This is a genomic window from Gottfriedia sp. ABJ_BB2_2, from assembly GCF_055484705.1.
Genome location: NZ_JBVFKR010000005.1, coordinates 115,343 through 173,013 on the forward strand (window position 1 = coordinate 115,343; position 57,671 = coordinate 173,013).

Sequence of the window (57,671 nt, forward strand, 5' to 3'; positions counted from 1 at the left end):
ACTCAAATCCTATCAAGATTAAAAATGAAAGAATTTACCCAATACCGAATTATGGTACGGGCATGACACCTTTTTATACAACTCTTTCATTATGGGTTGGGACTTTATTGCTTGTCTCTTTGTTAACGACAGAAGTACATGAAGATCAGACTTACAAGAGTAGGGAAATTTACTTTGGTAGATTTTTAACATTTATATCAATTTCCATTTTACAATCTATCGTTGTAACTATTGGTAACTTTTTAATTTTAGGGACTTATGCAGCAAATAAAGGTTATTTTATATTATTTGGTATCTTTATTAGCATCGTTTTTACATTTATTGTCTATACCTTTGTTTCAGTCTTTGGAAATGTTGGTAAAGGAATTAGTATTATTTTTCTTGTTTTACAAATTTCAGGTGCAGGTGGAGTATATCCCGTGCAAGTAACACCTACTTTTTTTCAAGTCATTAATCCATACTTACCTTTTACCTATGCAATAAGCTTATTAAGAGAAGCGACAGGTGGCATATTATGGTCTACAGTATATCGAGACTTGTTGATATTATTGATTTATATTGTACTAGCTGTGTTACTTGGTGTAATTCTTAAGGGTCCAATTAATAATAAGGCACAAACTATTATCAACCTATCTAAAAAAAGCAAAATCATTCATTAACTGATTTGATAATGACGGAGAAGAGAAATTCATTGAATCTTGCCAGTATGTGCTATAACATAAGTGGGAGTTAAATTGTAATAGTTTTTGATAAGTAGGTGTTTTTAAATGAAGGTATCAGTGGTAATTTACTGTCATAATGTTGGAGAAAGTTTAGAAAAATTCCATGTGAATTTATCGAACACTTTAAAACTACTTCGTGACGATTATGAAATGATTTACATTAATGATGGAAGCGAGGATGATACATTACTTGCTCTTCAAGTGATTGCAAATCATAGTGGCCATATGAAATTTATTTCTTTTAGTCGCTATTTTGGTAGAGAAGGTTCTATTTGTGCAGGTTTTGAACATGCAAAAGGCGATGCGGTTATACTAATGGATGGTAGTTTTAATCATCCAGCAAATATGATTCCTGAAATGGTTGATGAATATAAAAAAGGGTTCCATCAAGTAGTCGCAAAAAGAAAATTAGAAAATGGAGTCATGAAAAAAGCAAAAAGAAGTATTGGCGAAAAATTTATTAGTAAATTTATAGATCCAGATTTGCTTCAAAATGATGCTCAATTCCGCTTGTTAAGCAGAAAAGCGGTAAATGCTATATTAAGCATGCCAGAAACAAATCGTTATGCTAAAGGTATGTTTAAATGGATTGGCTATAAAATAAAAACCATTGAGTATGAAGTAACTTCTCGTGTAATGATTAAGGAGTCTGAAACAAAGAGATTCGATGTAGTAAAAAACAGTGTCGAATATATTCTTAGTTATCACACAAAACCATTAAGATTTTTAACAAAGCTTGGTCTAATGCTGATTATTCTTAGCCTAATATTCTTCATTATGATGAGTTTTAAAGTGCTATTTATTGGTGTGAGAATTCCAGGCCTATACACCATTTCGAATATCATTATGCTCTTTGGTGGTACACAGTTACTTATTACTGGTGTTATTGGTGAGTATGTTGGTAAAACGTATTTCGAAACAAAAAGAAGACCTCATTATATTATAGAAGTATCAAACTATGATGAGGTGTAGAGCTGTGGTAGAAATTAGGAAATTCGACTAGAATCTTGTCGAATTTCTTTTTTCATGTTTAGATAAAGGAAGAAAAAGAACATAAAATTAAGGCAAAACTTGGAGAGAAATAATGGGGAAAATGAATAGTGTTTTACCAGGGATTATACTTTGCCTTTTGATTGCAAGCATTAGTCAAGCATTATCATTTATCATGCCAATTGGTGCAGCAACTTTTTCGATTTTAATTGGTTTAATAATCGGTAACACATTTGGAGTTAAATCAAAATATCAAATTGGAAGAAAGTTTGCGGAAAGCACTTTGTTAGAAATATCTATATGCTTACTTGGCGCAACAATTAGCGTTCAGATGATTAACTTATTAGGGATTAAAGGATTATTGATGATTGTAATCCAGATGACGCTAGTTTTAATTTTTACAATTTGGATGGGTAAAAAACTAGGCTTTGGAGTTAACTTTAGCTATTTAATGGCTAGTGGTAATGCCGTATGTGGTTCATCAGCAATAGGTGCCACTGCACCGGCTATACATGCAACGGATGAAGAAAAAGGATTGGCAGTAACGATTGTCAATTTGATGGGAACAGTTTTAATGTTTATCCTACCACTTATTGCTGCGTTTTTATATCACTCTGAAACATTGCCTACAGCAGCATTATTGGGCAGCACTTTGCAATCTGTTGGACAAGTTGTTGCGAGCGGAAGTTTAGTAAATGATGACGTGAAAAATTATGCGACTATATTTAAACTAGTTAGGGTTATTTTCTTAGTTGCAGTAGTCATTATTTTATCGAATAGAAAACGAAGAACCATTACTGACCGCTCTAGTGAAAAAATAAAAGTGAAATTTCCATGGTATGTAATTGGCTTTGCAGGATTGTGTGCGTTATATAGTATAGGTGCATTACCAAGCTGGTTTTCGAGCGTTTCTAATCAATCTAGTCATCTATTAGAAATTATCGCTTTAGCAGCAATTGGATTAAACGTAAACATAAAGTATATTTTACAACAAGGAAAAACACTATCTTTGTACGCTTTATTGATTGTAGGATTTCAAATAGCATTAGCCATAATGTTTATTCAAATATGGTATTAATCTACACGTTTCAACAAAAATTGAATCATTGACTTATTTCTCGGGAAATTTCGTCATGAAAGGTGGTATTTCTTTGTTTCAATTGTCTTCAGATTGGAGAGAAATATTAAATAATGAATTTAGTAAACCTTACTTTAAAGAATTAATAGAATTTATTGAAGTAGAATATAGCGAGAAAAGGGTTTATCCAGTTAAAGAACATGTTTTTCAGGCATTAAATGAATGTTCATTTGATAAATGTAAGGTAGTAATTCTCGGACAAGACCCTTACCATCAGGAAGGGCAGGCACACGGTTTAAGTTTTTCTGTTTTACCGGGTGTGAAAATTCCTCCTTCTTTAAGAAATATATATAAGGAGCTACAGCATGATTTAGGTCTCGAAATACCGAAAGAAGGCTACTTGAAAAGTTGGGCAAAACAAGGTGTATTATTATTAAATACTGTGCTTACTGTACGAGATAGTGAGCCGAATTCTCATAAGAATAAAGGTTGGGAAATTTTTACTGACCAAATTTTAACCGAATTAAATAAACATGAAAAACCGATAATTTTCGTTCTATGGGGTAAACACGCTCAGGCAAAAGAGAAACTTTTAACAAGTGATCATCATTTTGTTTTAAAATCCCATCACCCTAGTCCGTTATCAGCTAGTAGGGGCTTCTTTGGGAGTAAGCCGTTTTCAAAAATTAACGAAAAGCTTGTCGAATTTGAAATGGAACCGATTAATTGGACGGTTAAATGAAAAAGAAGGCTATAGAAAATCTTTCAAACAGTCTGAAAATCTAATTTTACACCGTTACTACAAAAAAGGTTGTCCTCTGGACAACCTTTTTAATTAAGTTAAATTGGCGATTTTATGTTTTCGAATATAAATTTCTCAACTACTTTTGCTACGCCATCTTCATTGTTAGATGAAGTTACATAATCAGCTTGTTGTTTAATTTCATCTGCTGCATTTCCCATTGCTACACCAAGACCAGCAAATTTAATCATCGGAAGATCATTGTAGCCATCACCTATTGCAATCACTTCGTCTTGTCGAATTCCTAGAATTTTAATAAGGTGATTCAAACTTTTACCTTTGTCCACTTCATTATTTGTAAGTTCTAAGAAAAAAGGCTTTGAGCGCATTACGCTAATTTTACCTTCAAGTTCTTGTTGTAGTATTTTTTCAACCTTTACTAACTTTTCAGGGTCTTCTAACATTAGAAGTTTAACAACGTCGTTTTGCACATGCTCTGTAAAACTATTTACTTCCTTTATAGCCATTCCAGTAAGTTGTCCTTCAATATCTGTATATTGATTACCTTTTTCAGTGATAATATCATTCTCAACATATGTATGAACAAATACATCATGTTTTTTACTAAGTTCATAAAGTTCATGTGCTTGTTCTTTCGTTAATGTACATTCATATACATTATTCTTAGTGCGATAGTCGGTAATGATGCCTCCGTTAAAAGAAAGAACATAGCTTCCGTATTCATGTAATAAAAGATCTTCAGCCAATTTATGCATTGCGAAGGTCGGTCTCCCGGAAGCAAGAACAACTTTTACGCCCATATCTTGGGCTTTAAGCAAAGCCTCTTTTGTGCGGGGAGAAATAATATGTTCATCTGTTAAGAGCGTGTCATCAATGTCTAATACAATCATTTTATATTCCAATGTTTTACCTCCTAAAAATTAATTATCTTAGTATACCACTGTTCAATTATAATAGTGGTTATTTTGGTTCGTATTCGCTTTCAGAAAAAAGGCATAGTATAATAAACTTTATTGGATTGTTCTAAAAAAGCTTGGTGGTGATTTATCTGAATATTAGTGTAGAAAAAGTAATTCAGCAAATTGAAAATGAATTGCTAAAGGCAAAGGCAAATACGCAAAAGCCAGGACAATTTCGTGAACGTATAGCTAGTATTCGCGCTTTATGCGAGTTAATGCTTGAAGAAGAAGGTAGAATAGAAGTTTCTAGTCATTTAAGCAGTAGTAATATTGTTCAATCAATTCCTAGTCAACCTATTCAAACTCAAATGGCTGTGATGCCTAAATATGATGAGTCTGAGCAAGGTGGATCATTATTAGATTTTTAAATAGTAGGGGGATAAAGTAAGATATGAAGCTATTTTTCTTATTAGGTAGTATATCTGCATTTGTATCGATTGCATTAGGAGCATTCGGGGCTCATGGACTTGAAGGGAAGATTTCTGAAAGATCACTTCAAATTTGGCAAAAAGCCGTCCAGTATCAAATGTTTCAAACGGGAGGACTATTCATAATTGGATTATTAATTGATAAATATGGATCAACTCCGCAATTAACTTGGGCTGGTTGGTTATCAGTCATTGGTATACTGTTATTCTCAGGAAGCTTGTACATATTAAGTATCTCTGGTATTAAAATCCTTGGTGCCATTACACCTTTGGGTGGCTTATCATTTTTAATCGCTTGGATTTTAGTAGGAATTGCAGTGATGAAATAAAAAAAGTGTTCAATAAAAGTGCGTTATGCACTATATTGAACACTTTTTTTTAAAGTTCGTAAGGTAGACCTATTTGTTCATCAAATGTAACGTAATCTAAGTAAATTGTAAGTAAGATAAACGTTTTGTTTGAATTTACATCTCTAAGTACAATGTGGTCTCGACCTGCACCCATTACATACCCGACGAAAACTTGCTGTTGATTACCTGTGAAAGTCATATAAACCGTAGCAATTTTCCCCCGATTGTGTCTAAGGATATTTTCTACATATGATTGTTCAAACGCTGATGGTGAGGCTACAACTTGACCTTGTTGTGTAATCATACCACCAGATGGAGCTGCAAATCCTTGCCCTTGTCCTTGCCCCGTTTGTTGTCCTTGTTGTGGAGCAGGTTGTGTTGCGCGATAAATATTTTGATAATATTCGAAAGGATTACTCAAAGAAAAAACCTCCTTAATATAGGCTTTAATTCATTACTAAAAGACTTTTGGACAATCTTGAGGGCTTGGTTGATAAAAACAATGCGCCTTAAATCTTCCAGCTAATTTTTGGTTGTACCATGTTGGTGGACATGATCCTGAAGGTTCAAAGAACCATAAACAGAAATTCGCAGGCCAAAAACGCTGTCCTGCTATAACTCTTCTTGCCATTTCGATATCTTGGTCACGAGCGCGCTGATAAAAATATGACTTTTGTACAGCTTCGAATCCACCAGGACTTTGATACACCATATCAGTGATACTTCTAAGTTTTTTAAAATCTAAGCAATCGCATAATACCCTATTAACACAGACATTTCCCACCATCAGCATGCCTTCTTTTCCTTCACCCTCAGCTTCAGCACGCATTAATCTGGCCAATAATAAAACCTCTTGTTCTGTATGACGAATAACTGCCATAAAAAGCCTCCTCATCCGAATAATAAATCGTGTATATTCATAGAAGATCGGAAAGCGAGGACTAAATGGTTCGTTCACTACTGTAACTATATTAAAATTAGGAAGAACATATGACATCTTTTCCAAATGCAAAATAAAAAAACTTCTCAGTTAGAGAAGTTTTTTTTTGGAAGAACGCCTTCCGCTTTTCTATTGTATTGTTCCAGTTGTTAGCTTAGCGAGTTGCCTCCACTTTTCTTTATGTCTAGTTCCGGCGACTTGCCCCTCGAGGTCATAAGTCAATGCCATATAAAGATTAAAAAGCAATCTTTATATGTTCTCGCCTTATGCTTGTCGGGGCAGGGCGAGTTGCCTCCACTTTTCAATTAAACATATAAGTATTTTGCAAATGCGTCTTCTTTAAGGATAGTACCTACGAAGAATGAGCCGAACACGCCGTAACGTGCACTTACTTCATCAAAGCGCATTTCGTAAATAAGTTTCTTGAATTGTAGTACATCTTCAGAGAATAAAGTTACTCCCCATTCGTAATCGTCGAATCCAACTGAACCAGTAATAATTTGTTTAACTTTTCCAGCGTACCCTCGACCGATTTTACCATGGCTATACATCATGTCTTTACGAGCTCCAGATGGAAGCATGTACCAGTTATCTTCACCTTCACGTTTTTTATCCATAGGGTAGAAACATACATATTGTGCTTTTGGTAAAGCTGGGTAAAGTCTAGAGCGTACATGAGGATTTTGATATGGATCTCCATCTTCTTCGCTTAAATAGTTACTTAACTCAACTACAGAAACGTATGAATATGTTGGAATCATAAATTGAGAAAGAGTTGTTTTATTAATTTCTGTTTCAATATGTAATAATTCATCCATTGTTGGACGTAAAACCATAAACATAATGTCAGCTTTCTGACCTAAAATATTATAAATTGCGTGGCTACCCTCACCAGAATCAGCTACATGATTCCATTTTGAAAATACTTGTTGAAATTCTGCGATTGCTACTTGGCGCTCGTCACTGCTTAGTTGTTTAAAAGAATGCCAATCCATACTTCTAAAGTCATGTAAGCAATACCAGCCATCTAAAGTTTTTGCAGCTTCACTCATTTTAAAATCCCCCAAACGTTATCGAATTGATTTTCTTTTATATAGCATACTACAATTAAAAGTATTTTGTAAAAACATACAAAATTATACAGTGGTCAAATTTAGTTAGAAAATTAGGAATAAACTTATTTTAAATGAGAGCGCTTTAATCCGAATTTTATATTTTTCATTATTGTAAAAAGGTTTTATTCTTATATTGTACATATAAATAACCGAAAAAATATGGAGGTCACAATGAGTAATTTATTTGAAGGAATCAAACAAAAAGTAGCAGGCAAAGGGGTTTCGATTGTTTTACCAGAGGGAACTGATGAAAGAATCTTATCAGCTGCTGATCGTCTTGCAAAAGAAAATGTATTAAAACCGATTTTAATTGGTGAGGTTGATAGCGTAAAAGCGAAAGCAAGTGATTTAGGATTAGCACTAGAAGGAGTAGAGATTTTAGATCCACGTACATATGAAAATATGGAAGAGCTTGTTGCTTCATTCGTTGAACGTCGTAAAGGAAAATCGACTGAGGAACAAGCACGTAAAGCATTATTAGATCCAAACTATTTTGGAACAATGCTAGTATACTTAAACAAAGCAAATGGTTTAGTTAGTGGTGCAACACACTCTACTGCGGATACTGTACGTCCAGCTCTTCAAATAATTAAGACGAAGCAAGGTGTATCAAAAACTTCAGGTGTATTCATCATGGTTCGTGAAGATGAAAAGTATGTGTTTGCAGACTGTGCGATTAATATTGCTCCTAATAGTCAAGATTTAGCTGAGATAGCAGTAGAGAGTGCAAAAACTGCTAAATTATTCGATATTGATCCTAAAATTGCAATGTTAAGCTTCTCAACAAAGGGATCAGCTAAATCTCCTGAAACAGAAAAGGTAGCTGAAGCAGTAAGGATTGCAAAAGAATTAGCACCTGAATTGACTTTAGATGGTGAGTTTCAATTTGATGCAGCATTTGTTCCTTCTGTTGCTAAAAGTAAGGCGCCTGAATCAGTTATTCAAGGTGATGCAAATACATTTATTTTCCCAAGCTTAGAAGCTGGAAATATCGGATACAAAATTGCTCAACGTCTAGGTAACTTTGAAGCAATTGGTCCAATTTTACAAGGTCTAAATATGCCGGTAAATGATTTATCTCGTGGCTGTAATAGCGAAGACGTATATAAACTATCAATTATTACTGCAGCACAAGCATTATAAAAAAAAGAGTACCCCATGGGTACTCTTTTTTTATTGTTCAAAATTCATTTGTAACGATTCTAATTCCTCATTACGATCAATCATACGTTGTAAATTGTGATTATATAAATCTATCTCATCGCCTTGTAGCGAGTTCGTTATAATTGTTGGTGTTAAACTGATTAGCGATTGAAGAAGTCTTTTCATAACCTCAGAAACTGAAAGATTAATTGATAACAATTCGGAGAGAGAGGCCATTGTATTAGGATTGATGTTTGGGTATTTAAAGTTCGTTTCTTTATTGTTTATCGCGATTTCATAAAAGTCCTTAATAATTGATGCTCGTTTTGAGCCACTTTCATTTATACATAAGTAGATTTGTACTGCGACACCTTTACGAATTCTACGTTGTGAAATACCAGCAAATTTTTTACCATCTATACTTAAGTCATAATCCCCTGGGCAATATGAACCTACAATTTCCTTAGCTTCAATTCCATTTGTTAAATCTTTAAACATATCTTGAATAAGGGCATACATCGTTTCATAGCCGTCATTTATTTGTAGCTTGCGTTCGACTTCGGGAAAAAGAATGGAAATATTAAGTACACCTTCATCTAACACAACTGCTAGTCCACCAGAGTTTCTGACAATAGCTTTATAACCTTGTTCATTCAAGAACTTAATTCCATTTGATAGGTTTGGCAATCTAGTATCCTGTATACCAAGTACAATCGTGTGATGATGGACCCATGTACGAACTGTTGTAGGAGACTCTTGTTTTCCAATCTTCGTACAAATTGTATCATCTAATGCAAAAGATTGAATGGCTTTAAAAGAAGGTCCCAAGGTCGATCCATCTATAAAACGTATTTCATTTTGCTTTAATCGTTCTAAGTGTTGATTCATTGAGTAAGCCCCTTGCTTTTTACGTTTGATTTCTATTTTAACATGAATCATAACAAATAAAAAAATCCTATATCAACATAATAGAATCAGAATGATGTTAATGTAATTACAAAAATAATGATTGACAACCCAGTATCATCCAATTTATAGTTAATACGATAATAAGAATCATTATCAATTAGACTTTTTTTTCTAAATGGAAATTTTCAAATGATTTTAGTTCATGCAAACGATTTTACCTTTTTCTTCAAAGAATGTTAATTGGTTAAAATCCTATTTTTAAAATATCCATTCGTGTGGAAATTTGTCTCATGATTTGCATTATATTGTTTTCAAGTTCGTTGAGGAATAGAAAAAATTTTCTACGAACAAACAGAATATATTTATTGTCAATAAACTATCAAAGGAGAAATACAAAATGAAAAAAGTTTTATTCCCATTAGTACTGATCTTAATGCTAGTGATTAGTGCATGTAGTAATAACAGTTCGGAAAAGAAAGAAAATGCTAAAAAAGAAGAGCCAAAGACGTTTACATATGAATCAGAAACTGGTCCAGTGGAAGTTCCTTCAAATCCTAAGCGTGTTATCCTATTATCAGGTTTTACAGGTAATGTTTTATCATTAGGTGTAAATGTAGTAGGTGTAGATGTTTGGTCAAAAAATAATCCTACTTTTACTGAAGAGATGAAAGACGTTGCAGAAGTATCTGATGAAAACTTAGAAAAAATCATTGAACTAGATCCGGATCTAATCATTGGATTATCAAACATTAAAAATCTTGATAAATTAAAAGAAATTGCTCCAACTGTTACTTATACATGGGGTAAACTTGATTATTTAAGTCAACACGTTGAAATTGGTAAGCTATTAAACAAAGAGAAGGAAGCTCAAGCTTGGGTAGATGACTTCAAAGAAAGATCTGAAAAAGCTGGCGAAGAGATTCGTGCTAAAATTGGTGAAGACGCTACAGTAACTGTTTTTGAAGCTTTTGATAAACAATTATACGTTTTCGGTAATAACTGGGCACGTGGAACAGAAATTCTATATCAAGCGATGAATTTAAAAATGCCTGAAAAAGTAAAAGAAATGGCATTAAAAGATGGCTATTACACAGTTTCAGCAGAAGTTCTTCCTGAATATGCTGGAGACTATGTAATCATCAGTAAGTATGCAGGCGCAGATATCTCATTCCAAAAAACAAACACATATAAAAACATTCCAGCTGTTAAAAACAACCATGTTTATGAAATGGAAGGAAACGGTGCTTCATTTAGTGATCCAGTAACACTTGATAAGCAACTAGAATTCTTTAAAAAATCATTTTTAGGTGAATAATAATTATTGGAGGGATTCTAGTATTAGAATTCCTCCTTTTTGATTTCTGATTCAAATGGCAACTAACAGCAAAAAAATAGAGGGACTATGATTATGGTAGTTCATAGTATCCTCTATTTATGAGAGTCTAGTTAACTTAATAGAAGGTAGACATTCTATTCAGCAATTTTTTCTAAATTTCCGTTCTTATCCATTCTAAAAGATGTTGCTGCTGGTTTCTCTTCCTCTTCAAATAATACTAATTTTCTAGCTCGATTCATGATTTTCATCATTGTTTCATAGTCTTCTTGAACAGTAGTTGCATCTTTTTCTAATTTTTCTACTTGTCTCTGTAATTGTGTATTACGCTCTTGTAATAGGAGAATCTCTCGTTTTAATTGCTCGTTTTCACGAATTAAGCGATCACTACCGATTTGATTGCTAGAGAGACTTTGTAAAAACTGAATAACATCAAACATAGTAATTGAATCTTTTCTCGTGTTATAAGATGGTACTTGATTTGAATATGGTTTTGAAACAGTTGGTACATTCGATACAACCTCTGATTGCGATACTTCATCATCAGTTGACTCATGACTTACATCATTAAGTGTATTTGTTTCAACGAAAGAACCAAACTCTTGGTCAATTTCGACGCCAAACTCTAAATCTTGTTCATCATTTAAATAACGATCAAAATTACTAGATACATCAGTTTGTATATAACTAGATTCAGAAGGTGTATAGAGTAATTTCTTTTTCGCGTCTTCACCTTTAGCGTGGCGAAGTTTTTCTTTACGGAATTTTTTTGCCAATTGAAGTGCTTTTTCATAATTATAACGGACTACTGCATTCCAACGGAAACCACATGCAGCGGAAGTGCGTTCTAGAATATCGCCAACTTCCTCAAATGCATTTAACTGGGTACTACCTTCTCGGACATGCCTTAAAACGGTTTCTGCCAATAACAAATCGTTCTCTTCAGTCCAAGCATCTTGTCTTAATTTCATCATAGAAATTCCCCTCAACTTTCTTTAATAGTTATGCAAAGTAAATAATTTCTTAGCTGATTAATAGAAGTTTGGACAAAAAAATAGAAAACTATACAAAAAATAGTAGAATACTATTTGAGTGCAATTTGAAGCGAATACTTGCATGTCTTTTTTGGAACGAGTAAAATACTGCTTAGTATGTTCAATAAGGAACAGAAGGGATTGTAAAACATGTCAAATGAATTTAGAATATGTGACGATTGCCAGGCGACTAATATTAAAACACTAGTCCCTCGCTTAAAAAGAATAGATGAAGATGCAGAAATACAAGTAGGTTGCCAATCATATTGTGGACCTGGACGTAAAAAGTCATTTTGCTTTGTCAATAATCGTCCATTATCAGCACCAAATGAAGACGAATTGATTGTAAAGATAAAATCAAAACTAGGTAAGAATTAAACGTTCCTTCATCGCAAGGAGCGTTTTTTCATATACATCTGTTATAATGGATAAAAGTGGAAGGTGTTATTCCACGCAAATCTTAAGTAGAGATTGAAGGGGGGCCAACATATGTCTTATCGTTTTCAGAAGCTATATGAAGAAAAGGTTTTTAAAGATCCAGTTCATCGTTATATCCACGTCAGGGATCAAGTGATTTGGGATTTAATCGGAACGAAGGAATTCCAAAGACTACGAAGAATAAAACAGCTAGGTACTACATATCTTACTTTTCATGGAGCAGAGCATAGTCGATTTTCTCATTCGTTAGGTGTGTATGAAATTATTAGACGAATGGTTGATGATGTATTCTCCGGAAGACCTGAGTGGAGTGAAGAAGATCGTTTGTTAGCGCTTTGTGCGGGCTTGTTACATGATGTTGGCCATGGCCCTTTTTCACATACGTTTGAAAAAATATTTAATTTAGATCATGAAGAAATGACAAGAGAAATGATTGAAGGTTCTACGGAGATAAATAGCATTTTACAAAGAGTTGGAGTGGACTTTCCAAAACAAGTTTCTGAGATCATAGAAAAAACATCAACCAATAAACTAGTGACAAGTATGATATCAAGTCAAATCGATGCTGATCGAATGGATTACTTATTAAGGGATGCTTATTACACTGGTGTAAGTTATGGAAACTTTGATATGGAACGCATTTTAAGGGTTATGAGACCTCGTCCAGATGGTATTGTGATCAAAAAGTCTGGGATGCATGCAGTTGAGCATTATTTAATTAGTCGTTTCCAAATGTATTGGCAGGTTTATTTCCATCCAGTTTCCAGAAGTGCAGAAGCAATCTTACTTAAAATCCTACAGCGTGCAAAGTATTTAAATGAAACAGGCTATCATTTTAACTATGTTCCTGTTCACTTTGGTAATTTATTTGAAGGAAACGTTGAATTAGATGAATACTTAAAACTAGATGAATCTGTTTTACTGTATTACTTCCAGGTATGGCAAGAAGAGTCTGATGAAATATTAAGTGATTTATGTCAGCGTTTCTTAAATCGTCATTTGTTTAAATATGTAGATTTTCAAGATCAAATTCATTCAGAAAAACTGATTGAGCTACACCATTTGTTTTTGAAAATAGGAGTTAACCCTGACTATTATTTAGTAAAGGATACAATTTCGGACGAGGCTTATGATTACTTTAGATACGGTGAGGAAGATGGGAAGAAGCCAATCTTATTACTATTCCCGAATGGAGAGTTAAAAGAGATTTCACGTAAGTCCGAATTGGTAGATGGTATAACGGGCAAAAAACTATCAGATTCTAAGTTATACTACCCTCATGATTTAATCTATAATGAACCTGATGAGACAAGAAAGAAAATAATTGAGATCATAGAAGAAATTGCAGGGACAAAAAGTAGATAATATAAAAAAAGAAAACGGAAGAAATTTGTCCTTCCGTTTTTCTTTTACTGTATGTAATTAAGATGTACTATTCGTCACTAAGTCTTTTGCCAGCAACCGCGTAGTGGTTTTTAGACATTTCTTCGATAAAAACAACAACTTTTTCTACTGGAGCACCTGTTGTCTCGCTTACCGCAGAAGTTACTTTTTCGACTAATGCTTTCTTTTGTTCTTCAGTGCGACCTTCTAGCATTTTTACTGTTACATATGGCATAATTTAGACCTCCTTCTATTTGTCATTTATATTATAACTCAATGCTTGGTATCGTAACGAATTAAATCAATTCTCATTGAACAATACATAATAAAACATTAAAATATTTTAATAAAGAGATAAAACTTACCATTTACTGAGAGGAGTTAATAATGGAAACATTTTTTCGATATCCGTTACACGAGTTACCATTAGTATTATTAGTTTTTGCGATTTCTTTATCAGTTCACGAATTCGCACATGCATATGTGGCATATAAGTTTGGTGATAGCACTGCTCAAAGACAGGGGAGGTTAACACTTTCGCCACTGAAACACTTAGATCTATTCGGAACAATCGCAATTTTAATTTTAGGTTTTGGTTGGGCAAGACCAGTGCCTGTTAACCGTAACAATTTTAAACATCCAAGAATAGCTAGTATATTAACAACAGTAGCTGGCCCGATTAGTAATTTACTGTTAGCTACATTAGGATTAATAGTCTTCTTATGTTTAATAAAGTTCAGAGTGTTTGATTCATTTCCTGATGCTTTAGTGACTACATTAAGTACATTTTTTAATATGTTCATTCAAATGAACATTGTCTTGTTTGTATTTAATCTAATTCCACTTCCACCACTTGATGGTTATCGCATTATTGAGGATCTAGTGCCAAACAATGTACGTGCAGTAATGAGTCAATACGAACAATATGGAGCTTTTATTTTTCTTATTTTAGTTTTAACTCCTTTAGATCAATATACGATTCAACCTATTTTTAGTGTAGCAATACCTTCAGTATTCCATTGGATGAGTTCAATTGTTGCACCTTTATTTATGTAATGAATTTTAGGAGGTAGAGAGATGGCTGAACAACAACCAAAAAAGAAATCACTAGGATTTAATATTTTAAAGAATGACTCAACGAGCGGACATGGAGGATTTGGCGTTGGTGCAATTAGCTTAGAGAACGTTTCTCCAGTCTTCATCGATATTAATGAGGACGATGTTTTCGTTGATGTAGGGGCAATGCATGCACGTAGTTCGGTAGAAAAAGGAATTAAATTCCTAACAAATGAAGAAGAAGTTCCAAACGGTAAGCCATATTGGTTAGTGTGGGTAGCCACTGAGCGCAATGAAAATGGCCCATATTATGCTGGAGTGACAGGTTGTTATATGACTGTTGACCGCGAAGCTAGAAGAGGGTATAAATTACTTCCTGACCATGTGAATAAGATGGATAAGGCAATGAAACGTAAAATAATGGTAGAACATATGGATGAAAAGTCTCGTAAATTATTAGCCGGTTTCTTGAAAACGCATAATGAAGAGATGTGGAACAATTCTTCAGAACAATTAAAAACCGAACTGTTAGGATAGTCTACTATTGTAAATTTTAATTGGAAAATAATATAAAAAAAATTACTGAAAACGTCGAATAATCTTTTTACATTTATGACTAAATACAGTAAACTATTAATAGCTTGGACAAAGCTAGGACTAGGACAAACAAAAGACCTTACCAATTTGGTGAGGTCTTTTGTTTTTTATGGTAAGTACTGTGAATACCATGGTTTTTTGACTTTTTTTAACGATACTTTCTTCATACAACTATTTTTTGGTTGCGTATTTTTAAGATAATACAAGGTAACCTTTCCACTGCAACCGTCTTTATATAAAAGACCTGTTTTTTCATCTATTGAAGCCTTTACTAGATTCTTAGGAATTGTCGATTTTATTTTTTCATCAGGCAAGACATTCATAACTGATGCCCACATTTGTTTAGCTACATTTTTCTCATCCTCTGATAAGTTTTTCGAATGATCATATCCAACCCATACTCCAACAACATATTTTGAATCGAAGCCTACCATCCAGTTATCTGTTTTTGTAGTTCCAGTTTTACCATAATAATCTTTAGATAACTCCGGTAAAATAACAGTTCCTGTTACAGGTAGATAGCTAGAAAATGTAGTATTAAACATTCCATTCATCAATTGTTTAAGAATCATTGTTTCTTCTTTTTTTAAGACTTGTTTCCTGTTTTTTGTTGGTTGGTAAATTAAATTTCCTGACTTAGATCTAACCTCTTTTACAAAATGCGGCGATACATCTTTACCACCATTAGCAATCATTGCATATGCTCTTGTAATATCAAGCAATGTTGCCTCCTGTGTTCCAAGTGAAAGTGAAGGAACTTCCTTAGTTGGTTTTGGTAAATGAAATAAGTCTTGAGTTTTCATAAATTCATCTGTTCCGATCGCTTGTTGTGTTTTTACAGCATAGATGTTATCAGAAACCGCAATGGCTTTTGCTAGTGTTATTGAATCATTGGCATATAGATCACCACTATTTTTGGGACTATATTTTGCACCATCCTCAAACTTAAACACTGTTGGTTCACTTTTTAATTTGGTAGAGGGCGTAAAGCCGTTTACAAGAGCACTATAGTATAAAATCGGTTTAATCGTGCTACCTAATTGTCTTTTAGCAGTAGTTGCACGATTAAATAAAAGCTGACCATGCTCGCGTCCGCCAATCATACTTTTTACTTCTCCTGACTGACTATCTAATACAATGACACTAGCTTGTAAATTAGGAATCGGTTTAATAAACTTCTCAAAGCTACTTTCAACTTTTTTCTGAATAGAAGCATCAAAGGTTGTATAAATTGAACTGCCATTATTATTGATTGAATGTCCAAGATTTGTTGAGAGTTCTTTTAGTACACTTTGTTGAAAATAGGAAGTGAACAGTAAATTAGTTGAATGGTTAATCGGTTTAAGTTCAATTGTCTCCTCAATCGCCTGATTTACTGTTTTTTTATCAATTACACCATTTTGTTCAAGTGCTGATAAAATACGCCCTTGACGTTTTTTAACAGATGATAGATGTGCATATGGATCATATGTTGAAGGGTTGGCAGGAATACTTAATAGAAAAGTCGCTTCAGCAATAGAGAGTTGCTTACTTTCTTTTCCTAAATAAGTATTCGCAGCAGTTTCTAAACCGTAAACATCATGGCCAAAATAAATTGTATTTAAATAAGCTTCTAATAATTTCTCTTTATCGTATGATGACTCTAGCTTCATCGTAATAAATGCTTCTTTTAATTTTCTACTTAATGTTTTCTCTTGTGATAAATAGAGGTTCTTTGCTAATTGCTGAGTTATAGTACTAGCACCTTGGGCATAGGAACCTTTTGAAATATTAATCAGCACAGCCGATGCCATACGTTTTACATCAAATCCATGGTGGTGAAAAAATTGACGATCTTCTGAGACTAAAACTGTGCTAATAACAATTGGGGGAACATCTGTTATTTTTAAAGTCTTTCTATTCTGTAGTAATTGCGTTTTTCCAATTAACGTATGATTAAAATCATAAAAGTTAGAATTAGATTCAATAAATAATGAGGGTTTGGTAGTAAGGCTAGCGATAAAGTAAACACTAGTAAAAAAAATGCTACCTAAAAGGGAAATGACAGTTAATAGAATCCCTATCTTTTGCAAGAAACGCCAGTGATACGAATAGGTGATTGTTTGCATTTTGTCCCCTCCTTTTTAATCGGTTACTGGTCATATTCATAGTATGGTAGATTACGAGATTATTTATACGAGGAACATTTGTTTTTTCTTAAGAAAAAATATCAATAAATAGCCTTAAAAATCTTGCATTTCATCGAATTTACTCTATACTTTTCTTTTGTACGGCAAAAAAAGTCGTAACAGCACAAATCCGATAGGAATTAGGAAGAGTGGGGATAATACGAAACATAATCAACTAGATAAAAACTACTGTGTTATGTTTCAAACTAAATCTTGATAAAGAAGGGTAGATGCATTAAATGGAATTATGGTTTACTGAAAAACAAACAAAAAACTTTGGAATTACTGCTAAAATTAATAAAACTTTACATACAGAGCAAACTGAGTTTCAGAAGCTTGACATGGTAGAGACTGAAGAATTTGGTAACATGCTTATTTTAGACGGTATGGTAATGACAACTCAAAAAGATGAGTTTGTATATCATGAAATGGTTGCTCACGTACCTTTATTTACTCACCCAAACCCAGAGAACGTTTTAGTTGTTGGTGGAGGCGATGGTGGTGTAATCCGTGAAGTATTAAAGCACCCAAGTGTAAAAAAAGCTACTTTAGTTGAAATCGATGGGAAAGTAATTGAATACTCTAAAATTTACTTACCAGAAATTGCTGGAAAATTAGAAGATCCACGTGTTGAAGTGAAGGTAGACGATGGATTTATGCATATCGCTAACAGTGAAAACGTATATGATGTAATCATGGTTGATTCAACTGAGCCAGTTGGACCAGCTGTAAACTTATTTACAAAAGGTTTCTATGCTGGTATTTCTAAAGCATTAAAAGAAGATGGTATCTTCGTTGCTCAAACGGACAACCCTTGGTTCACACCTGAATTAATTACACAAGTACAACGTGATGTAAGAGAAATCTTCCCAATTACACGTTTATACATTGCAAACATCCCAACATACCCAAGTGGAATGTGGACATTTACAATTGGTTCGAAAAAACATGATCCACTTGAAGTAGAAGAGAATCGTTTCTTTGATATTGAGACAAAATATTATACAAAAGAGCTACACAAAGCAGCGTTTGTTCTACCAAAATTTGTAGCTGATCTTACGAAATAAGGGGGCTGTCTTATGCGTTTTGATGAGGCATATTCAGGAAATGTATTTATAAAGAGTCACCCAAGCTTTGAAGAAAGTAAAGCGGTTATCTATGGCATGCCAATGGATTGGACTGTAAGCTTTCGTCCAGGCTCTCGTTTTGGTCCTGCACGTATTCGTGAAGTATCAATTGGTTTAGAAGAATATAGTCCGTATCAAGATAAAGAACTTGAAGAAGTGAAATATTTTGATGCAGGAGATATTCCACTACCATTCGGTAATGCACAAAGAAGTCTTGATATGATAGAAGACTACATTGATGGTTTATTAGCACAAGGAAAATTCCCTCTAGGTTTAGGTGGGGAGCATCTTGTTTCTTGGCCTGTAATGAAAGCAATGTATAAAAAATACCCAGATTTAGCAATCATTCATTTTGATGCACATACTGATTTACGTGATTCATATGAGGGTGAACCATTATCTCATTCAACACCAATTAAAAAGGTTTGTAATTTAATTGGACCAACGAATGTTTATTCTTTCGGAATCCGTTCAGGTATGAAGGAAGAGTTTGAGTGGGCTAAAGAAGTGGGAATGAACTTATTTAAATTTGAAGTTCTTGAACCTTTGAAAAAGGTTCTACCAACACTTGCTGGTCGTCCAGTATATGTAACGATTGACATCGATGTACTTGATCCGGCTCACGCTCCTGGTACAGGAACACTTGAAGCTGGTGGTATTACATCAAAAGAAATGATCGATAGCATCTTAGCGATTGCAAACAGTGATATTAATGTAGTTGGTGCGGACTTAGTAGAGGTAGCTCCAGTATATGATCACGCTGAACAAACTCAAGTTGCAGCAAGTAAATTCATTCGCGAAATGTTATTAGGATGGGTTAAATAATATAAAGATAAAGTAAAGCGGTTTTTCGTTCAATAATGAACGAGAGATCGCTTTTTTGTTTGGATGGCAATCTAACTAAGTCACTATATTTTTTAATTCTTTTTAGTAAAACCGGTATTTTGTAGAAAGATAACAATAGAAAAACTGTACAAAGTTAACATTGACGTTAACGTTATATTTGGAGTAATATAGTAAAGTGATGAATTTAAGAATGATTAATTTGAGAAGGGAGGATTAGGTTATGCAATATAAAATTGATGATGTTGCAAAAGAATGTGGATTAACAAAGCGAGCGATTCGATATTACGAAGAAATTGGATTGATTCCTCCGCCAGAAAGAAGTGAAGGTGGTTTTCGCTTATATACAGATCAGCATATTGAACGATTGAAACAGATTATAAATGTGCGTGATGTGCTTGGATTTTCTTTGCAGGAGGTACAGGAGTATATTTCAATAAGTGATACTTTCGAAGAACGACGTCTAGAATATCGCGCAGCAAAGGAAACATTAGATGATGAAAAAATAAGGGAAAAGCTGATTGAGATCGAGCCTATATTATCTAAGCAATTATCCATGATTGATGAAAAGCTTAAGAAGATGAACGACATTCGTAACAATATGAATGATATGTATCAGAGGATTCTTAAAGCGTTAGATAAATAAAAAATATGGGGGATGGAGAACGTTATGTCAAATTTGGCACAGAGTAAGAACTTAAAGACAGAATCGAAACAAAAATCTAGTCTTTTAGACCAACCAAAGGCGATATGGGCAGTAGGTTTTGCTTGTATTATTGCTTTTATGGGCATAGGCTTAGTTGACCCAATATTGCCTGCAATTGCAGAAAAAATGCATGCTTCACATAGTGATGTGACATTGTTGTTTACAAGCTACAACTTAGTAATGGCTTTTGCTATGTTAATTACAGGTTTTATATCTTCTCGAATAGGAATAAAATGGTCACTTCTTTTAGGAATTATTATTATCGCTGTTTTCGCAGGGCTAGGTGGTAATTCAAATAGTATTTGGGAATTAGTTTGGTTACGTGGAGGTTGGGGATTAGGTAATGCTTTATTCGTAGCCACTGCACTATCGGCAATTGTTTCCTTATCTAGATCAGGTGTAGCACAATCAATTATTTTATATGAAACAGCAATCGGTCTTGGTATTTCTGTAGGACCATTATTAGGTGGAGAACTTGGGTCTATCTCTTGGAGAGGACCATTTTATGGTGTAGCTTGTTTAATGATCATTGCATTTTTATTTCTTTTATTTATGATGCCTAAAACAGAAGTCACAAAAAATACCAAAAAAACCTCTTTTCTTGATCCTTTCCGAGCATTAAAACATAGATCACTTTTAACATTAGGGATTACAGCATTTTTATATAATTTCGGATTCTTTACACTGTTGGCATTCTCACCCTTCTTTATGGGGTTAGATGAACATGGTCTTGGTTATGTATTTTTAGGATGGGGACTATTACTAGCGATTACATCAGTTTTTATGGCACCAAAACTGCAACAGAAATTCGGTACACTTAAATCGATGTATGCAATGTTAACTTTATTCGCTATTACATTAATCATAATGGGCATAGGAACTGAAACAAGTAACGTTATCATTTTTAGTGTAATCATAGCAGGTGCATTTTTAGGTAATAACAATACATTAATCACAACAGCAGTTATGCAAGCAGCACCAGTTGAAAGGTCAACAGCGTCGGCAGCATATAGTTTCCTACGTTTTATTGGTGGTGCAATTGCTCCTTATTTAGCAGGTAAACTAGCTGAATGGTTCAATCCACATGTTCCGTTCTATGTAGGTGGATGTTTCGTTTTACTTTCAGTTCTCTTCCTATTTATGAATAAGAAACATTTAATTCATATCGATAAAGCTGAGTCAGCCCATTAATTTCTAACAAAAATCTTAAGAGTAGCTTGGGGTTCATCAGCGAAAGACTAGTATTTGAGAATCTAAATTTTTTCACAGAAAAAGGTATCTAATAGATGCCTTTTTTTATGTAATGAAATAGAAAGTATATTTTTCAATATTTTTTTTCTCCCTATTTTATTTTTTTTAATAGATTATGCTAAAATGGGAAAAGATGATTTTTGGATGTGATTCGTTACGTTCAGTGGAAAAGGACGTGTAAAAGTGAAAGAACAGATAGGAATTCCTGTTTCAATTGATTTTGAGACATTGATTAAAGATCCAAGTGGACGTGAAAAGATCAGTTTTCAAGCAAATGGTCTATACTATAAAAAAGATGATCTTACATACTTGCTATTTGATGAAAATCATGAGGACCGAAAAGTAAAAGCTACGATGAAAATCGGTAAAGGTGAAGTAACAATCATTCGAAATGGCGGTGTTACAATGCGCCATCTATACAAAGTCAATCAGACTACTGAAGGTACATTTTCGAATGAATTAGGTGTATTCCACACGAAAGCATATACTAAAAAATGTCAATTTCTAGTATCAGAAGGCCCATTAAAAGGTGTACTTCAATTAGGGTATAAGTTATTTGTTGGAGACGAGAATGCAGGTTCATATAACATTACAGTATCAATAAAGGAGGCTACGACATGAATACTTTAGAACAAGTAAAAAGTCGTTTAAAAGATGAGATAGAAGCTGCAGTATTAAAAGCAGAATTAGCGACAGAGGATCAATTACCACAAGTAGTATTAGAGACACCAAAAGATAAGGCTCATGGAGACTTTTCAACGAATATGGCAATGCAATTAGCACGAGTTGCTAAAAAAGCGCCAAGAATGATTGCAGAAGAATTAATAAATGCTTTTGACCAAAGTAAAGCTAGTATTAAAAAAGTGGAGATAGCTGGACCTGGTTTTATTAACTTCTATATGGATAATAGTTATCTGACGGATTTAATACCAACAATCATCGAAGCGGGACAAGGTTATGGACAAACTACTTTTGGAAACGGTGAGAAGGTATTAGTAGAGTTTGTTTCAGCAAACCCAACTGGTGATTTACATTTAGGACATGCTCGTGGTGCTGCGTTTGGTGATTCTTTATGTAATATTTTAAATAAAGCAGGTTATAGTGTTACTCGTGAATACTACATAAACGATGCTGGAAACCAAATTAATAACCTTGCACTTTCAGTAGAAGCACGTTATATGCAAGCACTTGGCATGGAAAAAGAAATGCCTGCTGATGGTTATCACGGTGCTGATATTATTGAAATTGGTAAAACACTTGCTAGTGAATTTGGTGATCGTTATGTAAATGAGCCAGAAGAAGCGCGTTATAAATTTTTCCGTGAGTACGGTCTAAAGTTAGAAATGGAAAAATTACAACGTGACCTACGTAATTTCCGTGTAGAATTTGATGTTTGGTATTCTGAAACTTCATTATATGAAAATGGTAAAGTATTAGAGGCTCTTGCAGATTTAAAAGAACGTGGTGAAACTTATGAAGAAGAAGGAGCAACTTGGTTCCGTTCAACAACATATGGTGACGATAAAGACCGTGTATTAATTAAAAGTGATGGTTCGTACACATATTTAACGCCAGATATTGCTTATCACCGTGATAAATTAGTACGTGGAGCGGATAAATTAATTGATATACTTGGAGCTGACCACCATGGTTATATTCCTCGTATGAAAGCAGCAATTCAAGCTTTAGGATATAATGCTGATACGCTTGAAGTTGAAATTATCCAAATGGTTCAATTATACCAAGACGGTGAAAAAGTAAAAATGAGTAAGCGTACAGGTAAAGCTGTTACGTTACGTGATTTAATGGAAGAAGTAGGCGTAGATGCAACTCGTTATTTCTTTGCAATGCGTGGTTGTGATTCGCACTTAGACTTTGATATGGACTTAGCTGTATCAAAATCTAATGAAAATCCAGTTTACTACTCTCAATACGCACACGCTCGTGTGTGTAGTATCCTTCGCCAAGGTGAAGAAATGGGTATTGTTTTTGATGGTTCTGCTGATTATGGACTTGTATCATCTGAAAAAGAGTATGAGTTATTAAAGAAATTAGGAGAATTCCCAGCTGCTGTTTCTCATGCGGCATCAAAACGTTCTCCACACCATATTACAAACTATGTATTTGAATTAGCGGGAACTTTCCACAGCTTCTACAATGCAGAAAAAGTACTTGATGCAGAAAATGTAGATAAGTCGAAAGCGCGTCTTGCATTAATGAAAGCTGTTCAAGTAACACTTCAAAATGCATTATCTTTAGTTGGTGTTGCGGCTCCAGAAAAAATGTAATAATTAATAGTAAATACCATGGACATTCATTAGTCCATGGTATTTTTTTGCGAGCTTTTTCTTGCTTTAGAATCTGAAGTGATTAAAAACTGAAGTTTTTTACAGAGAAACAATCTAGAGTGATCAGCAAATTACATACATTAAATACTTATCCGAAACAGTTTTTTATATGGGAAATTGATAATTCACAACATGAAATCACAGAAATAAACAATTTTTTTCATTAAATGACAAATTTATTTAATTTTTTTTATTTTGACCCCCTTAAAAAGAAAACTTCTTACGAATGTATATAGTGAGATAAATAAAAGGGGAGAAAAATTCATGAAAAAATTATTAGTACATACAACTGCAACGGCTTTATTATTATCACAATTAGGAATGGCAAATTCAGCATTTGCTGATACAAATGAAACAGCATTACCAACAGATGCATTAAAACAAGAAGATCCATCTTTAGTAAAAGGTGATTTCCTTTATTTTGTTAAAACAACAGTAGAAAAAATTCAACTTTTACTTACAACTAATAAAGTAAAAGAAGCTGAATTATTAGCAGAATTTGCTGGAGAGCGTATCCATGAAGCGCGCGTTTTAATTAAAGAGGGTAAAGAGGATTTAGCAAAAGAAACAATTAAAGAAGCTATATCAAAAATGGAAATTGCTCAAAAAGAAGTTGATGTTGAGCTTCCTAATGTGAATGACACAACAACAAACACAGAAACAACAACAAGCACAGATACAACAACAAACACAGGAACAACAACAAGTACAGATACAACAACAAACACAGAAACAACAACAAACACTGACACAACAACAGAAGATAAAGAAACTACTACAGAAGACGAAAAGACTGAAGTAGAAAAAGAAACAAAGAAACTGACAAAAGAACAAAAAGAAATCGCAAAAATCCAACATCACTTAAATAATAATTTACTAGTTTTAGCAAATGTCTTAGATCAAGTTAAAAATCCTAAGGCTAAAGCCGCAATCGCTAATAATATCGAAAAAAGCTTTAATAAAATTGCCGATAAGCTAGAAAAGTTAATGAAAAAGTCAGAAGGCAATGAAACAGTACTAACACCAGTAATCGAAATTAAATATCCAGAAGGTACTACTGATACTTCTAAAGAAACTACACCTGAAGTCGTTACAACAATTACAAAAATTGAAGATGTAGAAGACGCTGACAAAAATGAAGTTAGTGAAGAAGAAAAAACAGTAGAAAAAAATGATGAAGTTGCAGTTGCACCGACAACTACTAAAAAAGAGCACCCTAATGCTGAGAAAAAAGCTTTAAAATTAGTAGAAAAAGAAGAGAAACGAGCTAAAAAAGAAGAGAAACGCGTAGCTAAACGTGTTGAAAAAGAAGAAAAGCGCGCAGCAAAAGAAGTTAAAAAAGAAGAAAAGCACAACGGAAAACGTGGAAATGCAGCACACCATGAGAACGGGAAACACCAAGAGAAAGAAAATGGTGGTCATCACGGTAACGATAACAAAAAAGATAAATAAGTAATTAATTACCATTAACCTTTCTATAAAAATCACATGAAACATTATTAAAGATGCGATATGCTTTAGTAATGAGGTTACTTAAAACGGTGCCTTACTCATTCATTTTATGTTAATGAATGAGTGGCGCCTTATGTTTTGATAACCAATCCAGGAATTTATTGAGAGGAGATGTGGTCTTGTTACTGGCAATTTTTCAGACGCTATATAAAAGAAAAGAAAAAATTGAAGATATTGTTTTAACAATCCAACAATCTTCTTCAAAAGAGTTAGATGATTTTATCGTTCAATATGAGCCATTTATTTTGAATACCACTTCTACAATTTGTGGAAGATATATTTCCAAGCAGGATGATGAATATAGTATTGGCTTACATGCATTTCACGAGGCTATCAATTTGTACTCCTATAAAAAAGGAGCATCATTTTTATCATTTGCTAAATTAATCATTAAAAGAGAGTTAATAGATTACTTCAGGAAAGAATCTAAGCATCATCATGTTACATCAACGCAACCAGAATCAGATGAAATACATAAACAATATGACAATCATGCATATGATTCTTATATTAAGAATTTTGATGAATTAAATCGCAAAGAAGAGATTATTCACTTTAATGAAATGCTAAACCAATTTGGGATCTCCCTAGATAGTTTAGTAGATGTTTCACCTAAACATGAAGACACGAGAGAGCATATATTTTCAGTTGTTGAAATGATTACTTCTGATGAAGAAATGCTAACTTTATTATATAAAAAGAAAAAATTGCCTATGAATCTGCTAGCAAGTAAAGTCGAACTTAGCCGTAAAACGCTTGAGAAACATAGAAAATTTATTATTGCGATGTGTATCATTGCAGCTAATGATTATATTTATTTACAAAGTTATTTAAAAAGGGGGGACTGAAGATGAACAAAGGAATCGTTTTAAAAATAAATTCTCATTCTGTTATTGTGCTTACACCAGATGGAGAATATTTAAAATGTAAAAGATTATTGTCATCATATACAATTGGTGAAGAAATTCAGTTCCCTAACTATGCAGTCATCGTAAATAATAAAGTGAAAAAATTCATACCTAAATTAGTCCCTGTTATGATTGCTAGTGCTTTAATTTTAATGTCTTTTGTACTTGTAGATTTTAATAAAAAAAGAGTACTAGCAGCAGGTTATGTAAATATTGAATCTGAAGCAAAAGTTTCATTGATACTTGATAAACACTTAAAGGTTATTGACTTGAAAGCAAAAAATGATCAAGGGGAAAAGATCATTGCTAAATTAAAAGGCTGGGAAAAAGAGCCAGTAAAAGACGTTACTGAAAAACTGATGGTTGAATTAGAAGAAAATGAGATCATACAACATGACGAAAAGGTTTCGATTTCAGGTTCAATGGATAAGAAATTCAGTAGTGAGCAAAAGAAGTTAAGTAAAGAATTAGATCATATCAAGCAAAGTAATACTCATTTTGAAGATGAACGACCAATCAAAGAGGAACAAAAGCATAAAGACACAAAAAATAAAAAAGACAAGAAGAACGGTGTAAACTCTAAACCGAGTAATAAGCAAAAGAAAATAAAAAATGAAATAAAAAATGATTCGAAAATAGTAGTAAAACAAGCGAATCATAGTGGTAATAAAAATAAAGAAAAGCAGAACAATTCAAAACACGGTAATGGGTTAAATAGTAATCATCATGGAAACAAAAAGCAGCAAGAAAATAAGCATAACCATGATAATAAGAAGAATGACTCATCAAAAAAAAACAAGAGTAACGACTCATCAAAAAAAAACAAGAATAATGATAATAGAGGGTACCATTTAGGTAGAGGGAATCATCATTCAAGGGATTATAAACAAAATTATCAAAACCATCATAAAGAATATTCCTATAACCATCACAATAAGGAAAAATACAAAGGTTACGACCGAGAACGAAATAAAGATAGAGATAATTATAAAAGAAAACGCTAGGAAAATTCCATAGCGTTTTTTGCTTTGCGGTTTCTAAGTCATTTTAATTGATATAGGGTACTGTCAATCCGTTTAGACTTCAATAGTTGCACCATCAATCCGTTTGTAGCCTCGAACCTTTGATAAATCATCTATTAATTGCAACAATGCAATATCCTTCTTTTTGGCTTCAATCATTATATCAATGTCCTGACCGATTGCTTTTGCTATATCAAAAAATGGTTTGATAAAATCAATATTGATTAAGTCGGAGTGAGCTCGGAACTCTTTATCTGATTTTGGTGAAGAAATGTGTATTTTAGGCGTTAAGCTAGTTGATTCCCATGTCTTATAAATTTTTGGTAATAAGCTTTCTAAAGGCTCTTCACAGTTGTTTGCTATATGGTGATGATAATCGAATACTAGTGGGATTTTTTCTTTAATACAGATCTCCAGTGTTTCAGGGGTAGTATATGTTTTATCATCATTTTCAAGTGTCATTTGTTTCTTAATATGAGTCGGTAGTTTTTTTATATTTTCATAAAAACGTTTAATAGCAAGCTCCTTATTTCCATAAGCACCGCCAACATGAATGTTAATCACACTTTGATCAGCCACACCCATAGCTTCTAAGACATTATAATGATATTCCATATCAATAACCGCATTATCTGTAATATGAGGCTTATCACTAGTAAAAAGCGTGAATTGATTCGGGTGAAAGCTGACTCTTAATTGATTTTTTTTTATAAATTCTCCAATATCTTTAAATTGGTCTTTAAAGATATTGAGATAATCAAATTCAACATCAGGATGAGTTGCCAATGGAACCATTGAAGATGACATTCTATATAAAGGGATTTGCTGGCTTACATTATAGTGAAGTGCCCTAAATGTATTTTGTATATTTTGGCTAGTAACGTCTATTAATTTATCTAACCGTTCATTTTGTTCCATTGCTTTATATCGTGTTAGAGTGAGCGTTTTTGCTGGTGAACAATTATATAAAGATAATGCATGTGATACATATCCAAAGCGAATTTTCATATTTTTCACCTCAAAATTGCTTTTTACATTAATGGAGAAAGAAGTCTAGAAAGCACTTTACGACATTTCCATAAAAATGTAGTGTTTTTATAATGATCGATTGGATACGTTTTTGTGTTTTCAAGATCTTTTGTAAACATTTCTTTGATTTTCAATATAAAAGGCTTACTTGAAAAAATACAGCTCCACTCATCGTTTATGCATAAGCTCCTACGATCGAAATTCACTGAGCCCACGTCACAAATGCAATCATCAATCAATAAGACTTTGGCATGAAAAAAACCTTTTTGATAATGAAAAACTTTACCCCCGCCTTGTAAAATGAGCAAAAGATGAGGGAATGAAGCCTCTTTTACAAGTCTATGGTCTTCTTTTTCAGGAACCATGACACAAATATCGACACCACGATTTAGTGCTGAGAGTAATGAATTCATTAGTTTCTTAGTCGGAATAAAATACGGAGTTCCAATATAGATATGCTTTTTTGCCTTGTCGATTAAATCTTTGTACAGTAATTCTATACGAGTAAAATCGGAAGAGTAAAAATGGTGTTCTGTATCCCCTTTTAAGACTTCGCTAGGTTCCTCAAATGGGAAGTAATTTCCGCCACTTCTTACCCAATCGATTAAAAACTGAGCGTAGAGGTCTCTCACACCTTCCCCTTCCATGCGGATATGGTAATCTCTCCAATAACCTAATTCTTCATCAAATCCTATGTATTCTTTACCGATATTAAAGCCACCAAAGTATCCTATTTTAGAATCGATTACTGTTATTTTGCGATGATTCCGGTGTTGTAATCGATAAAATGTATAAGGAAAGCCAGTACGTCGATTAAAAAGAAATTCTACACCATTCTCCTTTAGCTTCTTAATTCTTTTTCGTTTTAGACCGAAGCTACCTATCCAATCAACCAACAGCTTAACTTGGCAGCCTTCTTGCGCTTTTTGTTCAAGTAAAGTTAGAAATTGTTCACTCGTATCATCATTTCGAACAATGTAAAAAAGCATCGTTATACTAGTTGTTGCCCCTTCTATATCATCGAGAAGGTGCTTGTAAAGGACGTTGCCGTCAGTAATTAGTTTTGTATTACTTTCTCTTAAAATAAATGGACATGGTTTTTCATGTTTATGATAGGCTTTATAGCCGAAATAAAGGTCAAGACCAGCAAGGAGTATAAGCAATAGCAGTGCAATGATAATACAAATAAAAAGAAACATATGATTAAACTCCTTTATCTTGTACGTGTTGATAGTATGACCATTTAAAAAGCGGAATATGAAAAAGGGCTCATTTATCATGAAAAACTATTGACTGAATACTCATTCATTATATAATAATAGTATATACTGTCAGAAAATTAATAAGGTTATAAATTTTTAAAAAGTAAGCGTTTTATTTATAGCCAATTTGGGGGAGGAATACATCATGGATCACGCTCTATATTTTTTAAATGCGTTAGGGTTTGTAGCCATTACTGGTTATGCACTATATTTATTCGTTTACCTTATTACAACTAGATTAGCTTACATTAGACTTGGTAAAAAAGAAGAGTTCGAACAAAATTTTAAAGAACGTTTCGGGAAAATTTGGGTGAATGTATTTGGACAAAAGAAGCTCCTTAAAGATAAAAAAAGTGGAGTAATTCACGTTTTGTTCTTTTACGGATTTATTTTAGTTCAAGCTGGGGCACTTGATTTTATTTTAAGAGGATTAATTCCAGGAGTTCATTTGCCACTTGGTCCTTTATATGGTGCATTTACATTTTTTCAAGAAATAGTTGCCTTGTTAATTTTAGTAGCAGTTATATGGGCATTCCATAGAAGATATATTGAAAAATTAGTTCGTCTTAAAAGAGGTTGGAAAAATGGCTTAGTATTAATCTTTATCGGTTTATTAATGGTATCTACATTGTTTGGCAATGGGATGGGGTTAATATGGGATGGAGAAGGAGCTACTGCTCATGAACCAATCGCATCTGTATTCGCGATAATCTTTGGAGGTATTAGTGAACCATTAGCGATCTCATTCTTTTATGTTGCATGGTGGATTCATTTAATCACTCTATTAACGTTCTTAGTGTACGTACCGCAGTCAAAACATGCACATTTAATTGCGGGTCCTGCGAATGTATTTTTTAACCGTTTATCTAAACCTGGAAAGCTTGAGAAAATTGATTTCGAAGATGAGACGCAGGAGACATTTGGTGTTGGTAAAATTAGTGACTTCCGTCAATCTCAGTTAATTGATTTATATGCATGTGTAGAATGTGGACGTTGTACAAATGTTTGTCCTGCAACAGGAACAGGAAAAATGTTATCACCAATGGATTTAATCTTAAAATTACGAAATCATCTAACTGAAACAGGTGCTGTTGTAACTTCTCGTGCTCCGTGGGTTCCAACTGTAGCTTTCTCTAATACAAAAGGTAATCAGTTAGCTTTTGCAGCGGCTGGTAAAGGACAACAAGAATCAGCTGCGGCTTTAGTAGACTATAATCCGAGTTTAATTGGAGATGTAATCACAGAAGAAGAAATTTGGGCTTGTACTACTTGCCGTAACTGTGAGGATCAATGTCCGGTAATGAATGAACATGTTGATAAAATTATTGATTTACGCCGTTACCTGGTACTTACTGAAGGGAAAATGCAGCCAGATGCTCAGCGTGCTATGACGAATATTGAACGACAAGGTAATCCTTGGGGATTAAATCGTAAAGACCGTGAGAACTGGAGAGAGCTAGACGAAAGCATCCATATTCCTACAGTAAAAGAAGCTCAAAAAGCGGGAGAAGAAATCGAATATTTATTCTGGGTTGGCTCAATGGGTTCATATGATAACCGCAGTCAAAAAATTGCTTTAGCTTTTGCGAAATTAATGAACGAAGCGGGCATTAAGTTTGCGATATTAGGAAATAAAGAGAAAAACTCTGGTGATACGCCAAGACGATTAGGTCAAGAGTTCCTATTCCAAGAGCTTGCAAACAATAATATTGCTGAAATAGAAAAATCAGGTGTCAGTAAATTAGTAACGATTGACCCTCATGCTTATAACACTTTTAAAAATGAATATCCTGATTTCGGTTTATCGGTAGAGGTATATCACCACACTGAATTATTGTCGCAATGGGTCAAAGAGGGTAAATTAAAACCAGTACATCAGGTTAAACAAGTCATCACGTACCATGATTCATGCTATTTAGGTCGATATAATGAAGTATATGAAGCGCCTAGAGATATCCTACGAGCTATACCGGGAGTGACTTTAGTTGAAATGGAACGTAAACGCGAAACAGGTATGTGCTGTGGCGCAGGTGGCGGATTAATGTGGATGGAAGAGCATGTTGGAAATCGTATTAATGTAACAAGAACAGAGCAAGCACTAGCGGTAAGTCCGAATGTGATTGGAACGGGTTGCCCGTATTGCTTAACGATGTTATCTGATGGAACAAAAGCGAAAGAAGTGGAAGAGAAGGTTCAAACACTTGATGTTGCTGAACTGTTAGAGCTATCTATATTCGGTTCAAAGCAAACGCAAGCATCTTAAGAAAGTTCTAAACAGCTTATAAAAATCATAAAATATCAATGGCAAGGTGTACATCTCGTACACCTTTTTCATTGTTAAAAGATGATACATTTAAAGGATTATGACAAATGAAGGTTGAAATAGATAAAAATTAAGGGGGTAGATGTTATGAGTAAAACAGTTATTGTCAGTGCAGTTCGTACACCAATCGGTCGTTTTGGAGGGATGCTAAAGAGTTTTAGTGCATCTGACTTAGGAGCAATTGCTATTCAAGCAGCATTAAACGAAGTAAATCATCATTTTTCGTCGATAGATGATGTAGTAATTGGGAGCGTTTTACAAGGTGGACAAGGCCAATTACCTTCAAGACAGGCTTTGCGTAAAGCGGGTTTACCATGGGAAACAAGAACGGAAACCATTAATAAGGTATGTGCGTCTGGCATGCGAAGTGTTATGCTGTCAGATTTACTTATTCGTTCCGGAGAAAGTAAACGCGTAATAGCGGGTGGAATGGAGTCTATGAGTAATACGCCTTTTTATCAATCTACATTAAGATGGGGAAATAAATTAGGTAACACTGAATTAAAAGATGGTGTTTTGTATGATGGACTCACATGTTCTTTTACAGGTGTTCATATGGGTACTTATGGTAATCATGTTGCAAAAATTGAAGAGATATCCCGCCAACAGCAAGATGAATGGGCATTAAGAAGTCATTTATCTGCTGTAAATGCGATAAAGAATGGACAATTCAAAGATGAAATCGTTTCTATTGAAATAAAAGATAGAAAAGGAGCCATCACAAAAATAGAGGTTGATGAGTGTCCTAGGGAAGATACATCAATTGAAAAATTAACAAAGCTCTCCCCTGCATTTGATCGTGATGGAACAATTACTGCAGGAAATGCGCCTGGTATAAATGATGGGGCATCTGCTCTATTAATGATGAGCGAGGAAGAAGCTAAATTAAATAACTACAAGCCTTTAGCTAAAATTCTAGCAACAGAATCTATTGCAGTAGAAGCGCAGGATTTTCCAAGAACACCGGGTTATGTGATTCAAAAACTACTTCAAAAAACAAATAAAAAAGTTTCTGATATCAGCTTATTTGAAATCAATGAAGCTTTCGCAGCTGTTGTCCTAGCAAGTGCAAAAATTGCTGACTTACCACTAGATAAAATGAATGTAAATGGTGGTGCCATTGCGCTTGGTCACCCTATTGGATCAAGTGGAGCTAGAATTATTGTCACGCTTATACACGCATTAAAGGCACAAGGCGGCGGACTTGGTATCGCAGCAATTTGTAGTGGTGGTGGGCAAGGCGACGCAGTGTTAATAGAGGTATAAAGGGCACTTAAGACATACGGTTAGGAAAGAGCAGGATAATGGAATCGGTTTAAGATTTATAATCCAATCCAAAGGCTTGTCTCTTTTTGAAACTTTATTTTTTAATTTTCAAAATTCTACAAAAAATAACAAGGGATTTCGAAGTTTTTGTAGAATTATTTGAGTAAGTAGACTGCAAATTCAAGCAAATTTCAAATAATTATGGTAACGCTTACAAAATTCGACGGTATTCTTGTAACATTGGGTTTTTTAAAGTACTGAAATAAGGAAAAAGGTAAGAGATTGATATATAGAAGAAGGGTTTGTGTCTTTTTCTTATTCTAAAAATCTTTTCCCCTTAACCTTGCCCTATTAATGACAATGGAGGAAGAAAAGTATGCAATTTCGTCTAAGTGAAGAACATGAAATGATTCGAAAAATGGTAAGGGATTTTGCGAAAAATGAGGTTGCACCTTCTGCAGCTGAACGTGATGAGCATGAAAAGTTTGACCGAAATATTTTTAATCAAATGGCAGAGCTTGGATTAACGGGAATACCATTTCCTGAAGAGTATGGTGGAATCGGTAGTGATTATTTAGCATATGTTATTGCAGTTGAGGAACTGTCTAGAGTATGTGCTTCAACAGGTGTAACACTTTCTGCACATACATCATTAGCAAGCTGGCCTATTTATAAATTTGGAACTGAAGAACAAAAACAAAAATATTTAAAACCTCTGGCTCAAGGTACAAAAATTGGTGCCTACGGTTTAACAGAACCTGGATCAGGTTCAGATGCTGGTGGAATGAGAACAACTGCTCGAAAACAAGGAAACGAATATATATTAAATGGTTCGAAAATTTTTATTACAAATGGTGGAGAAGCAGAGATTTATGTAGTGTTTGCAATTACTGACCCTACGAATAAACATGGAGTATCCGCATTTATCGTGGAAAGTGATTCACCAGGTTTTTCAGTTGGGAAGAAGGAAAGTAAATTAGGTATTCGTTCATCTCCGACAACAGAAATTATGTTTGAGGACTGCCGTATTCCAGCAGAAAATCTATTAGGTGAAGAAGGGCAAGGTTTTAAGGTTGCCATGCAAACACTTGATGGAGGAAGAAATGGGATTGCAGCTCAGGCTGTTGGTATTGCACAAGGTGCATTAGATGCATCTGTTGACTACGCAAAAGAGAGAGTACAATTTGGTAAGCCAATTATTGCTCAACAAGGCATTGGGTTTAAACTTGCGGATATGGCTACTAGTGTAGAAGCTGCTCGTCTATTAACCTATCAAGCTGCTTGGTTAGAGTCACAAGGTCTTCCATATGGTAAAGAATCTGCGATGTCGAAGTTATTTGCTGGGGATACAGCAATGAAAGTGACAACTGAAGCAGTTCAAGTATTTGGTGGATATGGTTACACGAAAGATTACCCTGTGGAACGTTTCATGCGTGATGCGAAAATTACACAGATCTATGAAGGTACTCAAGAAATTCAGAAGCTAGTAATCTCTAGAATGCTATAAAACGCGGGTAAGAATCTTAATTCTTTTATGTACTACAAAAGGCTTGGTATGAAGGATAAAAAGCCTTCTACCAAGTTTTCTTTCTGAATAAGGTAATGATAATAACGGAGGCTGATTAGTATGGTAGAAAAGTATCAAGCTAAATATAAGATTCGTTTTGTAACTGCATCAAGCTTATTTGACGGCCACGATGTTTCCATCAATATTATAAGAAGATTATTGCAGGAAAATGGTGTCGAGGTTATTCATCTTGGACATAATCGGTCGGTTGAAGAAATTATTAATGCAGCCATTCAAGAAGATGTACAAGGTATCTCTATTTCGTCTTACCAAGGTGGACATATGGAATACTTTAAATATATGTATGACTTACTACAAGAAAGAGGTGCTTCACACATCAAGTTATTTGGTGGGGGTGGAGGCGTTATTCTTCCTCGTGAGCAAGAAGAGTTAGAAGCATACGGTATTACAAAAATTTATTCTCCTGAAGATGGTAGAACAATGGGACTTCAAGGCATGATTAATCACATGCTACAAAGTACAGACTTCCTTCCTCCTTTAAAGGATATCGAAAATGTGCAGCAGATTACAGCTTCAAATCATAAGGAAATTGCTAGATTCATAACTTTAGCTGAAAATAAAGGTTCACTAGATTCAAGTTTAGAAATGGCTGCTACATTAGAAAAATCAGAAGTTGGCAATAGTGTCGTAATTGGTATGACAGGAACTGGTGGAGCAGGGAAAAGTTCATTAACAGATGAATTAGTTCGCCGTTTTATTCAAGAGTTCCCAGATAAGACAATTGGTATCGTATCGATTGATCCGACAAAGCGTAAAACTGGTGGAGCATTACTAGGAGATCGTATTCGAATGAATGCAATCCATCATCCTAATGTTTATATGAGAAGCTTAGCAACAAGAAATAGCCAATCAGAAATCTCAAACGCACTTGGGGATTCGTTGGCTATATTAAAAGCTGCAAACTTCGATGTAATTTTTGTTGAAACTAGTGGGATTGGTCAAGGTGATGCTGCAATTACTCAATTTAGTGACATTCATTTATATGTGATGACAAGTGAGTTTGGTGCGCCTTCACAATTAGAAAAAATCGATATGATTGATTTTGCAGATTTAATTGCAATCAATAAATTTGAACGTCAAGGTTCTGAGGATGCGTTACGTTTAGTTCAAAAACAATATCAACGTAGTCGTCATTTATTCCATGATGATTTAGATACAATGCCTGTGTACGGAACGATCGCAAGTCAATTTAATGATGCAGGAACAAATAACTTATTCCTAGCATTAACAGGTGAGATTGAGAAGAAAGCAAATAAGCAATGGAAAACAACATATATTCAGCCAGGAAATGTTGAAAAACAACATGTCATTATCCCAAGTAAACGTCGTTTTTATTTAAGGGAAATAGCTGAAACAGTAAGAACTTACCACCAAAATACTGAGGCAGAAGCAATTAAAGCATCTAAGTTATATCAAATTGAAGGAACCTTGAATGAATTAGAGTCATTAAATGTTGAAGATGGTAAAGGGACTTTAGTAGAGTTAAAACAGAAATTTGAAGACTCTTTAGCACCGTCATCCAAACAAGCATTAAGCCATTTTAAACAAATCAAAGAAGCATATGCAAAAGATCAACTAGTACAAAAAGTTAGAGATAAAGAGATAAAAGTTGAATTAACAACAAAGACTTTATCTGGAACGAAAATACCAAAAATATCTGTACCTACTTATCGAGATTATGGTGATTTATTAAAATGGGTAGCAAAAGAAAACGTTCCTGGATATTTTCCATTTACTGCAGGTGTATTTCCGTTTAAACGTCAAGATGAAGATCCAAAAAGACAATTTGCGGGAGAAGGACCACCAAGTCGAACAAATAAACGTTTCCACTATTTATGTGAAAACGATCCTGCTAAGCGTTTAAGTACAGCGTTTGACTCGGTAACGTTATACGGAGAGGATCCTGCAACAAGACCAGATATTTTTGGAAAGATTGGAGAAAGTGGCGTTAGCGTATGTACATTAGATAATATGATTGAATTATATAAAGGCTTTGATTTATGTAATCCTCTGACATCTGTATCGATGACGATTAACGGTCCTGCTCCAATTATATTGGCTATGTTTTTAAATACTGCTATTCATCAACAAGTTGAAATAAAAGAAAAGGAATTAGGACGAATTTTAACTGTTGAGGAATTTACAGAAGTGAAAGTAACAACATTACAAAAAGTTCGTGGAACAGTTCAAGCTGATATTTTAAAAGAGGATCAAGGTCAAAATACTTGTATTTTCTCTACAGAGTTTGCGCTGAAAATGATGGGCGATATTCAGCAATATTTTATCGACCATAAAGTTCGTAATTACTATTCAGTGTCTATTTCCGGGTATCATATAGCTGAAGCTGGAGCAAATCCGATTTCTCAGTTGGCATTTACATTATCAAATGGATTTACTTATGTTGAATACTATTTAAGTCGTGGAATGAAAATTGATGACTTTGCGCATAACCTATCATTCTTCTTTAGTAATGGATTAGATGCAGAGTATTCAGTAATAGGCAGAGTTGCACGCCGAATTTGGGCAGTTGCAATGAAAGAGAAATATGGTGCTTCTGAGAGAAGCCAGAAGCTTAAATATCATGTTCAAACTTCAGGACGCTCACTACATGCTCAAGAAATGGCATTTAATGATATTCGAACAACTTTACAAGCTTTAATGGCTTTGTATGATAACTGTAACTCACTTCATACAAATGCTTATGACGAGGCTGTAACGACTCCTACAGAAGAGTCTGTTCGACGTGCAATGGCTATCCAGTTGATTATTCAAAAAGAAAATGGATTATCAAAAAATGAAAATCCAATCCAAGGTTCATTTATTATTGAGCAGCTTACAGACTTGGTTGAAGAAGCGGTTCTAAAAGAATTTGAAAGAATTAGTGATCGTGGTGGCGTACTAGGTGCGATGGAGCTTCAATATCAACGTGGAAAGATTCAAGAAGAATCACTTTACTATGAAACGTTAAAGCATAATGGTGAACTTCCAATCATTGGTGTTAACTCATATATCAATCCGAATGAACAAATGGAGTCAATTAATTCAATGGAGATTGCTAGGGCTAGTTATGATGAAAAGCAATCACAGATTGATCATGTAGCTGATTTCCAGACGAAACACGGTTCGGAAGCAAATGTTGCATTAGAGCGACTAAAGCAGGTAGCTCGACAAAATGGAAATTTATTTGAAGAGTTAATGAATACTGTAAGAGTTGCTAGTTTAGGGCAAATTACGCAAGCGTTGTATGAAGTTGGCGGACAATATAGAAGAAATATGTAAAAAGCTTATTCGGTAAATGGGCGTCTTTTTGACGCTCATTTATCATTTTTTCATTAAAAAATAGCGTATTATCGAAAAATATAGTCTAGGTGCTAGCATATTTAATATACTTTTGTTTATAATGAAAGATATGTATTTTATAACTAACAAGTAAAATTTATACATAATGTGATTAATTTACGTTGAAAATATTATTTTAAAAGGAGTGCTTACCTTTGAGTTTAAAGCAATACTCGGAAGAGCAATTAAAAGAATTATCGTTAATTGAATTATCATATGAATTATTCTCTGAAACAAAAGAACCTTTTTCTTTTTATGATTTAGTAGACCGCATGGCGTCAGAATTAGGTGTAACAAGAGACGAGCTTTTAGAAAAGCTTCCTCAATTTTATACTGAATTAAACATTGATGGTCGTTTTGTATGTTTAGGTGAAACTCGTTGGGGCCTACGTGCTTGGTATCCGTATGATCAAGCTGAAGAGGAAGTATTACCAGTTGCTAAACCTAAGAAGAAACGCGCTAAAAAGTTTGAAGAAGATGATGATTTTGCTGAATATGATTCTGCAGATGAAGATGATTTTGAAGAAGATGAAGATTTAGTAGAATTAGATGAATTAGATGATGATCTTGTAGATGACGTTGTCGATGAGTTTGATGATGAAGAAATCGATGAAGAAGATGAAGATTTAGATTTAGATGACGAAGATTTAGATTTAGAAGATGAAGATGACGAATTAGAAGATCTTGATGAAGAAGAAGAACGATAAGTTCTTGACTTTTAGATAGTGAATAAGTACAATTCTTATTGGGCTCTTTAAAAAAGAACGAAATATATTTGACGCTCCCTATATTATATAGGGGGCGTCTTTATTTTTTTAACGAGAAACTTGATGTATCAACCTTTTATGAATGGTTTATTCGGCAGTTTTTAAATAGGTAATTCATGTTATGTTGCATGAAATAATCCTATTTTGGACGACAATAAAGCATACATAAAATTATGTTATTAATTAATTTTTTATAAATTTAGCTTTGTATTTCTACTAAAGAAAAATAAAATTACGAATGCTAAAAAAATGAAAGGGGCTCAATTATGACAAAGTATATTTTCGTAACAGGTGGCGTAGTTTCTTCTCTTGGAAAAGGAATTGTTGCAGCATCTTTAGGACGACTATTAAAAAACAGAGGATTAAATGTAACGATTCAAAAGTTTGATCCTTATATCAACTTAGATCCAGGAACAATGAGTCCTTATCAACATGGTGAAGTTTTCGTAACAGATGATGGAGCGGAAACGGATTTAGATTTAGGTCACTATGAACGTTTTGTTGATATTAATGTAACTAAATTTAATAATGTTACGTGCGGTAAAGTTTACTCTACAGTACTTCAAAAAGAACGCCGTGGAGATTATTTAGGAGGAACAGTACAAGTTATTCCTCATATTACAAATGAAATTAAAGATAAAGTTTTCCGTGCAGGTCGCGAAACAAATGCAGATGTTGTCATCACTGAGATTGGTGGAACAGTAGGAGACATCGAGTCATTACCTTTCATAGAGGCAATTCGTCAAATTAAAGGTGATGTAGGGCGAGACAATGTAATGTACGTTCACTGTACACTTCTTCCATATATTAAAGCAGCTGGTGAGTTAAAAACGAAGCCAACACAACATAGTGTAAAAGAGCTTCGTAGCATTGGTATTCAACCAAATGTAATTGTATTACGTTCTGAAACATCTGTACCTCAAGAAATGAAGGATAAAATCGCTCAATTCTGTGATGTTGATGCAAAAGATGTAATTGAATGTGTAGATGCAGAAACACTTTATGAAATCCCATTAGCTCTACAAGCTCAAGGATTAGATGCGATCGCTTGTGATCATTTAAAAATAAAAACAAATGAACCAGATATGACAGAATGGATTGCATTAGTAGATAAAGTTAAAAATTTAACTAAATCAACGAAAATTGCCCTTGTTGGTAAATATGTAGAATTACAAGATGCTTACATTTCTGTTGCAGAAGCTTTAAAACATGCTGGTTATTCTTTTGACAGTGAAATTGAAATCAAATGGATTAACGCTGAAGAAGTCACAACGAATAATGTTAGTGATTTATTAAGCGATGTTGATGGAATCCTTGTACCAGGTGGTTTTGGTGATCGTGGAGTAGAAGGTAAAATACTAACTGCTCAATTTGCTCGAGAAAACAATGTACCATTCTTAGGAATTTGTTTAGGAATGCAAATTGCATCCATTGAATATGCTCGTAATGTACTAGGCATGAAAGGTGCACATTCTGCTGAAATTGACCCAACAACAAACTTCCCAATCATTGACCTTTTACCTGAGCAAAAGGATGTTGAAGACTTAGGTGGAACATTACGTTTAGGTTTATACCCATGTAAGCTTATTGAAGGTACTAAGGCGTATGAGGCTTATGGTGATGAAGTAGTATACGAACGTCATCGTCATCGTTATGAGTTCAATAATGAGTACCGTCAACAAATGGAACAAGCAGGGTTTGTATTCTCAGGAACTAGTCCTGATGGTCGTTTAGTTGAAATTATTGAGCTACCAAATCATCCGTGGTTTGTGGCTTCTCAATTCCACCCGGAATTTATTTCACGTCCAAATAGACCCCAACCATTATTTAGAGACTTCGTTGGAGCTTCTTTAAATAATAAAAAATAATCTTGATAATGAAACACCCAACATTTATTGAATGTTGGGTGTTTTTTCATCTTAAAATCATGATGTTTACTAAAAGATCGTTGTTTTCGGAGTTAAAATGACAAAGATAAAAGTTGATTTTTAACGGAAGAGTGCGAGACTCCTGTAGGTATGCAGGCAGGGTGAGACCCCCCCGAGGAGGCTCAGCTTACACTCCACGGAAAGGGAGCATTCAGGTGTTGTAATCAACTAACACATTCTTAAATAGCAACAAAGTATACGATGACTGCCTACATTAATCAATATCGGCCAAAATTTCATTGATCGTTAAAAGTAAACAATGATAAATAAATAATCCTGTTAACAAAGTCGGTAGACCAATACGGTCACCTTCTTCAGTAGGTACTAATTTACGTGTTAATTCATAATTCATAAAAATATCAGCTAGATTTGATAATGAATCATTTTCGATTACTGTTGAAACAACTACAAAGCCAATTTCGTTTTTAGCTAATGTATTTGCAATTTGAATAGCTTCTTCATCATCAGCTTGCTTTGCGAATAAAAGAACACGATCAACTGAAGATAATGATTTCATCTGCCCGTCTTCAAATAAAGATTCAAATGATTGAGGTGTATCTTCTCCATATTTAATTTCAGAAACGATTCCTGAAAACTCTTTTGTACCGTGTACATAAACTTTTCCTTCACCAACAATTGCTTGTGCAAGAAAGCGAGAAGCATCCTCAAATACTTCCTCTTGTTTTAATATCTTTTGAAAAACACCAGTTAGTTGTGTTGTAAAAATCTTTAACATTTTGTGTACTCCCTCTTAAAAAAGTATGTGCTAACCATTATACTGTAAAGTAGGTATCTAATTAAATCATTCAGAAAGTAATAATTTATAAAATTTACTAAAAGATGCAGGAAAATAGGACTTCTAAAGAGAATGTAAAAATTTAGGGGAATTTGTATTTTTTACATGTAGTCAGATCTGGTTAAGAGAGGTGGTACTAATTTTGGGGAGCAAGTTATTAATTGTAGATGATCAGTACGGAATTCGTTTACTACTACATGAGATTTTCAAAAAAGAAGGTTATGAAGTTTTTCAGGCTGCTAACGGTTTTCAAGCAATCGATATTGTTATCAAAGATTGTCCCGACTTAGTTATTCTTGATATGAAAATACCAGGTATGGACGGAGTAGAAATATTAAAACGTATTAAAGAGATTAACAAAGAGATTAAAGTAATTTTAATGACAGCTTATGGTGAATTAGACATTATTGAAGAAGCTAAAAAACTTGGAGCACTTCGATATTTTCCGAAGCCATTTGATATTGATGAAATTAAAAAAGTGGTTAGAGAACATACGGCTCAACCTCAATCTCTTCAATAACATTAGCAGATGGCAAAAGACCATCTGTTTTTTATTTTCACTGCGCGTTATGAAAACGCTTTCGGAAATAGCCCAAAAAAACTATATATATTATAGAAAATTGTCTAAAATGTTAACATAATACGAACATTAATTGATTATTGTTGTATTTTCGTATCATTTTTTGTATTCTTAGTAAGTGATAAAGGTACCTATAAATTTACATAATAAAGAACACTTTGTTGCAATCTATTCTTGTTAGTACGATTATGGGTACAAAATATAACTTATATAAAAGATTAGAAGGAGGGCTTATCATGCCTTTAGTATCTATGACTGAAATGCTTAACAAAGCAAAAGAAGGTAAGTATGCAGTTGGTCAATATAATATCAATAACTTAGAATGGACTTATGCGATTCTTACTGCTGCGGAAAGAGAACAATCTCCAGTAATCCTTGGTGTTTCTGAGGGTGCAGCAAAGTATATGGGCGGATTTAATACTGTTGTAAAAATGGTAGAAGGTCTATTAATTGATTTAAAAGTAACTGTTCCAGTTGCAATCCATCTTGACCACGGTTCAAGCTTTGACGTTTGTAAAGCTGCAATCGACGCAGGATTCACTTCTGTAATGATTGATGCTTCTCATGACCCATTTGAGCAAAACGTAGAAACTACTAAAAAAGTAGTTGAATATGCACACTCAAAAGGTGTTTCTGTAGAGGCTGAATTAGGTACAGTTGGTGGGCAAGAAGATCATGTTGTAGGTGACATCATCTATGCTGATCCTGCTGAGTGTAAAGAATTAGTTGAACGTACTGGTATTGATTGTTTAGCTCCTGCTTTAGGATCTGTTCACGGACCATACAAAGGTGAACCTAAATTAGGTTTCGACGAAATGGAACAAGTTGGTAAAGAAACAAATGTACCTTTAGTTTTACATGGTGGTACAGGAATTCCAACTGAACAAATTCAAAAAGCAATTGCTCGTGGTACTGCGAAAATCAACGTAAATACTGAAAACCAAATTGCTTTTAACAAAGCTGTTCGTGAATTCGTTGCTAAAGATCTAAACCAATACGATCCTCGTAAAGTAATCGGACCTGGACGTGAAGCGATTATTGCTACAGTTACTGGTAAAATTCGTGAGTTTGGTACTAGCAACAAAGCATAATATAAGAGTTTTCGAATGATTTGTGTTATATTGTAAATAATGAAACCGTCTAAATATTTTTTAGGCGGTTTTCTTTTTAGTCATTTTTAAGAGAATACTTCATAGCATAGTTGAAGGTTTTTGTAATGAATATAGAGAATATCTTAAATCAGGTCAAAGATGCTGATATATACATAAGTTAAGTCTAAATTTTTTCATTAAATGTTAAGTATTCTATATTTATAAAATACATGATTTACAAGTTTGGGATGAAACAACTAATTGAGTATTCGCGTATGAAAGTACAAACAAAAGACTTCATTAGGAAGCACGTCTCGTATAAACTAAGATTAGAGAAATAGAAAATTGGAGAAAATAGGTAGACAATAATTAGGGAATTAAAAGAGATATTTTTTCTTACATCTCTCCCTGTTTTCTTCTGCTCATTTAGAAGGGAGTATACTATGGAAAAGCTTGTGTTAGAAGGCGGTATACCTTTAAAAGGAACAATTCGAGTTAGTGGTGCGAAAAATAGTGCTGTAGCATTAATTCCTGCAACAATTTTAGCTAGTTCACCTGTAACACTTGAAGGAGTTCCTTCTATTTCTGATGTTCAAACTTTATGCGACCTGTTAGAGGAAATTGGCGGTCAAGTAGAGATGTCAGATGAAAAGATTATGATTGATCCATCAAATATGGTCGCTATGCCACTTCCAAGTGGAAAGGTGAAAAAACTACGTGCTTCATATTATTTAATGGGGGCAATGTTAGGTAGATTTAAGCAAGCAGTTATTGGATTACCAGGAGGATGTTATCTAGGTCCAAGACCAATAGATCAACATATAAAAGGTTTTGAAGCACTTGGAGCAAAAGTAACAAACGAACAAGGTGCAATTTATTTACGAGCAGAAGAATTAAAGGGAGCCCGAATTTACTTAGATGTAGTAAGTGTAGGCGCAACAATTAATATCATGTTAGCAGCGGTGCTAGCAACTGGTAGAACTGTTATAGAAAATGCTGCAAAAGAGCCCGAAATTGTGGATGTAGCAACGCTATTAACAAGCATGGGCGCTAAAATCAAAGGTGCAGGAACGGATGTAATTCGAATAGATGGCGTAGAGTCGTTGTCTGGATGTACACATACAATCATCCCAGACCGAATTGAAGCAGGAACATATGCTATTTTAGCAGCTGCAACAGTTAAAGAAGGCGATAGCGTAGTAGTTGATAATGTCATTCCACATCATTTAGAATCTCTTATTGCGAAAATGAGAGAAATGAATATTCAAATTGATACAAATGATGATCAGATTATTGTAACTGGGACAAATAAAGATTTGAAAGCAGTTGATATTAAAACGTTGGTATATCCTGGTTTTCCTACGGATTTACAGCAACCTTTTTCTGTCTTGTTAACAAAAGCTAATGGAACTGCGGTGATAACAGATACAATTTACGGTGCTCGATTTAAACATATCGATGAATTGAGACGAATGAGTGCCACAATCAAAGTTGAAGGAAGCACTGCAATTATATCTGGACCCAATGCACTACAAGGCGGACGAGTAAAAGCAAGTGACTTAAGGGCTGGAGCTGCTTTGGTGATCGCTGGTTTGATTGCCGATGGTAAGACGGAGCTTACTGGTTTAGAGCATGTAGATCGAGGATATGAAGATTTAGTAGAAAAACTATTAGGTCTAGGTGCGAATGTGTGGCGTGTTCAGTTAACGCAGCAAGAAGTAGAACAACTAAAAAATGCGTAATGAACGGTTTTCTTTGCGTTTCATGTTAATTTAATCAGACGAATACATAGTTTTCGTTGTATAATGATGTCGGAAAGCTCTTACAGTTTCAAAACTAGAAAAGCATGCTCTTTTCATAGATCGTTATATCACATAGAGTTTGCTAGTGCGACTTCGCATTTCATCAAAGGGGGAGTTTGAAGTGGAAAGAAGTTTATCAATGGAGTTAGTTCGTGTTACAGAAGCAGCGGCACTTGCTTCAGCAAAATGGATGGGTCTTGGTAAAAAGGATGAAGCAGATGATGCTGCAACAACAGCAATGCGTGACGTATTTGATACCATTCCAATGAAAGGTACTGTTGTTATTGGAGAAGGAGAAATGGACGAGGCTCCAATGCTTTACATTGGTGAAAAGCTTGGAAATGGATACGGACCAAGAGTAGACGTAGCAGTAGATCCTTTAGAAGGTACAAATATCGTAGCTTCAGGTGGATGGAATGCATTAGCAGTTATCGCAATTGCAGATCATGGTAATTTATTGCATGCTCCAGATATGTATATGGAAAAAATTGCAGTGGGTCCTGAAGCAGTTGGGAAAATTGACATAAATGCATCAGTACTTGAAAATTTAACTGCTGTGGCAAACGCAAAAGGTAAAAACATTAATGAAGTTGTAGCAACAGTTTTAAATAGACCACGCCACGAAAAATTAATTGAAGAAATTCGCGCAGCTGGTGCTCGAATCAAACTAATTAATGATGGAGACGTAGCGGGAGCAATTAACACAGCTTTTGCTCACACTGGTGTAGATATATTATTTGGTAGCGGTGGTGCGCCTGAAGGGGTAATCTCAGCCGTTGCATTAAAATGTTTAGGTGGAGAACTTCAAGGAAAGTTATTACCACAAAATGAAGAAGAGATTGCTCGCTGTAAACGTATGGGTATTGAAGATCCAAATCGTGTATTATACATGGATGACCTAGTTAAAGGTGATGACGCAATCTTTGCAGCAACAGGTGTTACAGACGGAGAACTATTAAAAGGCGTTCAATACAAAGGGAATGTTGGAACAACTCATTCATTAGTAATGCGTGCTAAATCAGGCACAGTTCGCTTCGTAGACGGTCGTCACAGCCTAAATAAAAAACCTAACTTAGTTATTAAGTAAGGAGCTTTTAAACAAATATTAGAACGTAGAGGTTAATTGAAGCAGAAGGATGCTCGACTCCTATGGGAGATGCGGGAAAGTTGAGACCCCACAGACGCATCGTGTCAGGGAGATTCAACTCACGCCCACGGAAATTGAGCATTCTGAAGTGGAAGCAATGACATCTATCTTAGATAAGCATTGTGTTTAATCTTTGAAGAAGTTGATTGGAGCGGAAGGATGCTCGACTCCTATGGGAGATGCGGGAAAGTTGAGACCCCACAGGCGCATCGCGTCGAGGAGACTCAACTCACGCCCACGGAAATTAAGCATTCTGAAGTAGAATCAATGACATCTATATTAGAAAATAAGCATTAATTATTGATTATGTTTTTTAAAGAAGTTGATTGGAGCGGAAGGATGCTCGACTCCTATGGGAGATGCGGGAAAGTTGAGACCCCACAGACGCATCGCGTCGAGGAGGCTCAACTGCCGCCCCATGGAAAGCGAGCAACCTGAAGCGGAAATAAACATACTTCTTTATCAGATATAAGAGCATTTAAGAATATATTGGTATAACAACTCTTTCCTTTATTTTCCAAAGGGAAGAGTTGTTAATTTATTAGATAGAAAAATAGTTGGCATAAAAAACCCTTTCGAATTATAATCTCAATAGATAGTAAACCTATTAATTCTAATTACTTAGAATATTTTTAGGGGAAAAGGTTACACTAAAGAATAAGTTACTTTATGTAAGTTTCCTTCAAAAAACCTTCTAAATAACCTTCCGAATTAAGATAATCCTTATATGATTGAATAAAAGTAAAGAGTGGTGTTGTATGAGTTTAACAATCTCTGCATTAGAAAACATGAAGTTAAAAGATTTGTATGAACATGCGAAAGTAATGAAGATTTCGTATTACAGCAAATTGACAAAAAAAGAATTAATATTTGCCATCTTAAAAGCGCAAGCAGAAAAAGATGGATTATTATTCATGGAAGGTGTACTAGAAATCATTCCTTCTGAAGGATATGGATTTTTACGTCCAATCAATTATTCACCAAGTTCAGAGGACATTTATATTTCTGCATCTCAAATTAGAAGATTTGATATGCGTAATGGTGATAAAGTTTCTGGAAAAGTACGTCCACCAAAAGAGAACGAAAGATATTTTGGATTACTACAAGTGGAAGCGGTTAATGGTGATGATCCTGAAAACGCAAAAGAACGCGTTCACTTCCCTGGCCTAACTGCATTATATCCAAATAGACAAATGAAGCTTGAAACAACCCCAGCGAAGTTTTCAACTCGTATTATTGATATGATTGCTCCAGTAGGATTCGGTCAACGTGGTTTAATTGTTGCTCCTCCAAAAGCAGGTAAAACTGAACTATTAAAAGAAATTGCAAACAGTATTACAACTAATCATCCGGAAGCAGAATTAATTGTATTACTAATTGATGAACGTCCAGAGGAAGTAACCGATATTGAACGTTCTGTTAAAGGTGATGTTGTTAGTTCAACATTTGATGAAACACCTGATAGCCATATTAAAGTAGCTGAGTTAGTATTAGAACGTGCTATGAGATTAGTAGAACATAAGAAAGATGTCATCATATTGATGGATAGTATTACTCGTCTAGCTCGAGCATACAACTTAGTCATTCCACCAAGCGGTCGTACATTATCTGGAGGAATTGACCCAGCTGCATTCCACCGTCCAAAACGCTTTTTCGGTGCAGCCCGTAATATTGAGGAAGGTGGTAGCTTAACGATTCTAGCTACAGCATTAATTGACACAGGCTCACGTATGGATGATGTTATTTATGAGGAATTTAAAGGAACAGGGAACATGGAGCTACATTTAGATCGTTCACTAGCTGAACGTAGAATATTCCCAGCTATTGATATACGCAGATCTGGTACACGTAAAGAGGATCTGTTAATCCCTAAAGATCATTTAGACAAGTTATGGCTAATGAGGAAGACTATGTCAGATATACCTGATTTTGTTGAAAGATATTTTAGAATGCTTCGTCAAACAAAAACAAATGAAGAATTCTTTAATACGATGACAGAAGAAAGTAAAAAAACACCAGTCACTAATAAATAGTTGGTAGATATAGGCATCCTGTTTGAAAAATAGTGGGTTGCATTCTCCCGGGTTAGTTGCTATAATTTCATTTGTATGTTAAATGTAAATTATGTGGTATACACATGATTTGATAACTCTGATTTCTAGGATTTCAGGGCGGAAGGAGATGAAAAACATGAAAGCAAATATTCATCCTGATTACAAGAAAGTCGTGTTTATGGATATTAACACTGGCTTCAAGTTCTTAAGCGGATCTACAAAATATTCTAGCGAAACAATCGAATGGGAAGATGGTAACACTTACCCTCTTATCAAAGTTGAGGTTTCTTCTGACTCTCACCCATTCTACACTGGTCGTCAGAAATTTGCTAACGCTGCAGGACGTGTTGAACGTTTCAACAAAAAATACGGTCTTAAGTCTTAAGGTAATAAAGATGAAAAGCAGGCGAGTTATTGCTACTTTGCCTGCTTTTTTTACGCATTTATAGTCCTTTAACATAATAATTTAATTCATAAAAAGAATTTTTATATAAATTGAAATAAATACTTACATGAAAGATCTTAGAGCATTTTAAATTTTAAAATAATGTAATTAGACATAGAACTGATTTAGAAAGGTGAGACTCTTAATGTTTATGATGAGAAAAAATGGTTGGATAGAGATGATTTGCGGGAGTATGTTTTCTGGTAAATCAGAGGAGTTGATCCGCCGTGTTCGTCGTACACAGTTTGCTAAACAAAGTTGTGTAACATTTAAACCATCGATTGATAATCGATATAGTGAAGTTGAAGTTGTGTCTCACACAGGTATGAAGGTGCCTGCTTATGCACTAACACACTCATCACAAATTCTTAAGTATGTAACAGATGATGTTGAGGTTGTAGCAATAGATGAAATTCAATTTTTTGATGATGAGATATTTAATGTTGTTCAGCAATTAGCCAATATGGGTAAAAGAGTTATTTGCGCAGGTCTTGATCAGGATTTTAGAGGGTTACCATTCGGAAAGGTACCTGAAATTATGTCCATTGCTGAGCATGTAACAAAATTAAATGCAGTATGTGCTGTTTGTAGCTCACCGGCTAGTAGAACACAAAGATTAATTAATGGTAAGCCGGCTTTATTTGAGGATCCTATTATTTTAGTAGGAGCATCTGAATCTTATGAGCCAAGATGTCGCCACTGTCACGAAGTACCTACAAATTCTCATCGAACAGAACCAGCATTCCAAAACCAAAATGATTAAGTTTGGCCTTTCTAGCACTATCTTTTTTGCTACCTAATATATAGATAATGAATCAGAAAGTATTCATTCTTAAGTAAAAAATCAACAATACTATAAAGTAACTATATTAAGACGAAAATGTCGAGGTGAAAGTTATGTTTGATCGATTGCAAGCAGTAGAAGATCGTTATGATAAATTAAATGAATTATTAAGTGATCCAGAAATAATAAACGATTCAAAGAAGTTACGTGAATACTCTAAAGAACAGTCAGATATTCAAGAAACAGTTGATGCCTACCGTCAATATAAATCTGTAAAAGAACAGATTAAAGACGCAAAAGCAATGCTTGAAGATAAACTTGATGCTGATATGCGCGAAATGGTAAAAGAAGAATTAAATGAACTTGAAGCAGAATCAAAAGAGCTTGAAGAACAGTTAAAGATTTTACTAATTCCAAAGGATCCTAACGATGATAAGAACGTTATCGTAGAGATTCGTGGTGCAGCTGGTGGAGATGAGGCAGCGTTATTTGCTGCAACACTATACCGTATGTACAGCCGATTTGCAGAGGTAAATGGTTGGAAAACAGAAATTATTGAAGGTAACTACACAGAATTAGGTGGCTTTAAAGAGGTTATCTTTATGATCAATGGTAAGGGTGCATTTTCGAAGTTAAAATTTGAAAATGGAGCTCACCGAGTTCAACGTGTACCTGAAACGGAATCAGGTGGCCGTATTCATACTTCTACAGCAACTGTTGCTGTTTTACCAGAAGCTGAAGAAGTTGAAATTGAAATCCATGATAAAGATATTCGTGTAGATACATTTGCTTCAAGTGGACCTGGAGGACAGTCAGTAAATACGACAATGTCAGCAGTTCGTTTAACACATATTCCTACAAATACGGTTGTATCATGTCAGGATGAAAAATCACAAATTAAAAACAAAGAAAAAGCGATGAAAGTTCTTCGTGCAAGAGTTTATGATAAATTCCAACGAGAAATTCAAGCAGAATATGATCAAAACCGTAAACAAGCTGTTGGTACGGGTGATCGTTCTGAACGTATTCGTACTTATAACTACCCACAAAACCGTGTTACTGACCATCGAATTGGATTAACAATTCAAAAGCTTGATCAAATCGTCGAAGGTAAAATTGACGAAATCATCAATGCGCTAATAATGGATGATCAAGCAAAAAGAATGGAACAAAGTCAATAATGACAACAAAGATATACGAAGCCCTAAAATGGGCTTCTCTTTTTTTACAAAGACACGGACGAGATGAAAATGTGGGCGAAATAGCATTAATGCATATTTTAGATTACAACCGAACGCAATTACTGACGAATATGAGAGAAGATTTAAAAGAAGAGCAGTGGTTACAATTTCAAGAAATGATTCAAAAACATATTGAAGGTGAACCAATTCAATATTTAATTGGATACGAATATTTTTATGGAAGAAAATTTATTGTAAACAATGAAGTGTTAATTCCTAGACCTGAAACAGAAGAATTAGTTGAAGGTGTTCTAAATCGTATTCATAAACTCTGGGAACAAACTGATCATTTAGAGCTTGTTGATGTAGGGACAGGTAGTGGAGCAATCGCAATTACACTCGCACTTGAAAATCCACAACTAACAGTTCATACTGTTGATATTGCTGAAGAGTCAATTGAGGTAGCCAAGCAAAATGCACTTCATTTAGGGGCGAAAGTCAACTTTCTGCATAATGATTTGTTAAATTATTTTATAGATGAAAATAAAAAAGTAGATATTGTCGTGTCTAATCCACCATATATACCTCATGAAGATTGGTTACAATTAGATGAAGTTGTAAAGGAGCATGAGCCATATCGTGCACTAGTTGGTGGTGAAGATGGACTTGATTTTTATCGTCGATTTGCAACTGATTTACCTAAAGTTCTAAATCGTAAAGCATTAGTAGCTTTTGAAGTGGGAATTGGTCAAGGAGAACCGGTTGCAACTATATTAAAAAATGCCTTTAATGACGCACAGGTTGAAGTTGTCTTTGATATTAACGGCAAAGATCGTATGGTATATATGATGAAATGAATTACTAAACTTACGCTTGAATGATTTCGTTAAGAAAGTTGAGTGAGTATATGACAAGTTTAAATGGCTGGATTGTTTACAATGGACATGTTACGTCCTCAAAATTTATGGATTTATTCTTCAATTTGCAAGAGATTTGTGCAACAAAAGGTCTAAATACAAAATTAGTAAAGCATCATGAATTGGTCCCTGTTATTGAAAAGGGAAAGCCAATCTTAAAAGGATTATACAGTAAAGAAAAGCCAGATTTTATTATATACTGGGACAAAGATACAGCTTTAGCTCGTCATTTAGAGATTATGGGATTTAAAGTATATAATTCTGCTTTAGCAATAAAAAATTGTGATAATAAGTCATTAACTTACCAAATTTTATCTGAATATGAAGTGCCAATGCCTAAAACGATAAATGCTCCATTAGTTTATCCTAGCTGTAAAATTACAGACTACTCTTTTTATGATGTCGTTGAGCAAGAATTAGGTTATCCATTTGTCCTAAAAGAATCTTATGGTTCTTTTGGGATGCAAGTGTATTTAATTCATAATCGCGAAGAATTTCTGGAGAAAGTAGATGAATTACAATATGTCCCTCATCTTTACCAAGAGTTTATTGAATCTAGTAAAGGTAGAGATATGCGTCTTTATGTTGTTGGAGATCGTGTAGTCGCTTCAATGCTACGTAGTTCTGAAACGGATTTTCGTGCAAATGCTGAGTTAGGTGGGGATGCATTTGCGTACGAACCGACTGAGTCCCAAAAAGAACTTGCACTAAGATGCGCAAACATTTTAGGGGTGGACTTCGCGGGCATTGATCTATTGTTTGGAGAGAATGATGAAGCAATAGTTTGTGAAGTAAACTCTAATGCGCATATGAAGGCAATTATGAAATGTACCGGTATAAATGTTGCAGAAATCATTATTGATTATATTAAAAATGATTTAATCAAACCTAAGAAGAAATCAGTTAGGCATGCAATCAGTTCGGATACAAAAAAATAGAATAGTAGTGTTTAAGAATTAATCATTTTGTCTAAACTGTTTCCTAGAGGGATGGTGGAGATAAAATGAGAACTAAAAAGAAATCTAAAATGAAAACTACTTATAAAATAATTTCTTTATTTATCATATTATTAATCAGTTCGGCTGTTTTAGTGCCACTTCAAGATACAAACGCAAAAGGGAATGAAATGGTTGTGATTCCTAAGAAGGCAGTTCGATTACGAATTCTAGCAAATAGTGATTCTAGTGGAGATCAGGCATTAAAACGTAAAGTTAGAGATGAAGTGAATGCTCAAATTAATACTTGGGTTAAAGATTTAACGAGCTTTGAAGAAGGGCAAAAAGTCATTCAAAGTCATATACCAGATTTAGAGAAAACGGTCCAACGAGTCTTAAATGAAGAAGGTTCTAAGCAAATATTTACGATTACGTATTCTAAAAAAGTAAAATTCCCAACAAAGTTATACGGTAGCTTCTTATACCCAGCAGGTGACTATGAAGCTGTATTAATCAAACTGGGTGCTGGTCAAGGTGCGAACTGGTGGTGCGTATTATTTCCACCACTATGTTTCTTAGATTTTTCAAATGGTGATGCAACTGTTGAATCGCTTCAATCACAACAAAAGGTAGAAGAAGAAACAAAGATTGAAGAACCAGAAGAAGGAAAAGGGTTTTCATATTTAAAGGAAGAATCAAATGAAAATGAATCGTCTACTGGTGTAGAATCTAGTATTCAAGAAGACACTTCTAAAGAAGAAGTAGAGGTAGCAGCGATTCCAGCAGTAGAACAAGAAGAAGATATTAAAGTTGAAAGCTTTTTTGTCCACATGTTCAAACAATTATTTTAGTTCTAGGAATCTCCCTATGTGCATAAAGTATTACAAGCATATTAGGGAGGTTCTTTCATGAAAATAAGATCATCTTTACCTTCAGATTTTGAAACGATTTTTTCTTTTTTAGGACAAGCTGGACTTTCTACAAATGGACTTCAAGAACAACAGGAATCCTTTTTTATATTAGAGGACGAGGTTGGAACAGCACAGGCTGTAATTGGTTATGAACAGTATAACAATGAAGCACTATTAAGATCATTAGTAGTTGCACCTACCATTTATTCACAGCATATGGTAGTCTTTTTACAAAGTGTTCTAGATAAACTAAAAGAGGAAACGATCTCTCATGTTTATTTATTAACTAAGCAAAATGTTGTTCAAGATTTATTCCTTTTATTAGGATTTCAACCGACAGATGAGAACGATGTTTCACTTCATATTAAAGAAATGGAACATTATCAAAATACAATTAAGAATGAAAATGTATTAGTATATCAAAAAGAACTATACACAAAGTTGTCCACAAATTAGCAAGTTTTATCCACAATTTGTGGATAAAACTTGCTTTTCATTCATTTTGTATTGTCTAAATTTGTAATATATACACTAATATTCACTTTTAAGCGAGGTGTTAATCATGGAAACTAAATATTGGAATGTGGATAATTCTGTGAATAAAGATAAAGTTTACCCACAGATTGTGGATGCAGCCAAAATATTACAACTTGGACAAGTTGTTGCTTTCCCAACGGAAACAGTTTATGGATTAGGAGCAAATGCTTTTTCAGATGAAGCAGTTCAACTGATTTTTCAAGCAAAAGGAAGACCTAGTGATAATCCGTTAATCGTACATATTGCAAATAATAAGCAGCTAGATGAGCTAGTTGAAGAAATTCCAGATGGTGCGAAAAAGTTGATGGAGGCTTTTTGGCCAGGTCCATTAACGATTATATTAAAAAGTAAAAAACAAGTTTCCAAATTTGTAACAGCAGGTTTATCCACAGTCGGAGTTAGAATGCCAGATCATCCAGTTGCGCTTGCTTTAATTGAGGCAAGTGGTTTACCGATCGCTGCACCAAGTGCAAATACTTCGGGCAAACCAAGTCCTACCTCAGCAAAGCATGTATATGAAGACTTAAATGGCCGGATTGCAGGTATTGTTGATGGCGGAAGTACTGGAGTAGGATTAGAATCTACAGTAATTGATTGCTCCCAAGATGTATTCACAATTCTAAGACCTGGCAGTATTACACCAGAAATGATAAAAAAAGTTGTTTCAAATGTGGAGATTGACCCGGCGACTGTGAAAGAAACTGAAGCACCAAAGTCTCCAGGAATGAAATACAAACATTATGCTCCAGATGCACAAATGCATCTAGTAAATGGGAGTATGGAATTTATACACAAACTTATACACAATGCAAAGATAGAAGGAAAAATAGTAGGCATTTTAACAACTGAAGAGAACGTTAACCAATATAAAGCTGATGTAGTACTAGCTTGTGGAAAACGAAATGACTTAATGACAGTTGCTGCATCTCTTTATGATTGTATTCGTCAATTTAACGAAGAGAATGTGGATATTATTTTTTGTGAATCTTTCCCTTACGAAGGAATTGGAATTGCAATTATGAATCGATTGTGGAAAGCTTGTGGACATTCTATTATTTCTGAATAAAAAAGTGTAGTTTTAATAAAATGATTAAAATTTATTAATATCCCTCATATGATTGGTGGGACTTGCATATCTTTTAATAGCAAGTCCTAGGAGGGAAAGCATGAGTAGCACATTAATCGAAGAAATGATTACATTAACGATAATGGGATCTGCACTAGGTTTAGATGCGTTCTCTGTTGGATTAGGTATGGGTGTTATCCAATTAAAGTTTAGACAAATTTTAAATATAGGATTTGTTATAGGACTATTTCATGTCATTATGCCTCTTTTAGGAATGATTATTGGATATGAACTATCAGATAAATTTGGAAGAATATCAGTACTACTTGGTGGGGTATTGTTACTAGGAATTGGATTTCACATGATATATTCCACATTATTTGGTAAGGAAGAAAATAAGTTTTCTCCAACTGGAATTGGTTTATTGTTATTTGCCTTCAGTGTAAGTGTTGATAGTTTTTCAGTTGGGATCAGCCTTGGTACATTTGGTGCAAAAACATGGTTAACGATTCTTTTATTTGGTATTATTAGTACAATTTTAACTTGGGCAGGTTTACTATTAGGTAGAAGAGTAGAGCAAGAACTAGGTAAGTTTGGTGAATTACTAGGTGGTTCTGTTTTACTATTATTTGGGCTTAAATTATTATTTTTTTCTACATAATGAATAGAAAAGAGGATGGGCTATTGAATAACATTGGCTCCATCCTTTTTTGTTTTTAGGGGATTGTGGTATAAAACAAGTAATAAGATTTGATACTTATGAGAAATAATGGTTTATTATTAAATAGATCAAAAAACGATGTATATGTATAAATAACTTGAAAGATCTGATTCAGAAAGTGAGGAAGTTTATGAAAAACATATTGTTTGTATGTACAGGGAATACTTGCAGAAGCCCGATGGCAGAAGCTCTTCTAAATCATTATGGGAATGATAGGCATCAAGCAAAATCTGCAGGGGTCTTTGCAATGCCTGGGGAACCAGCTTCTAAGCATGCAATAACTGCAGTGAACAATAAGGGTATATCAATAAATCATTCCTCGAAGCAAGTGACTGAGGATTTATTAAATTGGTCTTCGCATGTATTAACAATGACTGCGAATCATAAACAGTTCTTAGTCTCCAAATATCCTAATTATGAAGAGAAAATATTTACATTACATGAGTATGCGAACGGAAATCATAGAGAAATTTCGGACCCCTATGGAGGTTCATTAATGAAATATGAAAATACTTTGAATGAACTTGAAGGTTTAGTAAAGAAAATCATTAATAAAATTGATGAAGATTGAGTGGTTAAAAGCGTAATTAGTATCCCATTATCTGAACATAATAGTGTAATATAGAAGAGAAATATATTTAATGTTAAAAAGTAGTATATAACTTGAAGTAATTACGGGGGTAACTGTTATATGAAAGTAGCAATAGCATCTGATCACGGTGGAATTAACATACGCCAGGAAATTATGAATTTAATGGATGAAATGGGTATTGAATATAAGGATTTTGGTTGTGAATGTGGTACATCTGTGGATTACCCTGATTATGCTTTTCCAGTTGCTAAAATGGTTGCAAGTGGTGAGGTTGACCGCGGTATCTTAGTTTGTGGAACAGGAATTGGTATGTCAATTGCGGCGAATAAAGTTGAAGGTATTCGATGCGCGTTAGTACATGATACTTTTAGTGCGAAAGCAACTAGAGAACATAACGATAGTAATATGCTAGCGATGGGTGAACGAGTAATTGGGCCAGGCTTAGCTAGAGATATAGCAAAAATTTGGCTATCAACTGAATTTGAGGGCGGACGCCACGAGAATCGAGTAAATAAAATTAAAGAATACGAAAAACAAATGTAATGAAATAAAACAAACTAGCCGTTAATCCGAAAAGCTTTTGAAGATTATCGGTTTTTTTAATTCAAAAAATCAATAAACCTTAATAAATGGAGGACTATGAAATGGTTGAAGAATTGAGTTTAGTAAAACAACAAATGACAACACTCTTATCTGAGCTTAAGGAACAAGTTACATTAACTAGTGAACATATTTTGGTAGTTGGTTGTAGTACGAGTGAAGTAAGTGGGAAAAAAATTGGTACATCTGGGACAATGGAGGTTGCAATAGTATTATTTGAATCGTTAAAAGCGTTTCAAAATGAGACTGGAGTGCAATTAGCATTTCAATGCTGTGAACATTTAAATAGAGCACTTGTTGTTCAAAAAGCGACGGCGAAACAACAGTCATTAGAGGAAGTTACAGTAACACCTGTTAGAACAGCTGGCGGTGCGCTAGCTTCTTATGCTTATAGAAACTTAGAAAATGCAGTGATTGTAGAGTTTATTAAAGCTGATGCTGGAATTGATATTGGTGATACATTAATTGGAATGCATTTAAAACATGTCGCAGTTCCATTAAGAACTAGTATAAAAGAAGTTGGACAAGCTCATATTTCAGTCGCGAAAACTCGCCCAAAATTAATTGGAGGAGAAAGAGCGATCTATTCCCTTGAAGAAGAAATTAATTTGTAAGAGATAGTGAAAGAGGATTTATGAGCTTCTAGGACGAAATGTTATATAGAATCAAAGATAAAAGATTTATTTCTATTGAAAATCATGGTAAGATATAATGGAATTCGGTCGTTTTTTCGAATGATAATATTGATTTATACTTATAATGTTCGTGTTTTATTAAAAGGGGGATGTAGCCATGGAAAACTTAAAAAAGCAAGATCCATCATTGTATGAAGCAATTCAATTAGAATTAGGAAGACAGCGTTCTAAAATTGAATTAATTGCTTCAGA

The 57,671-nt window shown here is 34.2% G+C and carries 56 protein-coding genes (2 of these 56 running past the window's edge); 45 read left to right on the forward strand and 11 right to left on the reverse strand.

Features of this window, described 5'->3' with window-relative positions; all coding sequences use genetic code 11:
* The 4 genes from ACX6U0_RS13080 to ACX6U0_RS13095 form a co-directional block, all read left to right on the forward strand.
* Positions 1–659, forward strand: partial view of a YhgE/Pip family protein gene (locus ACX6U0_RS13080; protein WP_464960362.1) — the final stretch only. The gene continues 1,486 nt to the left of window position 1, outside the view; 659 of the gene's 2,145 nt are visible here — the last part of the coding sequence; the start codon falls outside the window, past its left edge; it ends in the stop codon at positions 657–659.
* A gap of 108 nt (positions 660–767) precedes the next feature.
* Positions 768–1,694: a glycosyltransferase family 2 protein gene (locus ACX6U0_RS13085; protein WP_464960363.1), complete on the forward strand. Its 927-nt coding sequence runs from the start codon at positions 768–770 to the stop codon at positions 1,692–1,694.
* 112 nt (positions 1,695–1,806) lie between these two features.
* Positions 1,807–2,790, forward strand: a complete 984-nt coding sequence (locus ACX6U0_RS13090; protein ID WP_464960364.1) for a YeiH family protein — start codon at positions 1,807–1,809, stop codon at positions 2,788–2,790.
* Positions 2,791–2,863: 73 nt separating this feature from the next.
* Positions 2,864–3,532 carry a uracil-DNA glycosylase gene (locus tag ACX6U0_RS13095; RefSeq protein ID WP_464960365.1) on the forward strand — a complete coding sequence of 223 codons (669 nt, stop codon included), beginning with the start codon at positions 2,864–2,866 and terminating at the stop codon, positions 3,530–3,532.
* A 98-nt stretch (positions 3,533–3,630) separates the two neighbouring features.
* On the opposite strand, the gene ACX6U0_RS13100 is transcribed toward ACX6U0_RS13095, so the two are convergent.
* Positions 3,631–4,455 carry a Cof-type HAD-IIB family hydrolase gene (locus ACX6U0_RS13100; RefSeq protein WP_464960366.1) on the reverse strand — a complete coding sequence of 275 codons (825 nt, stop codon included), beginning with the start codon at positions 4,453–4,455 and terminating at the stop codon, positions 3,631–3,633.
* A 137-nt stretch (positions 4,456–4,592) separates the two neighbouring features.
* Here ACX6U0_RS13100 and ACX6U0_RS13105 point away from each other — a divergent pair, with 137 nt between their 5' ends.
* Both ACX6U0_RS13105 and ACX6U0_RS13110 read left to right on the forward strand, forming a co-directional pair.
* A complete protein-coding gene (locus tag ACX6U0_RS13105; protein ID WP_464960367.1) occupies positions 4,593–4,880 on the forward strand; it encodes a YwdI family protein in 288 nt (95 codons plus the stop codon).
* 23 nt (positions 4,881–4,903) lie between these two features.
* Positions 4,904–5,269: a DUF423 domain-containing protein gene (locus ACX6U0_RS13110; RefSeq protein WP_464960368.1), complete on the forward strand. Its 366-nt coding sequence runs from the start codon at positions 4,904–4,906 to the stop codon at positions 5,267–5,269.
* Between the two features lie 49 nt (positions 5,270–5,318).
* On the opposite strand, the gene gerQ is transcribed toward ACX6U0_RS13110, so the two are convergent.
* The 3 genes from gerQ to hemQ form a co-directional block, all read right to left on the reverse strand.
* Entirely contained in the window at positions 5,319–5,711 is a 393-nt protein-coding gene (gene gerQ / locus ACX6U0_RS13115; protein WP_464960369.1) for a spore coat protein GerQ, read from the reverse strand.
* Positions 5,712–5,747: 36 nt separating this feature from the next.
* The gene (locus ACX6U0_RS13120; protein ID WP_464960370.1) at positions 5,748–6,170 is read right to left on the reverse strand and encodes a cell wall hydrolase; all 423 of its coding nucleotides are present in this window, start codon (positions 6,168–6,170) and stop codon (positions 5,748–5,750) included.
* Positions 6,171–6,535: 365 nt separating this feature from the next.
* Positions 6,536–7,282, reverse strand: coding sequence for a hydrogen peroxide-dependent heme synthase (gene hemQ, locus ACX6U0_RS13125; RefSeq protein WP_464960371.1), 747 nt, complete (start codon positions 7,280–7,282; stop codon positions 6,536–6,538).
* Between the two features lie 234 nt (positions 7,283–7,516).
* On the opposite strand from hemQ, the gene pta reads away from it, so the two are divergent.
* Positions 7,517–8,488, forward strand: coding sequence for a phosphate acetyltransferase (gene pta / locus ACX6U0_RS13130; RefSeq protein WP_464960372.1), 972 nt, complete (start codon positions 7,517–7,519; stop codon positions 8,486–8,488).
* A gap of 30 nt (positions 8,489–8,518) precedes the next feature.
* On the opposite strand, the gene lipL is transcribed toward pta, so the two are convergent.
* On the reverse strand, positions 8,519–9,376 hold the full coding sequence (gene lipL / locus ACX6U0_RS13135) for an octanoyl-[GcvH]:protein N-octanoyltransferase (protein ID WP_464960373.1): 858 nt from the start codon (positions 9,374–9,376) through the stop codon (positions 8,519–8,521).
* Between the two features lie 418 nt (positions 9,377–9,794).
* Here lipL and ACX6U0_RS13140 point away from each other — a divergent pair, with 418 nt between their 5' ends.
* Positions 9,795–10,712 carry an iron-hydroxamate ABC transporter substrate-binding protein gene (locus tag ACX6U0_RS13140; protein ID WP_464960374.1) on the forward strand — a complete coding sequence of 306 codons (918 nt, stop codon included), beginning with the start codon at positions 9,795–9,797 and terminating at the stop codon, positions 10,710–10,712.
* Positions 10,713–10,867: 155 nt separating this feature from the next.
* On the opposite strand, the gene ACX6U0_RS13145 is transcribed toward ACX6U0_RS13140, so the two are convergent.
* Positions 10,868–11,701 (reverse strand): RsfA family transcriptional regulator, encoded by an 834-nt coding sequence (locus ACX6U0_RS13145; protein ID WP_464960524.1) that lies wholly within the window; start codon positions 11,699–11,701, stop codon positions 10,868–10,870.
* 213 nt (positions 11,702–11,914) lie between these two features.
* Between ACX6U0_RS13145 and ACX6U0_RS13150 the strand changes: the two genes are divergently transcribed.
* Both ACX6U0_RS13150 and ACX6U0_RS13155 read left to right on the forward strand, forming a co-directional pair.
* Positions 11,915–12,142 (forward strand): YuzB family protein, encoded by a 228-nt coding sequence (locus ACX6U0_RS13150; RefSeq protein WP_088001493.1) that lies wholly within the window; start codon positions 11,915–11,917, stop codon positions 12,140–12,142.
* Between the two features lie 111 nt (positions 12,143–12,253).
* Entirely contained in the window at positions 12,254–13,567 is a 1,314-nt protein-coding gene (locus tag ACX6U0_RS13155) for an HD domain-containing protein (protein ID WP_464960375.1), read from the forward strand.
* Between the two features lie 67 nt (positions 13,568–13,634).
* On the opposite strand, the gene ACX6U0_RS13160 is transcribed toward ACX6U0_RS13155, so the two are convergent.
* Complete coding sequence (locus ACX6U0_RS13160) at positions 13,635–13,820, reverse strand: 2-hydroxymuconate tautomerase (protein ID WP_088001489.1); 186 nt, start codon at positions 13,818–13,820, stop codon at positions 13,635–13,637.
* 152 nt (positions 13,821–13,972) lie between these two features.
* On the opposite strand from ACX6U0_RS13160, the gene ACX6U0_RS13165 reads away from it, so the two are divergent.
* Positions 13,973–14,641 (forward strand): site-2 protease family protein, encoded by a 669-nt coding sequence (locus ACX6U0_RS13165; RefSeq protein ID WP_464960376.1) that lies wholly within the window; start codon positions 13,973–13,975, stop codon positions 14,639–14,641.
* A 21-nt stretch (positions 14,642–14,662) separates the two neighbouring features.
* The gene (locus ACX6U0_RS13170; protein ID WP_464960377.1) at positions 14,663–15,178 is read left to right on the forward strand and encodes a YwhD family protein; all 516 of its coding nucleotides are present in this window, start codon (positions 14,663–14,665) and stop codon (positions 15,176–15,178) included.
* A gap of 167 nt (positions 15,179–15,345) precedes the next feature.
* Here ACX6U0_RS13170 and ACX6U0_RS13175 read toward each other — a convergent pair whose 3' ends face one another.
* Complete coding sequence (locus ACX6U0_RS13175; protein WP_464960378.1) at positions 15,346–17,346, reverse strand: transglycosylase domain-containing protein; 2,001 nt, start codon at positions 17,344–17,346, stop codon at positions 15,346–15,348.
* 299 nt (positions 17,347–17,645) lie between these two features.
* Between ACX6U0_RS13175 and speE the strand changes: the two genes are divergently transcribed.
* From speE to ACX6U0_RS13220, 9 genes are all read left to right on the forward strand, one after another.
* Positions 17,646–18,473: a spermidine synthase gene (gene speE, locus ACX6U0_RS13180; RefSeq protein ID WP_025671010.1), complete on the forward strand. Its 828-nt coding sequence runs from the start codon at positions 17,646–17,648 to the stop codon at positions 18,471–18,473.
* 12 nt (positions 18,474–18,485) lie between these two features.
* Positions 18,486–19,358 (forward strand): agmatinase, encoded by an 873-nt coding sequence (speB, locus tag ACX6U0_RS13185; protein ID WP_088001479.1) that lies wholly within the window; start codon positions 18,486–18,488, stop codon positions 19,356–19,358.
* Positions 19,359–19,599: 241 nt separating this feature from the next.
* Positions 19,600–20,022, forward strand: a complete 423-nt coding sequence (locus ACX6U0_RS13190) for a MerR family transcriptional regulator (RefSeq protein ID WP_464960379.1) — start codon at positions 19,600–19,602, stop codon at positions 20,020–20,022.
* 24 nt (positions 20,023–20,046) lie between these two features.
* Positions 20,047–21,273, forward strand: coding sequence for an MFS transporter (locus ACX6U0_RS13195; RefSeq protein WP_464960380.1), 1,227 nt, complete (start codon positions 20,047–20,049; stop codon positions 21,271–21,273).
* Positions 21,274–21,516: 243 nt separating this feature from the next.
* The gene (locus tag ACX6U0_RS13200) at positions 21,517–21,954 is read left to right on the forward strand and encodes a YwiB family protein (protein ID WP_464960381.1); all 438 of its coding nucleotides are present in this window, start codon (positions 21,517–21,519) and stop codon (positions 21,952–21,954) included.
* A complete protein-coding gene (gene argS, locus ACX6U0_RS13205; RefSeq protein WP_464960382.1) occupies positions 21,951–23,621 on the forward strand; it encodes an arginine--tRNA ligase in 1,671 nt (556 codons plus the stop codon). Before ACX6U0_RS13200 ends, argS begins: the two co-directional genes overlap by 4 nt.
* A 324-nt stretch (positions 23,622–23,945) precedes the next feature.
* A complete protein-coding gene (locus ACX6U0_RS13210; RefSeq protein WP_464960383.1) occupies positions 23,946–25,133 on the forward strand; it encodes a DUF5667 domain-containing protein in 1,188 nt (395 codons plus the stop codon).
* 185 nt (positions 25,134–25,318) lie between these two features.
* Positions 25,319–26,041: an RNA polymerase sigma-I factor gene (sigI, locus tag ACX6U0_RS13215; protein ID WP_464960525.1), complete on the forward strand. Its 723-nt coding sequence runs from the start codon at positions 25,319–25,321 to the stop codon at positions 26,039–26,041.
* A gap of 2 nt (positions 26,042–26,043) precedes the next feature.
* Entirely contained in the window at positions 26,044–27,105 is a 1,062-nt protein-coding gene (locus ACX6U0_RS13220; RefSeq protein ID WP_464960384.1) for an anti-sigma factor domain-containing protein, read from the forward strand.
* A gap of 72 nt (positions 27,106–27,177) precedes the next feature.
* On the opposite strand, the gene uvsE is transcribed toward ACX6U0_RS13220, so the two are convergent.
* Together uvsE and cls are read right to left on the reverse strand one after the other, a co-directional pair.
* Entirely contained in the window at positions 27,178–28,131 is a 954-nt protein-coding gene (gene uvsE / locus ACX6U0_RS13225; RefSeq protein ID WP_464960385.1) for a UV DNA damage repair endonuclease UvsE, read from the reverse strand.
* 23 nt (positions 28,132–28,154) lie between these two features.
* On the reverse strand, positions 28,155–29,351 hold the full coding sequence (gene cls / locus ACX6U0_RS13230; RefSeq protein WP_464960386.1) for a cardiolipin synthase: 1,197 nt from the start codon (positions 29,349–29,351) through the stop codon (positions 28,155–28,157).
* Between the two features lie 208 nt (positions 29,352–29,559).
* Between cls and ACX6U0_RS13235 the strand changes: the two genes are divergently transcribed.
* The 6 genes from ACX6U0_RS13235 (at position 29,560) to ACX6U0_RS13260 (ending at position 40,565) form a co-directional block, all read left to right on the forward strand.
* Entirely contained in the window at positions 29,560–31,677 is a 2,118-nt protein-coding gene (locus tag ACX6U0_RS13235) for a (Fe-S)-binding protein (RefSeq protein WP_464960387.1), read from the forward strand.
* Positions 31,678–31,824: 147 nt separating this feature from the next.
* Positions 31,825–33,003 carry an acetyl-CoA C-acetyltransferase gene (locus ACX6U0_RS13240; RefSeq protein WP_464960388.1) on the forward strand — a complete coding sequence of 393 codons (1,179 nt, stop codon included), beginning with the start codon at positions 31,825–31,827 and terminating at the stop codon, positions 33,001–33,003.
* A 376-nt stretch (positions 33,004–33,379) separates the two neighbouring features.
* Entirely contained in the window at positions 33,380–34,510 is a 1,131-nt protein-coding gene (locus ACX6U0_RS13245) for an acyl-CoA dehydrogenase (protein WP_464960389.1), read from the forward strand.
* Between the two features lie 120 nt (positions 34,511–34,630).
* Positions 34,631–37,870, forward strand: a complete 3,240-nt coding sequence (icmF, locus tag ACX6U0_RS13250) for a fused isobutyryl-CoA mutase/GTPase IcmF (protein ID WP_464960390.1) — start codon at positions 34,631–34,633, stop codon at positions 37,868–37,870.
* A gap of 215 nt (positions 37,871–38,085) precedes the next feature.
* Positions 38,086–38,637, forward strand: a complete 552-nt coding sequence (rpoE, locus tag ACX6U0_RS13255) for a DNA-directed RNA polymerase subunit delta (protein WP_464960391.1) — start codon at positions 38,086–38,088, stop codon at positions 38,635–38,637.
* A gap of 326 nt (positions 38,638–38,963) precedes the next feature.
* The gene (locus tag ACX6U0_RS13260) at positions 38,964–40,565 is read left to right on the forward strand and encodes a CTP synthase (RefSeq protein WP_464960392.1); all 1,602 of its coding nucleotides are present in this window, start codon (positions 38,964–38,966) and stop codon (positions 40,563–40,565) included.
* A 274-nt stretch (positions 40,566–40,839) separates the two neighbouring features.
* Here ACX6U0_RS13260 and ACX6U0_RS13265 read toward each other — a convergent pair whose 3' ends face one another.
* Positions 40,840–41,361: a DUF2529 family protein gene (locus ACX6U0_RS13265; RefSeq protein ID WP_464960393.1), complete on the reverse strand. Its 522-nt coding sequence runs from the start codon at positions 41,359–41,361 to the stop codon at positions 40,840–40,842.
* A 202-nt stretch (positions 41,362–41,563) separates the two neighbouring features.
* On the opposite strand from ACX6U0_RS13265, the gene ACX6U0_RS13270 reads away from it, so the two are divergent.
* The 18 genes from ACX6U0_RS13270 to ACX6U0_RS13355 all read left to right on the forward strand — a co-directional run.
* Complete coding sequence (locus ACX6U0_RS13270; protein ID WP_464960394.1) at positions 41,564–41,941, forward strand: response regulator; 378 nt, start codon at positions 41,564–41,566, stop codon at positions 41,939–41,941.
* A 296-nt stretch (positions 41,942–42,237) separates the two neighbouring features.
* Positions 42,238–43,092 carry a class II fructose-bisphosphate aldolase gene (locus ACX6U0_RS13275; RefSeq protein ID WP_464960395.1) on the forward strand — a complete coding sequence of 285 codons (855 nt, stop codon included), beginning with the start codon at positions 42,238–42,240 and terminating at the stop codon, positions 43,090–43,092.
* A 443-nt stretch (positions 43,093–43,535) separates the two neighbouring features.
* The gene (locus tag ACX6U0_RS13280) at positions 43,536–44,834 is read left to right on the forward strand and encodes a UDP-N-acetylglucosamine 1-carboxyvinyltransferase (protein WP_464960396.1); all 1,299 of its coding nucleotides are present in this window, start codon (positions 43,536–43,538) and stop codon (positions 44,832–44,834) included.
* Between the two features lie 181 nt (positions 44,835–45,015).
* A complete protein-coding gene (glpX, locus tag ACX6U0_RS13285) occupies positions 45,016–45,981 on the forward strand; it encodes a class II fructose-bisphosphatase (protein WP_464960397.1) in 966 nt (321 codons plus the stop codon).
* 818 nt (positions 45,982–46,799) lie between these two features.
* The gene (gene rho, locus ACX6U0_RS13290; protein ID WP_088001436.1) at positions 46,800–48,074 is read left to right on the forward strand and encodes a transcription termination factor Rho; all 1,275 of its coding nucleotides are present in this window, start codon (positions 46,800–46,802) and stop codon (positions 48,072–48,074) included.
* A gap of 157 nt (positions 48,075–48,231) precedes the next feature.
* Entirely contained in the window at positions 48,232–48,480 is a 249-nt protein-coding gene (locus ACX6U0_RS13295) for a type B 50S ribosomal protein L31 (RefSeq protein ID WP_088001434.1), read from the forward strand.
* 205 nt (positions 48,481–48,685) lie between these two features.
* Entirely contained in the window at positions 48,686–49,303 is a 618-nt protein-coding gene (locus ACX6U0_RS13300; RefSeq protein WP_464960398.1) for a thymidine kinase, read from the forward strand.
* Between the two features lie 134 nt (positions 49,304–49,437).
* Positions 49,438–50,505 carry a peptide chain release factor 1 gene (gene prfA, locus ACX6U0_RS13305; protein WP_142283112.1) on the forward strand — a complete coding sequence of 356 codons (1,068 nt, stop codon included), beginning with the start codon at positions 49,438–49,440 and terminating at the stop codon, positions 50,503–50,505.
* The gene (gene prmC / locus ACX6U0_RS13310; RefSeq protein WP_464960399.1) at positions 50,505–51,362 is read left to right on the forward strand and encodes a peptide chain release factor N(5)-glutamine methyltransferase; all 858 of its coding nucleotides are present in this window, start codon (positions 50,505–50,507) and stop codon (positions 51,360–51,362) included. Before prfA ends, prmC begins: the two co-directional genes overlap by 1 nt.
* A gap of 50 nt (positions 51,363–51,412) precedes the next feature.
* On the forward strand, positions 51,413–52,360 hold the full coding sequence (locus ACX6U0_RS13315) for an ATP-grasp domain-containing protein (protein ID WP_464960400.1): 948 nt from the start codon (positions 51,413–51,415) through the stop codon (positions 52,358–52,360).
* Between the two features lie 65 nt (positions 52,361–52,425).
* On the forward strand, positions 52,426–53,208 hold the full coding sequence (spoIIR, locus tag ACX6U0_RS13320) for a stage II sporulation protein R (protein WP_464960401.1): 783 nt from the start codon (positions 52,426–52,428) through the stop codon (positions 53,206–53,208).
* Between the two features lie 57 nt (positions 53,209–53,265).
* Positions 53,266–53,724, forward strand: a complete 459-nt coding sequence (locus tag ACX6U0_RS13325; RefSeq protein WP_464960402.1) for a GNAT family N-acetyltransferase — start codon at positions 53,266–53,268, stop codon at positions 53,722–53,724.
* Positions 53,725–53,830: 106 nt separating this feature from the next.
* Positions 53,831–54,871, forward strand: a complete 1,041-nt coding sequence (locus ACX6U0_RS13330) for an L-threonylcarbamoyladenylate synthase (RefSeq protein ID WP_464960403.1) — start codon at positions 53,831–53,833, stop codon at positions 54,869–54,871.
* 100 nt (positions 54,872–54,971) lie between these two features.
* Positions 54,972–55,532, forward strand: coding sequence for a manganese efflux pump MntP (locus ACX6U0_RS13335; protein ID WP_192603580.1), 561 nt, complete (start codon positions 54,972–54,974; stop codon positions 55,530–55,532).
* Between the two features lie 190 nt (positions 55,533–55,722).
* Entirely contained in the window at positions 55,723–56,163 is a 441-nt protein-coding gene (locus ACX6U0_RS13340) for a low molecular weight protein arginine phosphatase (RefSeq protein WP_464960404.1), read from the forward strand.
* 120 nt (positions 56,164–56,283) lie between these two features.
* A complete protein-coding gene (gene rpiB, locus ACX6U0_RS13345; RefSeq protein WP_464960405.1) occupies positions 56,284–56,727 on the forward strand; it encodes a ribose 5-phosphate isomerase B in 444 nt (147 codons plus the stop codon).
* A gap of 86 nt (positions 56,728–56,813) precedes the next feature.
* On the forward strand, positions 56,814–57,398 hold the full coding sequence (locus ACX6U0_RS13350) for a TIGR01440 family protein (protein WP_464960406.1): 585 nt from the start codon (positions 56,814–56,816) through the stop codon (positions 57,396–57,398).
* A gap of 178 nt (positions 57,399–57,576) precedes the next feature.
* Positions 57,577–57,671 carry the beginning of a serine hydroxymethyltransferase gene (locus ACX6U0_RS13355; RefSeq protein WP_464960407.1) on the forward strand. 1,147 nt of this gene lie beyond the right edge of the window, so 95 of the gene's 1,242 nt are visible here — the first part of the coding sequence; it begins with the start codon at positions 57,577–57,579; its stop codon lies beyond the right edge, outside the window.

Coding starts and splice junctions, on each gene's coding strand:
- speE (WP_025671010.1), top strand. CDS start 17,646: ATGGAATTATGGTTTACTGAAAAACAAACAAAAAACTTTGGAATTACT.
- lipL (WP_464960373.1), bottom strand. CDS start 9,376: ATGAATCAACACTTAGAACGATTAAAGCAAAATGAAATACGTTTTATA.
- ACX6U0_RS13260 (WP_464960392.1), top strand. CDS start 38,964: ATGACAAAGTATATTTTCGTAACAGGTGGCGTAGTTTCTTCTCTTGGA.
- ACX6U0_RS13210 (WP_464960383.1), top strand. CDS start 23,946: ATGAAAAAATTATTAGTACATACAACTGCAACGGCTTTATTATTATCA.
- spoIIR (WP_464960401.1), top strand. CDS start 52,426: ATGAGAACTAAAAAGAAATCTAAAATGAAAACTACTTATAAAATAATT.
- prfA (WP_142283112.1), top strand. CDS start 49,438: ATGTTTGATCGATTGCAAGCAGTAGAAGATCGTTATGATAAATTAAAT.
- ACX6U0_RS13340 (WP_464960404.1), top strand. CDS start 55,723: ATGAAAAACATATTGTTTGTATGTACAGGGAATACTTGCAGAAGCCCG.
- ACX6U0_RS13140 (WP_464960374.1), top strand. CDS start 9,795: ATGAAAAAAGTTTTATTCCCATTAGTACTGATCTTAATGCTAGTGATT.
- rpiB (WP_464960405.1), top strand. CDS start 56,284: ATGAAAGTAGCAATAGCATCTGATCACGGTGGAATTAACATACGCCAG.
- ACX6U0_RS13145 (WP_464960524.1), bottom strand. CDS start 11,701: ATGAAATTAAGACAAGATGCTTGGACTGAAGAGAACGATTTGTTATTG.
- ACX6U0_RS13325 (WP_464960402.1), top strand. CDS start 53,266: ATGAAAATAAGATCATCTTTACCTTCAGATTTTGAAACGATTTTTTCT.
- ACX6U0_RS13240 (WP_464960388.1), top strand. CDS start 31,825: ATGAGTAAAACAGTTATTGTCAGTGCAGTTCGTACACCAATCGGTCGT.
- ACX6U0_RS13090 (WP_464960364.1), top strand. CDS start 1,807: ATGGGGAAAATGAATAGTGTTTTACCAGGGATTATACTTTGCCTTTTG.
- ACX6U0_RS13110 (WP_464960368.1), top strand. CDS start 4,904: ATGAAGCTATTTTTCTTATTAGGTAGTATATCTGCATTTGTATCGATT.
- ACX6U0_RS13220 (WP_464960384.1), top strand. CDS start 26,044: ATGAACAAAGGAATCGTTTTAAAAATAAATTCTCATTCTGTTATTGTG.
- rho (WP_088001436.1), top strand. CDS start 46,800: ATGAGTTTAACAATCTCTGCATTAGAAAACATGAAGTTAAAAGATTTG.
- hemQ (WP_464960371.1), bottom strand. CDS start 7,282: ATGAGTGAAGCTGCAAAAACTTTAGATGGCTGGTATTGCTTACATGAC.
- ACX6U0_RS13155 (WP_464960375.1), top strand. CDS start 12,254: ATGTCTTATCGTTTTCAGAAGCTATATGAAGAAAAGGTTTTTAAAGAT.
- cls (WP_464960386.1), bottom strand. CDS start 29,351: ATGTTTCTTTTTATTTGTATTATCATTGCACTGCTATTGCTTATACTC.
- ACX6U0_RS13175 (WP_464960378.1), bottom strand. CDS start 17,346: ATGCAAACAATCACCTATTCGTATCACTGGCGTTTCTTGCAAAAGATA.
- ACX6U0_RS13300 (WP_464960398.1), top strand. CDS start 48,686: ATGTTTATGATGAGAAAAAATGGTTGGATAGAGATGATTTGCGGGAGT.
- ACX6U0_RS13085 (WP_464960363.1), top strand. CDS start 768: ATGAAGGTATCAGTGGTAATTTACTGTCATAATGTTGGAGAAAGTTTA.
- ACX6U0_RS13315 (WP_464960400.1), top strand. CDS start 51,413: ATGACAAGTTTAAATGGCTGGATTGTTTACAATGGACATGTTACGTCC.
- prmC (WP_464960399.1), top strand. CDS start 50,505: ATGACAACAAAGATATACGAAGCCCTAAAATGGGCTTCTCTTTTTTTA.
- ACX6U0_RS13265 (WP_464960393.1), bottom strand. CDS start 41,361: ATGTTAAAGATTTTTACAACACAACTAACTGGTGTTTTTCAAAAGATA.
- ACX6U0_RS13165 (WP_464960376.1), top strand. CDS start 13,973: ATGGAAACATTTTTTCGATATCCGTTACACGAGTTACCATTAGTATTA.
- ACX6U0_RS13150 (WP_088001493.1), top strand. CDS start 11,915: ATGTCAAATGAATTTAGAATATGTGACGATTGCCAGGCGACTAATATT.
- ACX6U0_RS13195 (WP_464960380.1), top strand. CDS start 20,047: ATGTCAAATTTGGCACAGAGTAAGAACTTAAAGACAGAATCGAAACAA.
- ACX6U0_RS13275 (WP_464960395.1), top strand. CDS start 42,238: ATGCCTTTAGTATCTATGACTGAAATGCTTAACAAAGCAAAAGAAGGT.
- ACX6U0_RS13160 (WP_088001489.1), bottom strand. CDS start 13,820: ATGCCATATGTAACAGTAAAAATGCTAGAAGGTCGCACTGAAGAACAA.
- ACX6U0_RS13170 (WP_464960377.1), top strand. CDS start 14,663: ATGGCTGAACAACAACCAAAAAAGAAATCACTAGGATTTAATATTTTA.
- ACX6U0_RS13235 (WP_464960387.1), top strand. CDS start 29,560: ATGGATCACGCTCTATATTTTTTAAATGCGTTAGGGTTTGTAGCCATT.
- uvsE (WP_464960385.1), bottom strand. CDS start 28,131: ATGAAAATTCGCTTTGGATATGTATCACATGCATTATCTTTATATAAT.
- ACX6U0_RS13190 (WP_464960379.1), top strand. CDS start 19,600: ATGCAATATAAAATTGATGATGTTGCAAAAGAATGTGGATTAACAAAG.
- pta (WP_464960372.1), top strand. CDS start 7,517: ATGAGTAATTTATTTGAAGGAATCAAACAAAAAGTAGCAGGCAAAGGG.
- ACX6U0_RS13245 (WP_464960389.1), top strand. CDS start 33,380: ATGCAATTTCGTCTAAGTGAAGAACATGAAATGATTCGAAAAATGGTA.
- ACX6U0_RS13335 (WP_192603580.1), top strand. CDS start 54,972: ATGAGTAGCACATTAATCGAAGAAATGATTACATTAACGATAATGGGA.
- argS (WP_464960382.1), top strand. CDS start 21,951: ATGAATACTTTAGAACAAGTAAAAAGTCGTTTAAAAGATGAGATAGAA.
- speB (WP_088001479.1), top strand. CDS start 18,486: ATGCGTTTTGATGAGGCATATTCAGGAAATGTATTTATAAAGAGTCAC.
- ACX6U0_RS13120 (WP_464960370.1), bottom strand. CDS start 6,170: ATGGCAGTTATTCGTCATACAGAACAAGAGGTTTTATTATTGGCCAGA.
- icmF (WP_464960390.1), top strand. CDS start 34,631: ATGGTAGAAAAGTATCAAGCTAAATATAAGATTCGTTTTGTAACTGCA.
- ACX6U0_RS13350 (WP_464960406.1), top strand. CDS start 56,814: ATGGAGGACTATGAAATGGTTGAAGAATTGAGTTTAGTAAAACAACAA.
- ACX6U0_RS13280 (WP_464960396.1), top strand. CDS start 43,536: ATGGAAAAGCTTGTGTTAGAAGGCGGTATACCTTTAAAAGGAACAATT.
- ACX6U0_RS13295 (WP_088001434.1), top strand. CDS start 48,232: ATGAAAGCAAATATTCATCCTGATTACAAGAAAGTCGTGTTTATGGAT.
- ACX6U0_RS13330 (WP_464960403.1), top strand. CDS start 53,831: ATGGAAACTAAATATTGGAATGTGGATAATTCTGTGAATAAAGATAAA.